The organism is Pantoea sp. MT58 (genome assembly GCF_014495885.1).
In the GTDB taxonomy this organism is placed as follows: Bacteria; Pseudomonadota; Gammaproteobacteria; order Enterobacterales; family Enterobacteriaceae; genus Pantoea; species Pantoea eucalypti.
Genome location: NZ_CP061084.1, coordinates 285142 through 342812, shown reverse-complemented (window position 1 = coordinate 342812; position 57671 = coordinate 285142). Strand labels below are relative to the sequence as shown.

Below are 57671 nucleotides of genomic sequence, written 5' to 3'. Positions count from 1 at the left end.
GCGGCGCGCGAAGGGATCAACGTGCTGAACGGTTACCAGCCGCAACAGCAGATTCAGTGTCTGGGACTGCTGGTACAGTGCTCACTGGCGCGCGGCAACATTGATAACGCCCGCAGCTACCTGAACCGTCTGGAAAACCTGCTGAACAACGGCAACTGGCACAGTGACTGGATCGCCAATGCCGATAAGGTTCGGGTGATCTACTGGCAGATGACCGGCGACAGCCAGAACGCACGCGACTGGATGCGGCAGACACCCAAACCCGCTTTCGCTAACAACCATTTCCTGCAGGGACAGTGGCGTAACATTGCCCGTGCACAGATCCTGCTGGGTGATGTCAGCCAGGCAGAAGTGGTGCTGGAGGAACTGAATGAGAACGCCCGTGCCCTGCGCCTGATGAGCGATTTAAACCGTAATCTGCTGCTGCTGAATCAGATCTACTGGCAGACTGACCGCAAAGCGGAGGCGCAGCGTGTGCTGATTGAGGCGCTGAAACTGGCACGCAGCACCGGATTTATCAGCCATTTTGTCATTGAAGGCGAGATGATGGCGCAACAACTGCGGCAGCTGATTCAGCTAAATACCCTGAATGAGCTGGACAGTCACCGCGCCCGCCGCATCCTGCTTGAAATTAATAAATATCATCGACATAAGTTTGCCCATTTCGATGAAGGTTTTGTCAGCCGGTTGCTCAACCATCCTGACGTGCCGGAACTGATACGTACCAGTCCACTGACGCAGCGTGAGTGGCAGGTGCTGGGCCTGATCTATTCAGGATACAGCAACGATCAAATCGCCGGGGAACTGGCGGTGGCATCCACCACCATCAAAACGCATATCCGTAATCTCTACCAAAAACTGGGCGTCTCTCATCGCAGCGAGGCAATGGATCAGGTGCAGGCGCTGTTAAAAATGATGGGCTATGTCTGAGAATAGCGGGCGATTATTCATCGATTGTTGAAAATTGCCCAGGCAGAAGGCTGTTCTGATGTAAAACACGCACAGGAAACCGACGCCGGTTAAAGGCGCCTGACAAGGTCTGGCAGAGTAAAGCAGAGCGGGAGTGTGCTGTGGTGAACTGGTTGAAGTGCTTCCCGATCTGCGTCCCGAGCCGCTTAGCGCGTATTTGTGGTCGCGCACCGCCGCAATCTGTCGCGGCGTATCAGGGCTTTTATGCACTGGACAGAAGACATTTTAAAACCCTATTTTGACTGATTACATGCGCGATATTTACGCCAGATACGAAGAGACGAGGCAAAGGAAAAGCTTAATCGTGCAGGTCACGCTGCGCTTTTTCTGATGGTTTGCTTAATCTGATGATAAAATCGCAAATGAGCGTGTAAGCTGAGATAAATATCAGGGCCGCTATAAATTATAGTGATTGAAGTTTGTTAACATTTGTAACTGCTGCTGTGCTAACATTTCGACGTTTATTCAGGTTTCCTGCCGTGTGTAGTATTACTGGAACGCAGTATGATAGATAAATATCAAACCCATCACCATGTCGCTTCACTGCTTCTGCTACGACACATCTGCACAATCGCCCTGACGTTTCTTCTGCTCATCGTCATTCCTCATTTAGCCTGGGCCGAAATACAGGATGGCAAAGCTAATCGCATTGTCAGTGGTATTATCAGTTTCACCCACTGGCCGGGTGTGAAACGACCAGAATTATGTGTTTTATCTTCAGCGCGACATCTCTCTTTACCGGAAAATCCTGCGTCTTCAACCGCGACATTTACTGTTGTGTATCTTGCTTCTGTTAACGACTTCAGTATGCACCGATGCGATGCTGTTTATTTCGGCGATCAGACGCCCCAGCAGCAGGTTGACTCTCTGCAGCATTTTACAGGAAGAGCCGTTCTTAGCCTCGCGGAGAATAATGCGGAGTGTACGGTGGGTGCCGCGTTTTGCATGATTTTTCAGCCTAATCATACGCATTTTTCCGTTAACCTCGATTCCCTTGCCAGAAGCGGTGTCAGGGTGAGTCCTGATGTGCTTTTGCTCTCCCGCGAGGGAGGCGAATAAGATGAAATTTGATAAATTAAGACATGATAAATCGTCCATCCGCAATAAACTGCGGAAGATAAGCACCATCAACGCTGCAGTGATACTCCTGCTGTGCTGGTTATTGCTCTCATCAACGTCGCTGCTGTTTATTAAAAAATATGAGAAACGAAATCTCGAATTAATCGGTTCGACGCTAAGTACTACGCTAACTGCGGCTACCGTTTTTGCCGACAGCTACGACGCACGTAATAAAATCGAACGGCTTGGCAATGAAGGCATGTTCGCTTCCGCGAAGCTGGTTACCCGTGATCACATTGTTCTGGTTCAGTGGAATGCACAACAGGAACCGTCGGGTTGGTATTCACGCTTACTGCGCGAGTGGATTTATATCAAACCGCTTAACGTCAATATCATTCATGCTGATGCTGTCGTCGGGACGTTGACGCTGGAAGGCACGGTGACCGGCGCGTTAAACTTCCTTCGTTACTCATTTATGATTCTTAGCAGCGGCATGCTTTGTGTGCTGGTTATCTCGCTTCTGCTGAGTGAATTTCTGCATCGGGGTATGGTTGCAACACTGCGCACCATTACCAGCTCAATTCACTATGTGATCCATTCTGGTGATTTTTCACTGCGAATCCAGGGTGGCCCAATTAAAGAGTTTCAGCTCTTTTCAGACGATCTGAATTCACTGCTTAAGGAAATGCAATCGCTGAAGGCTTCGCTTATGCGTGATAATCGCTCGCTGGCTGCTAAAGCGCTGGAAGACCCGCTGACCGGCCTTGCCAACCGCACTGCATTTTCCGCCCGACTGACACAACTCCTCGCTCTGCAATCTGCCAATGAGCGCTTTGCGCTGTTATTTCTCGATGGCGATCGTTTTAAGAGCATTAATGATAACTGGGGACATGCCGCCGGGGATGAGGTATTGAAAGCGATAGGATCGCGCCTTTTATCACAGGCATCTGAACAGGATCTGGTTGCCCGATTAGGCGGAGATGAATTTGCTATGCTGGTGAGCAGCCGGACCCGTGATGAGCAATTGCAGCAACTCATGCAGAACATTCATGATGCCATCAGCGAAGAAATCAGTATTGCAGAAGGTTTGCCGATAAAAACCTCAATGACCATCGGATATGCGTGGTCACAACAGGGTGATACGGTTGAATCGATCCTCGAACGTGCTGATATGAATATGTATAAGAATAAGCGAAAAAATAAAGTTTAATGAAGGCGTGAACGAGACGTGAATATGAAAAAGAATATTTCCCTGATGCTCCTGACTCTGGCTTTGGTGGGTTGTCAGTCTAAAGAGCATTTTAGTGAGGCACAAATCGCCGCGATGAAAAGTGCTGGATTTACCCGAAATAGTGAAGGCTGGGGGTTGGGATTATCCGATAAAATCCTGTTTGGTGTTAACGAATCAGAACTGACTCCCTCAAGCAAAAGTAATATTCAGGGGATGGCGAAAAACCTGGCATCGACCGGTATTGAGCATGTGCGCATCGATGGGCACACTGACAATTATGGCAAACCCGATTATAACCAGCAGCTGTCGTTGAAAAGAGCGAATGCCGTAGCGGCACAGTGGGCGGAAGGTGCGTCGATACCCCGTGGAAATATTGTTACGCGTGGATTGGGGATGAGTGCTCCGGTTACCAGCAACAACAGCGCGCAAGGGCGTGCGCAAAACCGCCGCGTGGCCATTGTGATCACAGCACCATGATAAACCAGCAGCCAACACCTGCTTTGTCGTCGGATTTACCTGCGCGTGACCATGCGCTGACTATGGGAAAAGATGAACGCACGGCGGACTCCGCCATGCGTTGTTTTTATCAGCGATAAAACGCCGGTTTAACCGACATCTTAACCGGCACAATCTCGCCAGAGGTTTGTGCCGCGACACAGGCATCGGCCGCGACTGCCGCCGCGTAACCATCCCACGCCGAGGGCCCCGTCATCTCACCGCTGATGACGTTGTTGATAAACGCCTGTAGCTCCACGTCATAGGCATCGATAAAGCGTTTTTTCCAGTCGGTCAAAATGGTAGTCGAGAGTTTTGCCGCGCTGCGTGTCTGCACAGAAACGGGCTCCGGCAGGCGGGCAACGCCGCGTTCACCCACCACTTCACACTGAATGTCGTAGCCATATTCACAGTTCACAAAGATTTCGACATCAATACGCGCGCCTTTGGCTGTCTCCAGCAGCACGATTTGTGGATCGCGCAGATGTGACGATGCCTTGCGGGTTTTGCGTGGGAAGATCACCTGTACGCTGGCGTAGTCATCATTCAGCAGCCAGCGGAGCACATCGAGTTCGTGGATAAGCGTATCGGTGATTGCCATGTCGGTGGTGTAACTGTCACCCACTTCCGGATTACGGTGTGCGCAATGCAGCATCAGCGGTTCACCAATCTTACCGCTGTCGATGACCGCTTTTAGCGCACGGTAGCCGCTATCATAAGGGCGCATAAAGCCGACCTGCACCAGCTGCCGTCCCGCCTGAATCTCCGCTTCAACAATATTCATACAGCCCTGAGCGGTGACAGCCAGCGGTTTTTCGCAGAACACCGCTTTGCCCGCTTCGATACAGGCCAGCACAAAGGCTTCATGTGTCGGCCCCCAGGAGGTGACCAGCACCGCATTCACCAGCGGATCGTTAATGAGATCCAACGCATTGTCATAAATGCGTGCTTCCGGCGTCAGCTCATTCACAATTTGCTGGCAGTTGTCGCGGTTGATGTCGTTGAGCGCCACCACGCGCGCATTCTGTAACACTGTGCTGCAACGACGGATATGTTCGCGGCCGATTGCGCCGGTGCCGATAACACCAATGTTAATTGTCATGATGATTCCCTTAAGCTGAGTGATTTAACAAACGAATGCTGTCGCGTATTTCGCGGGTGATGTCCGCTTCCTGCCAGCTGTTCATTACCGACGAGAAAGGTTCAAAAGCGTAAAGGCCGCTGTAGCCCATCTTCTCCAGCCGCTCAACCTGTTGCTTACTGTGCAGGCGGTCGTCCGCGCTGAGCATGATGCGCTCTTCGTCGGTGAGCTGGCTGACCGGGCGCGGGTCAGTGACGCCGGAGAGGTGAACCAGCCCGATCTGACCGATATCGATCTCCTGTTCAAAGGTCTTTTCCGCATCCTCAAACAGATGATGATGGAAGGTATCGATCAGTAATCTGAACGGCACGCCTGCTTCATGAATCAGTGTCTGCGCCTGAGTTGCCGAACGTAGTGAGCTCTGAGGAAAGCCCAGCGGTTCTACCAGTCCCTGAATACCTGCGTCGGCGAACAGCGGTGCCAGGGTTTTCAGTGCAGCGACGGTATCGGCTGCGCTGATGGGCGTACCGTCATTGAGCGGACAGAGCACCAGCGATTCCGCGCCAACTGCCTGTGCATCGCTTAATAACTGGCGGGCGCGCTGTAGTACCTCTTCATTCAGCTGGTTAAACGGATAGAGCGCATTGATGGTGACAATACGAATACCTGACTCACGCGCCAGGGCCCTGACGTCGTCACCGCTGAGATCGTCGGTAACGCGTCCGCTGGGCATATCATTACGCAGCTCGACATTATGAATACCCAGCTGGCTGACGAGGTTAAAAAATTGCGGAAGGGTGAGGCTGGGCGCTATTTTACGGTTGATGCAAAAGCGCGCGTTGGGAATATTCAGGCTCATAACAATTTCCTTGAACGTAGGGTGTCGGTGTTAATAGCAATCGGGTCGTCAGCGTCATGACGCGGGCCGTTATTTTTTTACTGCGCAGCAGGCACTATTTTTTGACGTTATAAAGCGCATAGAAATAGTGCTCAACCTGCTCAAGACTTCTTCCCCGGGTCTCGGGAATAAACTTCACAACAAAAAAAGAACCGCCGATGCCGATGGCCGCGAATATGAAGAAGGCACCAGCCAGACCAAATGCGGCTAATAACAGCGGGAAGGCCATAGAGATGGCAAAATTAGCGATCCACAGTGAGAAGACCGCGCCGCCCATACAGATGCCGCGCATCCTGGCGGGGAAAATTTCTGACAGCAGTAACCAGGTCACCGGTGATAACGCGCCCTGCTGAAAGCACAGAAACATCAGCATGCCCGCCAGCACCAGATACGCCCGCAGCAGATTGACGGTGCCATTGAGGTATTCCGGCATCAGCCAGCAGACCAGCCCGATAAAGAAAAGGCAGCAGGTGCAGCCCATCTGGCCAATTAACACCAGCGGGCGACGGCCCACTTTGCCGATTAACCAGATACCGACCAGCGTCATCACCACCGAAATCACGCCATTGGCGATGGTGGCAAACAGCGCCGCATCATTGCTCAGTCCGGCAGCGGTCAGCATGGTCGGCGCGTAGTACATGATGGTATTGACGCCGGTCAGCTGCTGAATGGCGGCGATGCCCACGCCCAGCAGGAAAATTTTCATCAGCCAGGGCGTCGCAAGATCGCGCAGGCGGCCTTTGCCACGCTGGCGGTTCTCTTCGATGGTTTCCTCAATCTCCTCCAGTTCCCACTCAACATCTTCAGCGGCGCGGGTTTTTTCCAGCACCTCACGGGCGGCCTGACTGCGGCCTTTCATTACGTGCCAGCGTGGGGTTTCTGGCATAAATATCATGCCGATCCAGAGCAGAACGGCGGGCACAATCGATAACGCCAGCATCCAGCGCCAGGTGTTTTCACCGCCCCAGATGTCGTTAAATGTGGCGTTTGAGATGTAAGCCAGCAACTGACCGCTGACGATCATCAGCTCCTGCAGGGTAACCAACTGGCCGCGTTTGTTAGCGGGTGCGATTTCCGCGATGTAGACCGGCACGGTGGCTGCCGCGCCGCCCACGGCAAACCCCAGGAACAGACGCGAGGCGATCATCCAGGTGACGTCCGGTGCCAGGGCTGATCCCACCGCACCCAGAGCAAAAATCAGCGCCAGTGCGATGATAATGCGTCGTCTGCCCAGGCCATCTGCCAGATGGCCGGCCGCCAGTGCGCCGAAGGCCGCGCCAAACAGCAGGGAGCTGGTCACCAGTCCCGTTGTAAACGGTGTGAGATGCAGATCGCCACGCATAAATAGCAGCGCACCCGAGACCACACCGGTGTCATAACCAAATAGCAACCCACCTAAAGTAGCAACCAACGCAATAATCTTCACAAAAGGCTCGGTGCGGGTGGCGCTATTGGGACCGGAGGCCGGGTTCGACGAAATATAAAGTTCTTTTTCCATGAATACTCCTGGTCATTACGGCAAAGACAAAACGTCAGAACATGAAGAAGCCATCACCCTACTGATATTTTTATTTCGGGTTAAATTATATTTGAAACTTAGTTTTCATTATGTGAGCTCAACCCTTTCGCCTTTTTTATTTTGATTGGATTCCATCAGAGCGTAATAAAAATCGTTAGATTAAAGAGGGTTAATATTCACGTTAATAAAAAAGCGATGTTTTTGTCAGGGCGAAATGGGAATAATTTCGGGAAAGCAGAGTGTGACGAATCAGGGTCAGGATGAAATATCCTGACCAGAAGAAAGGGAAATGTTGAGGTTAGCGGATGGTGAGTGCATTTAATGCGGATAACAGCGCGTCTACTTTTGGCAGAAACTGTTTACGCCGTGGCCATACCACGCTTAGCGTCAGCCCGTCAGGTTGTAACTGCGGCAGGATAATCTCCAGTTCGCCGGCTGCCACGGCGCGCTGAATCAGCCATGAAGGCATCTGGGCCACACCCAGTCCGGCGATGACCGCCTGCAGTTGCGCATCAACGTCGCCCACTGCCAGCCTGAACGGCACCTCGCGCCAGTGTGGCTGACCATCTTCTGTGGTGAACAGCCAGGGTTTGGTCGAGCCATCCACGCGCTCATAAAGGATGGCGGGATGATTCAGCAGCGCCGCCTCATTCTCCGGACGACCTTCACGGTCCAGATAAGCAGGAGAGGCACAGAACTGCATCTGCTCGCGGCCCATATTGCGCCATCCCAGGGACGCAGGGAGGTCAGGCGCACCGCCGATCCGTACTGCCACATCCACGCCTTCCTCAAACAGGTCCACAAAGCGATCGGACAAACTCAGGCTCAGCGCCAGTTCCGGGTGCTGCTGGCAAAATGGCATCAAGAGCGGCATGACGTTGAGACGGCCATAGGTCGTGGGCACCGCCAGACGCAGACGACCGGACGGAATGATGCGCTGCGCCGCCAGCACTGCCTCGGCTTCGGCCAGATCCTCCAGGATGCGCAGGCAGGTCTGATAATAGGCGCTGCCCGCGTCGGTGAGGTGCAGGCTTCGCGTGGTGCGTTCCAGCAGCCGCGAGCCCAGTCGCGTCTCCAGGCGGCTGACGCTTTTACTGACTGCCGAACCGGTCACATGCAGCCGCTCAGCCGCGGCGGTAAAGCTGCCGCACTCGACGCTGGCAACAAACGGCAGAATATCTTTGAGGCGATGATCGTGCATTGATTGATGAACTCAGGTTAAGAATGCTGTGAATAAATGCCAGAGATAAGAACTGAATTCTCTATTAGGCTTAGAATTACGCAAAACGAGGAGAAATCAAATGAAAAAGCACGCTTTGATTGTTGGCATCAGCGGTGTCATTGGTCGCGCACTAGCAGAGAAATTACAAACAGAAGGCTGGCAGGTTACCGGTCTTTCACGCGGACGCGGTGCGGTTCCTGAAGGCGCAGCCAGTCTGACAGCCGATCTGACCGACGCTGACGCCGTTCGTGACGCACTGAAAGAGGTAAAACCGGATGCGCTTTTCTTCAGCGTCTGGGCGCGTCAGGAAAATGAGAAAGAGAACATCCGCGTTAATGGCGGCATGGTGCGCAATGTGATTGAAGCACTCGGCGATCGCCTGAAGGGTTCACACGTGGCACTGGTCACCGGACTGAAGCATTATCTGGGTCCGTTTGAAGCTTACGGCAAAGGGGCGGTGCCGGTGACGCCGTTCCGCGAAGAGCAGGGTCGTCAGCCAGTCGATAACTTCTATTACGCGCAGGAAGATGAAGTGTTCGCGGGCGCTGAGAAGTATGACTATCGCTGGAGCGTTCACCGTCCGCATACCATCATCGGTCATGCCGTAGGTAACGCGATGAATATGGGGCAGACGCTGGCGGTTTACGCGACGTTGTGCAAAGAGAAGGGCTGGCCCTTTATCTTCCCAGGCTCGCCTGAGCAGTGGAGCGGTATTGTGGATATGACCGATGCGGGCCTGCTGGCTGAGCAGCTGCACTGGGCTGCCACTTCACCAAATGGCGCAAATGAGGATTTCAATGCCGTAAACGGCGACGTCTTCCGCTGGAACTGGATGTGGCCAAAACTGGCAGACTATTTCGGTATTGAAGCTGCGGAGTACCCGGCGCAGATGATGCCGCTGGAAAATCGTATGCAGGAAGCCGCCAGTGCATGGCAGGCGATTGCAGAGCAGAATCAGTTGCGTGAGGCAGATGTGACTAAGCTGGCTTCATGGTGGCACACCGATGCAGACCTGGGCCGCCCGATGGAAGCTTTTACTGATATGAGTAAGAGCCGCAAAGCGGGCTTTACCGGCTATCGCAGCACGCTCGACTCTTTTACTCAGCTGTTTGATAAGCTGAAAGCGGAAAAAGTGATTCCGGAATAACCCAGCAGGCGCCGCATCAGGCGCCTGTTTCGTTTCTGGCAGAGACTATACTCAGGCACTGAATCAGTGAATGGAGGAACAGATCGATGACAACATGTTTCATTATCGGGGCGGCGGGCAAGGTTGGCCAAAAGCTGACGCGTCAGCTGAGCAGCAGAAACCATGCGGTCACGGCGCTGCACCGTAAACCGGAACAGGCTGAAACTCTTCAGGCCGCAGGCGCGAAGCCTGTTGCGGGTGATATTCAGCAACTCAGCGTGACGGCACTGTCCGGTTTAATGACGGGTCACGAAGTGGTTGTTTTCACCGCGGGTGCCGGCGGTGCTGGGATCGAGTTGACCAATGCTATTGATGGTGAAGGGTTGAAGCTGGCGGTAGCCGCAGCAGAGCAGGCGGGTGTCTCGCGCTTCCTGCTGGTCTCGGCGTTTCCGGATGCAGGCCGTGGTAAAACGCCATCAGAGGGTTTTGAGAATTACATGCGGGTGAAACGTCTGGCGGATGCCGTGCTGGTGGCGAGCAAGCTGGAGTGGGTGATCCTGCGGCCGGGTACGCTGACCGATGAAGCCGGGACAGGGCGGGTGCATGCTGATCTCGCTATTCCGTATGGGGAAATCCCGCGTGAAGATGTGGCGGCGACGCTGGTCGGGTTGATTGAGAATCCGGCGATTAAATATCAGATAATTGAACTCACCCAGGGTGATGTGCAGATTGATGTGGCGTTGCAGCGGTTGCAGCGGGCATAGAAAGATAGGGTTGTTGCTGGGTCGAGCCTGCTCAGGGAACGCGGTCAGATCGGAAAGACGCAAAAGCCGTCATCCATGACACCCTCTGTCCGCACCGTCCCTGGTAAGGGATGCTTTCCTCCTCTGACCGTGCTCCCTGCGCAGACTCTCTGACAGCCAATAGCCCTTACTTTTATCAACAAAAAAGCCCCGAATCCGGGGCTTTTTGCTTAGCTGACGCAGGTATTACTTCACGCATTTAGCGCAGTGCGCGCGCTCAATGTGCTGGAAGAAGTCATTACCTTTGTCATCGACCAGAATAAAGGCAGGGAAATTCTCCACCTCGATTTTCCAGATCGCTTCCATTCCCAGCTCAGGATACTCCACGCATTCCAGACTCTTGATGCTCTGCTGCGCCAGCACCGCGGCCGGACCACCGATGCTGCCCAGGTAAAAGCCGCCATGTTTATGGCAGGCATCCGTCACCTGCTTACTGCGGTTACCTTTTGCCAGCATGATTTTGCTGCCGCCGTGGGCTTGCAGCAAGTCCACATAGGAATCCATGCGTCCGGCTGTCGTCGGTCCGAGTGAACCGGACGCGTAACCTTCAGGCGTTTTAGCCGGACCGGCGTAATAGACCGGGTGATCTTTGATGTACTGCGGCAATCCTTCGCCATTATCGATGCGCTCTTTGAGTTTGGCATGTGCGATATCACGCGCCACGATAATGGTGCCGGTCAGTGAAAGGCGGGTAGAAACCGGATACGCGGAGAGCTGGGCCAGAATCTCTTCCATTGGACGGTTAAGATTCACCTGCAACACTTCACCTTCGCCCTGCTGACGCAGCGCTTCCGGAATCAGACGGCCTGGATTTGATTCCAGCTTCTCAATCCAGATACCTTCGCGGTTAATCTTCGCTTTGATATTGCGGTCAGCCGAGCAGGAAACGCCCATGCCGATCGGGCAGGACGCGCCGTGACGCGGCAGACGCACCACGCGGATGTCGTGGGCGAAGTACTTGCCACCAAACTGCGCGCCAAGGCCAAGGTCCTGCGCTGCTTTCAGCAGTTCCTGCTCGAGTTGCACATCACGAAATGCCTGACCATGCTCGTTGCCTTCGGTCGGTAAGCCATCGTAGTAGTGCGTTGAGGCGAGCTTCACGGTTTTCAGCGTGCTCTCTGCCGAGGTGCCGCCGATAACAAACGCGATATGGTATGGCGGGCAGGCAGCGGTGCCGAGGGTACGCATTTTGTCCACCAGGTAATTTTTCAGTTTGCCTGGGCTCAGCAGCGCTTTGGTTTCCTGATAGAGATAAGTTTTGTTGGCGGAGCCGCCGCCTTTAGCGATACAGAGGAACTTGTACTCATCGCCATCAACGCTGTAGAGGTCGATCTGCGCAGGAAGGTTAGTGCCGGTATTCACCTCTTTATACATATCCAGCGCGGCATTCTGTGAATAGCGCAGGTTATCTTCAATATAAGTGTTGTAGATACCCAGTGACAGCGCGGCTTCATCGCCACCGCCGGTCCAGACGCGCTGGCCCTTTTTGCCCATGATGATCGCGGTGCCGGTATCCTGACAGGTAGGCAGCACGCCTTTGGCAGCAATTTCAGAGTTTCTTAAAAACTGCAGAGCCACATATTTGTCATTGTCGCTGGCATCCGGGTCATCAAGGATGGAGGCAACCTGCTGCTGGTGGGCCGGACGCAGCATGAAAGAAGCGTCGTGGAAGGCCTGCTGACTCAGCAGCGTCAGTGCCTGCGGGTCAACTTTCAGGATCTCCTGACCCTCAAACTCGGCGACGGAGACATGCTCGCGACTCAGCAAATAGTATTCAGTATCTTCGTGGGACAGCGGAAAAGGGTTCTGATAGACAAAAGGTTTGTTCGACATTTTTTCTCACTTAATGACCGGCTGAACCTCCGCGTGCAGGCTGCGGGGCACAACATCATAGGCGAATTAATCGTTTATTATGCTTCCTCACCGTGGGTGCGGTGAGGAAGTGCTGGAATGGTATCTTATAACGCGTTGATCTGCATGTTGTATCCGTCAGAACATCCACACCATCCACGGATAAGCAATCAGCATCATCGAACCTAAGAAGATGGCACCGAAGATAGTACCCAGACGCCAGTAATCTTTGGTAGGCAGATAGCCGCTACCGTAGTAAATCGGACTTGGGCCAGTGCCGTATGGCGTGATGATGCCCATCACACCCAGAGAGGTACACAGCATCAGGCAGAAGACGGGCATATTGATGCCTGGGATTGATGCTGCGATGGTCAGCATGGCCGGTAACAGCGCGGTAGTGTGCGCGGTGGTGCTGGCAAAGAGGTAGTGCAGCAGGAAGAAGGCGATCAACAGCACCACGGCTGAAACCTGCGGGTCATAACCCTGCAGTAGCATGCCACCCTCTTTACCTAACCAGGTGATGAAACCGACACGGGCCAGGCCATCCGCCAGCGCAACCAGGGTCGCGAACCAGGCAAAGGTGTTCCAGGCCGGTTTATTACTGGTGATGTCGTTCCAGTTCAGGACGCCGGTCCACAGCATCAGCACGACAACCAGTAACGCCGCCATCGCAGGCTCAATCCACGAGGTGGCGAAAATCCACATCAGCAGGGCACAGACCACAAACACGAGCAGCAGGATTTCGTTGCGGGTCAGTCGGCCCAGTTTTTCCAGTTCAGCGATAGCCCATTTTGGTACTTCATCGTTGATTTTGACTTCAGGTGGGTAGAACCAGTAAGCCAGCAGCGGCATGGTCAGAATCAGCAGCAAGCCCAGTGGCAGGAAGGCCAGGAACCACATGCCCCATGAAATATCAAAACCAATGATGCTTTTCACCAGCGCCAGCGCCAGCAGGTTAGGAGCCAGTGCAGAGAGGAACATTGAGCTGGTGATACAGGCTGCGGTAATCGCGACCCACATCAGGTAAGAGCCGATTTTACGGGCGCTCGGGTCATTAGGCTTAGAACCATACAGCGGCGGCAGGTTAGCAATAATCGGGTAAATCGTTCCGCCACTGCGCGCGGTGTTTGACGGTGTAAAGGGTGCGAGTAACAGGTCAGCAAAGGTAATGGCATAACCCAGCGTCAGGCTCCGGCGACCCAGATATTTCACCAGAATCAGCGCAAGGCGACGCCCGAACTGCGTTTTGTCATAACCTGCGGCGAACATAAAGGCACCGAAGATGAGCCAGACTGTAGAGTTACCAAAACCGCTGACCGCCCACTTAAAGGACTCACTAGCGACCTTAAATTTCGGGTTAGCCAGTTCAGCCGGGCTGAAGAGCAGAAACTGGCTGAACAGCGCGATGACCACCACGCCAGTCAGACCGATCACGGCACCTGGCAGAGGCTCAAAAATCAACCCGACAATCACGCCCACGAAAATGGCGAAAAAGTGCCAGGCGTAGGGTTCGAGTCCGGCTGGGGTGGGAACAAGCAACAGCAGTACGGCAACGATTACCGGCAGCGCCAGCATGATAGCTTTCTTTTTACCCGCCGCCACAGGATCGGCTTTTGGGGGTTCAGTAACAGCTGAGAGTGTTTTCATAGTGTTTTATCTGCAAGTTAATAAGAATGCGATTTGCGCCCCGGACCTTCACTGATGACTTTCTTTTATATTCTTAATAGTGTGAATAAACCGCGATGCACTGATTTTTTTAATCTGCTGCTGTGATAATTAGCAGCGCTTTTAAATCCATGTAAATATAATGCGATTTCCAGAAATAAGAATTTTGATCCAGATCAAAGAAATTAATCCATTATTCCCGTTTTTTAACATTTATTATTAATTTATTTTTACGGCGACAAGGATTTGACGACTCTGTGAAGCTGATCAACAACAAAATGACTCTGTAAAGCAAGTGTTTTTTAAATAATGATATGATTTTAATCGACTTTTTTGTTGTGTAAATGAATGGTTGATTTTTGGTAACTGATAGTTAACAATTAATATAACTTCGTTTTACTCTCCCGGCAAATAAAAAATAAAAATCGTTTAAAAGTTATAAAAGTAAAGTTATCGCTTAAGTAAGCAAAGAAAAGAGTATATTAACGTTATGACATCGGACCACTTAATTAAGCGATAATTTGCGTCCGCTAAAAATTTCCAGACTTTTTAAATTTTGGAGTTTATCGCAATGAAATCTCTCACTCCCCTTCTTAATCCACTTACCCTGCCCAATGGCGCTGTTTTAAAAAACCGGCTGGTCATGGCTCCGATGACCACCTGTACCGGTTTTTACGACGGCACGGTCACCAGCGAGCTGGTCGAGTACTATCGCGCCCGCGCGGGTAGCATCGGTACGGTGATTGTAGAGTGCTGTTTTATTGATAACCGTGGCCCGGCATTTCCGGGTGCCATTGCTATCGATAGCGACAATAAAATTCCCGGACTCAAACGTATTGCGGACGCAATTAAATCTGAAGGCTCAACCGCCATTCTGCAGATCTATCACGGCGGCCGTATGGTTGAGCCAGAACTGATTGGCGGAAAAACACCGGTTGCGCCCAGCGCCATCGCGGCGCCTCGTGAAGGGGCAACGCAGCCTCTCGCGCTGAGCGCTGAAGAGGTCGATACCATGATCACCAAATTTGGTGACGCAGTGAACCGCGCCATCAAGGCCGGTTTCGACGGTGTCGAAATTCATGGTGCCAACACTTACCTGATTCAGCAGTTCTATTCACCCAACTCTAACCAGCGCGATGACAAGTGGGGCGGCAGCCGCGATAACCGCGCGCGTTTCCCGCTGGAAGTGCTGGAAATCACCCATAAGATGGCGGAGCGCTTCGCGCATAACTCGTTCATTATCGGCTATCGCTTCTCGCCGGAAGAGATCGAAGTCCCCGGCATCCGTTTTGATGACACGCTTTATCTGCTGGAAAAACTGGCCGCGCGTGGACTCGATTACGTTCACTTCTCTGTCGGCCAGCTGCTGCGTCCGTCGATTGTCGATACTCAGGACCCGACGCCGCTGATTGAGAAATTCGTCGCGATGCGCTCACCTGAGCTGGCAAAAGTGCCGGTAATCGGTGTCGGCGGCGTGGTGAACAAAGCGGATGCGGAGCTGGCGCTGGAGAAGGGTTACGATCTGGTCGCGATTGGTAAAGCCTGTATCGCCTATCCGAACTGGACCGATCGCATCATCAACAATGAACACCTTGAGCTCTACATCGACAGCAACAAACGCGAAGAGCTGCAGATCCCTGAACCGCTGTGGCGCTTCTCGCTGGTCGATGCGATGATCCGCGACACCAGCGAATCAGGCCGTAAATACAAAGCGGGCGTTTATCAGGAAAAAGTTGAAGCCGAAGCGCTGAAGCTGAAAATCAACGTCACGCTGGATACCGACCGTATCACCGACATCTCGCTGGTGCCGGATGACACGCTGGATGTGGACTTCACCACCACCTTTGAAAGCCTGCGTAGCCGCATTCTGGTGGCGAACAGCCCACACGTTGATGCGATTACCGGTGCAACCACTCAGAGTGAGGCGCTTAAAAAAGCGGTTTCACGCGCGATGACCACCTCCAGTAAGGAACACGTGATCGAGGAAGGCGGTAACCCTAACGCACCACAGAATTACGATGTGGTGATTGTGGGTAGCGGCGGTGCCGGTCTGGCGGCGGCGATTCAGGCGCACGATGAAGGCGCACGCGTGGTGATCATCGAGAAGATGCCGACCATTGGCGGCAACACAATTAAAGCGTCAGTAGGCATGAACGCCGCTGAAACCCGCTTCCAGAAACTCAAAGGCATTGAAGACAGCAAAGAGTTGTTCTATGAAGAGACGCTGAAAGGCGGTCAGTTCAAAAACAATCCGGTGCTGTTGCGTGAGTTTGTTGACCTGGCACCTGAAGCAATTGAGTGGCTGGCGGATAAAGGCATTGAGCTTAACGACATCACTATTACCGGCGGGATGAGCATCGACCGTACGCACCGTCCGGCTGACCGCTCAGCGGTGGGTGGGTTCCTGATTAGCGGCCTGGTAAAAAATATCAACAGCCGCAACATTGAAGTCCTGCTGGAAACCTCCGTCGCCGAGATCCTCTATGAGAATGGGGCAGTCGCGGGCGTGAAAGTGGTTGATGAGTACAACGACAGCCGTATTCTGAACGCCAAAAGCGTGATTGTGGCGACCGGTGGATTCAGTGCGAACCGTGAGCTGGTGGTGAAATACCGTCCTGAACTTGATGGCTTCGTGACGACCAATCATAAAGGCGCCACCGGCAGCGGTATTGCGATGCTGGAAAAAATTGGTGCCGGCACCGTGGATATGGGCGAAATCCAGATTCACCCAACGGTTGAGCAGACCACCTCTTATCTGGTCTCCGAATCCATTCGCGGCGGGGGTGCCATCCTGGTCAGCCAAGCGGGCGAGCGTTTCTACAACGAAATGGAAACCCGCGACAAAGTCTCCGCTCAGATTATCGCGCTGCCAGAAAAGAGTGCCTGGATTGTATTTGACGAGCAGGTGCGCATGAACAACAAAGCGGCTGATGAATACATCGCCAAAGGCTTTGTCATCAGTGCGCCAACCGTGGCGGAACTGGCGGTGAAACTCAACATGAGTGAGCATCACACCCTGGAAGCAACGCTGGCCCGTTACAACAACTTCGTCATTATGCAGAAGGATGAAGACTTTGGTCGTCAGACCGCGCTGCGTCATCCGCTGAGTGAAGCGCCGTTCTACGCGATTCGTGTTGCTCCGGGCGTCCACCACACCATGGGCGGCGTCACTATCGACACCACTACAGCGGTGCTGGACAGCCAGAAGCAGGTGATCAACGGTGCCTGGGCGTGTGGTGAAGTGGTTGGCGGCATCCACGGCGCGAACCGTATCGGCGGTAACGCCGTGGCAGATATCATCATCTTCGGTATTCTGGCGGGTGGTAACGCCGCCGCTTACGCCCGACGTTAACGGCAGTCTCCGGCATCCGCACCTGCGGGTGCCGGTCTTTTCCTATTCAAAGCAGAGTCGCCTATGTTAACTGATGCGCGTGTCTATGCTTACTCCGCTGTTTTAATGGGTTCGCCCATTCTGCTGAAGCTCTTCGAAGACAACCAGACGCTGGCCGCTCAGGTTTTCCGCCTGATCAAACAGCAGGAGAACCTTTTCACGGTGAATCGCGCGGCGTCTGAAGTGATGGCCGTTAATCACGCGGCCGGTCAGCATCCTGTGGTCGTCAGCCAGCCAGTCTTTGATTTGATCGCCTGCGCACATGCCGTCAGCCTGCTGCCGGACAGCCTGTTTAATCTTGCTATCGGGCCGCTGGTGAAGTGCTGGAAAATCGGTTTTCAGGGACACAGCGTCCCGTCAGAAACCGACCTTCAGATGCGCATGGCGCTGACGAATCCCCATGACGTCATCCTTGATGCCACAAGTCGCAGTGTCATGCTGGCCCGGCCGGGAATGGAGATTGATCTGGGCGCCATCGCCAAGGGCTATATTGCCGACGTAGTACAGGCGTTTTTGCGCCAGCAGCAGGTTAGCAGTGCGCTGATTAATCTGGGCGGGAACGTGCAGACGGTGGGCGCGCCGCCCGAAGAGGCGGGCTGGGCAATTGGCCTGAAAAAACCTTTTGGTGAGGCCGATGAGCTGATTGGCGTGATTGGCGTGAACAACCGCTCGGTGGTGACGTCGGGTGTCTATGAGCGCTATTTCGAGCTGGATGGCATCTGTTATCACCACATCCTCAATCCGCACAGCGGATATCCACTGGATACCGAGCTGATGAGCGTCACGGTGATCTCTGATCGATCACTGGATGGTGACATCTACACGACACTGCTCTATGGCTTAGGTGTCGAAAAGGGCATGGCCTGCCTGGCAGATAAACCGGGCATTGAAGCGATCTTTGTGACCCGTGACAGGCAGATCATCTGCTCGTCACAACGTCACTTTTCGTTTCAGTTACTGGACACCGGGTACCGGCTGGTTCACTGACAGTACTGTTTGAGTAAGGTGTGATACTCCGGCTGCAGGCGGTAGCGGTAAACCGGACGGCCCGTGACACCATAGTGAATACTGGTGAACAGAATATTAATCTGCGCCAGCCAAATCAGGTATTTGCGGCAGGAGACGCGAGAGATATTCACTTCCGTTGCCAGCTCATCGGTAGAGAACTCGGTGCCAGGATGCGAATCGATCCACAGACAGAGGGTGCGCAGCGTCTGCGGCGTTAATCCTTTCGGCAGGCGTTTCTGCTCGCTGGCGCCTGGCGGATTTCCATGCAACAGCTGATCAACGTCTGACTGCTGATAGAACTGGTGGTTATCCATCAGTGATTTTTTCTGTCGCCAGCCGGTCAGCGCCTCTTCAAAGCGGGCAAACTGAAACGGCTTGATCAGATAATCCACTACGCCATAGTTGAGCGAGGTTTTGATGGTGGCGGCATCGGCGGCTGACGAGATGATAATCACATCGACCGGACGTCCGGCACTGCGCAGTTCCGGGAGCAGGTCGAGCCCGTTTTCCTGCTGCATATAAATATCCAGCAGAATTAAATCAACCTGTGGCTCCTCCTGGGCCAGCCGCTCTTTTGCCTGCTGTAAGGTTGAGGCGGTGCCGCAGCACATGAAGCCTGGGATCTGCCCGATATAGCAGCGATTAAGTTCGGCTACCATCGCATCATCGTCGACAACTAACACATTGATCATTGGGTAATCATTCCTCTCTCCCACGGAAGTTGTACCAAGAATTGGGTAAATACACCCGGTTCCGATTCGACACTGACGTTGCCGCCCAGGCTTTCGGTCTGCTGCTTCACCAGAAATAATCCGACACCACGATCGTCGCCTTTTGATGAAACACCGCGCTCAAAAATGGTGCTGAGCTGGTTGCCGTCAATGCCCGGCCCATCATCACTCACTTCGCAGGCCAGCCAGCCGTTCTGATAGTGCAGCATGAGGTGAATTTCCCCTTCAGTTTCCGGGTCCAGCGCCTCGAGCGAGTTTTCAATTAAATTGCCCAGTACGGTAATCAGAACCGCGTTCTGCTCCTCGCTGCCGCAGTCAGGCAGAAAACTCGCTTCATCAATAATCAGCTGATGGCCTTCATCGGTCACCCGGTTGATTTTACTGAGCAGGAAGCCGGCAATGATCGGCGACTTAATCTTTTGCAGCAGTGAACCGATTTCAGTCTGATAGGCGTTAGCCGTTTTCAGGATGTACTCTTCCATCTGCGCATAATTTTTCATGTGCAGCAGGCCCAGAATCACATGCAGCTTGTTCATGAACTCATGGGACCGCTCACGTAATGCATCCACATAGTTTACCATGCCGTCCAGCCGCTGCATCAGCTGGCTAATCTCCGTCTTGTCCCTGAAGGTAGTCACCGCGCCAATTATGCGGTCGCGACTGCGAACAGGCACGGTGTTGCTGATCAGGATCCGGTTACCGAGCGTCAACTCCTGGTCGTACCAGGCTTTACCTGCATGCAGTGCATCCTGCTGATGACGATGCATCACACTCTCTTCTGCAATCAAATCGCCGCTTGACGGCATCTTGCGGGTCGTCTCATGTAACAACTGCTGAGCCGCGTGGTTGATCAGGCTGACGCGCGACTGATCGTCTACTGCAATCACACCCTCTTTAATTGAATTCAGAATGGCCTGACGCTGCTCAAACAGGCTGGAAATTTCGTGCGGCTCCAGCCCCAGTAAGATGGTTTTTAGTCGCCTGACCAGAATAAGCATACCCAGCAGGCCTGCCAGACCACCAAACAGGACGGTCCAGACGATATTCCAGCGGCTTTTAGCAATCTGGGCCGCCACATCATTCAGTGCGATGCCGATCGCCACGACGCCAATCTGCTGATGCTGTGCGTTATAAACGGGCGTAAATACCCGCAGTGCCTCCACCAGTACGCCATGATTGACGGCGACATTTTCCCGTCCGTCCAGCGTGGGATAGATATCATTGCCGACAAAGTGTTTGCCAATCACCGCCGCATTGGGATGTGAAAAGCGAATACCCTGCATATCCGTGACCACCACGAACAGGAGACCGTTACGCTTGCGGGCCGCTTCAGCCAGCGGCTGAATCTGACTGCTGCCGTCCGGCAACAACAAACCACGCTGAACTTCAGGCGTGTCTGCCAGCGTGCGAGCCACTGCCATCGCCTTGTCTTTGAGATGCGACTGAGCAAAGTTATCAATCTGAACGAAATAGAGCACATGGACAGCGACCAATACCGTGATGATAACGGCGGTCATCATCAGGGTGGTCAGAGTACTGAGTTTCATTGGTCGTTTCGGCACGGCATATCGATTCTGTGTTTGGCTTTTCATGAATGTCCAGCACGGATGGGAGATCGCCAGGAAACATACGCTAACTCACCGCATCAGTACAGTTTTAGCGGCCTGCGCGTGGGCAGTCGCACTCAACAATATTTGTGTTAGGGGATTGTATAATTCAAAGGACACCCTTAATGTGTGGTTAAAATATGTGAGCAATTCAGTAAGCCTTTTGTAATTAAAATAAGGCTAAATTGCTATTTTTAATTTTATAACTATTTTCACATTAACTCACAAATAACATTATTTTAAACTTTGAGGACTTTTTTTAACCAGTACCGTCTGAGCTGTAGATTAAAATGATGAATTCAAAGAAAGTTATTCCCACTCTTTCCCTCGCGGCCTTGTTAGTTTCTTCAGCCCTTCACGCTGAAACCTCACCAGAAAAAACTGACGTCCTGTTAATTGGCGGCGGCATTATGAGCGCCTCAATGGGCACCATGCTGGAAGAGCTGCAGCCTGGCTGGAAACAGATCATGGTTGAGAAGCTGGATGGCGTGGCACTGGAATCCTCTAACGGCTGGAACAATGCCGGTACAGGTCACTCTGCCAACATGGAACTGAACTATACGCCTGAGCGTAAAGACGGTTCTATCGACGTCTCTAAAGCGCTGGAAATTAACGAAGCGTTCATGATTTCTCGCCAGTTCTGGAGCTCACAGGTTAAAGAGGGCGTAATGCACGATCCGCGCTCTTTCATTAACTCAACGCCACACATGAGCTTCGTCTGGGGCGACAACGTCGACTTCCTGACCAAACGCTATGCGGCGTTGCAGAAAACGGCGCTGTTCCAGGGCATGAAGTTCTCTACCGATCACAAGCAGATCGAGCAGTGGGCACCACTGGTCATGGAAGGTCGCGATCCACAGCAGAAAGTGGCCGCAACCTGGACGCCAGTTGGCACCGATGTTAACTATGGTGAAATTACCCGTCAGTTGATCGGCAGCCTGAAAAAGAACGATAACTTCCGTCTTGAAACCTCTTCTGAAGTTACCGACTTCAAACGTAACGGCGACAACTCCTGGCACGTCACCATTAAAGACGCTAAAAACGGCAACGAACGTGCTGTTGACGCGAAATATGTCTTTATCGGTGCGGGTGGTGGTGCGCTGAAATTACTGCAGAAGACCGGTATCCCGGAAGCGGATAACTATGCGGGCTTCCCGGTAGGCGGATCATTCCTGGTGACTGAAAACAAGGCGATTGCCGATCGTCACCTGGCGAAAGTCTATGGTCAGGCGTCAACCGGTGCACCGCCGATGTCGGTTCCGCATCTGGATACCCGTTATCTGGACGGCAAACGCGTCGTGCTGTTTGGACCGTTTGCGACCTTCTCCACCAAGTTCCTGAAAAACGGTTCGCTGTTTGATCTGCTGAGCACTACCACGACTCATAACATCGTGCCGATGACCGATGTGGGTATGGATAACTTCGACCTGGTGAAATACCTGATCGGACAGGTCATGCTGAGTGATGAAGATCGCTTTAAAGCACTGCAGGAATACTATCCGGACGCGAAGAAAGAGGACTGGAAACTGATTCAGGCCGGTCAGCGTGTGCAGATCATCAAGAAAGATGCTGATAAAGGTGGCGTGCTGAAACTGGGTACAGAAATTGTGACCGATCAGCAGAAAACCGTGGCGGCACTGTTGGGTGCATCTCCTGGTGCCTCAACCGCAGCGCCTATCTCCCTGAGCGTGATGCAGAAACTGTTCCCGGAAGAGTTTAAGTCACCGGAATGGCAGGCGAAGATCCACAAGATGATCCCAGGTTACGGTCAGAAACTGAATGACAACGTGCCGTTGCTGCAGCAGGTCTGGAATGAGACCGCTCAGACTCTGCAACTGACCACGCCGCCCGTGATCAACATGGAAGGCAAAACCACAGATGCGCCGGCCGCACAGCCTGAGAAGGCTGCGCCTTCAGCGAAACACGATATGGCGCTGTAACAGCGACCTGACGTAAAAAAAGCCCGCACAGGTTAACCTGTGCGGGCTTTTTTATTGCCGCCTGATCGGTATTACTCCGGCGTTTTGTGGCGCCAGTTTCCCCAGGGATCTTCAGCAGGGGCCTGATCCGCGTCTGACGGTTCTTCACGCGCTGCCGGTTGCGCACTTAACGAGTCGAGATAAAGCGCTTCGACTTCAGCCCGCGCCCAGGGGGTACGACGTAAAAACTTCAGGCTCGATTTAACGCTGGGATCGCTTTTAAAGCAGTTAATGTTGATCCGTTTTCCCAGCTCCTCCCAGCCATACTGCGCGACTAAACTGTTAATCTGCATCTCCAGCGTTACGCCATGCAGAGGATCTTTTGAGGTGTGTGCGTTCATCGTCTATCCGCCTGATTCAGTCAATGCCGCACATCCTGACAATCGTAAAGCGGTTGTGCAAGGACTGAAGGTGAAAAAGCTCACCAGCGGCGCATCATCGCTGCTTTTATGTGTTCGGGTTAACGTGACGGGCAGAAGAGCGCGCAGGCATGCAGTGATTGTGCTAATCATAAGCAACTGATGATGCTCTAGAAAGGAACGTCGCTCATGTCCGGACCCGTTGGAAATCTGCTCAGCTCTGCCAGCCGTAAACGTGCTCTGCTTGCCGGTTCGGTAGGAAATTTCATTGAATGGTATGAATTCGCGGTTTATGGCTTTCTGGCTACCATTATTGCGCAGAACTTCTTCCGGCTGGAAGGGGAATCCGCGCTGACCGGGCTGCTGCTGACCTATGCCTCATTCGCCATCGCTTTTTTCTTCCGTCCGCTGGGTGCGATCATCTTTGGCCGTATGGGCGACCGCATCGGGCGCAAACCTGTACTGATCTTTGTGTTGATCATGATGACGCTGGCGACGACGGCTATTGGTCTGGTTCCCACCTACGCCCGGTTGGGTATTCTGGCGCCGCTGATCGTGACCGGTCTGCGCATCCTGCAGGGGCTATTCGCGGGTGGCGAGTATGGCGGGGCAGTTTCACTGATGACCGAGTTTGCGCCGCGCGGTAAGCGGGGTCTGTATGGCGCATGGCAATCCTTTACCGTGGCGCTGGGTTTGCTGGCAGGCGCGGGCATTGTCGCGCTGCTCTCGGTGCTGCTGACGCCGGAGCAGATGCTGAGCTGGGGCTGGCGCATTCCGTTCTTTGTCGCGCTGCCACTGGGCGTTCTGGCGCTCTGGCTGCGGGTACAGATGGAGGAGACGCCGGCATTTATTCAGCAGCAGGCGCAACCTGTAGCAAAAATCGACGCCAGCCTGGGTGACACACTGAAAACGATTCTGCTGGGTATCTGCCGACTGATGGTGTGGTCGGCGGCGGGCTATACCTGGCTGGTGATCATGCCGACTTATCTGCAGGCATCGCTGCAGACTGGCTTTAACCAGGCGCTGCTGATTGCGGTGATATCCAACCTCGGCTTTGCCGCCACGATTATTCCGGCCGGAATGCTGAGCGACAGGATTGGGCGACGGGCAGTCATGGTCTCGGCGGCGGTACTGCTGCTGGTACTTTCTCTGCCGCTGTTAAACGTGTTGCAGTCAGAGAGCGCCGGATTGCTGCTAAAAGCGCTGGTGGTGTTTATCGCGGGCGGGGTAGTCGGATTGCTCGCCGGGCCAGGACCCGCGATGCTGTCCGAAATGTTTCCGACGCGGGTGCGCTATACCGGGCTTGGGCTGGCCTATTCACTCTCCAATGCGGTGTTTTCCGGCTGCGCAGGATTAATCATCACCGGACTGATTAAGGAGACGGGTAACCCCGATATTCCCGCCTGGTATGTGATGGCGACAGCACTGGTAAGTATTGTGGCTCTGATGACGCTCAATAAAGATGACCATCTGCGGATGCTGGATGAGCCACCCGCGCGCTGAGACAGACCAGGGGCAGGGCATCTGGCAATCGTCCAGGTCTGCATCAGTGCCTGGCTGTATGTTGGGTCAAATGGGACCCGATTCTGTCGCTCATCCGGCAATACGCGCTTGATGTCCCGATATATATCGCCAACCATACTTTCCTGATTCTAACGGGAGACGATATGGAATTGTCACAAGAGGAAAGCGAAGTCGTGGCCTGGTTTCTGAGCCAGCATTGGTCGGAATTTTCGGAGATCGCAGAGGAGTACCTTTTGGCTTCTGCCGTGCATCGGCTGGCTGAAAAGCTGGGACTGGAAAACAGAGCTGCCTGAACGAAAAAACCAGCCTGGCGGCTGGTTTTGTTTGATGCGACGGACTGCGGGTTGCGGGGAAATTACACCAGCTTTTGTGCCGTGGTTTCCACCAGTGTCAGCAACACTTTGATATCATCCAGCGTCACTGTCGGGTTCAGCAGCGTCATTTTCAGGCAGGTCACGCCATCGTGCTCGGTCACGCCAACGTTAGCGCGGCCTGACTCCAGCAGAGCATCACCGATACGCTGGTTCAACAGGGCGATATCCGCACTGCTGAAGTGCGCCAGATGCGCCGGACGATAGCGGAACAGCACGCTGGCCAGTTGCGGTTTCATTACCAGCTCCAGCGCAGGTTGTTCATCAACGTACTGAGCAACCTGCTGCGCCAGCGTCACACCGTGATCGATGATTTCGGCATACTGCTTCTGACCCAGCGCTTCCAGGCCCATCCACAGTTTCAGTGCATCAAAACGGCGGGTGGTCTGCAGCGATTTGGACACCAGATTCGGCACGCCCTGCGCTTCATCGAACTCAGAGTTCAGGTAGGCCGCCTGGTAGCGCATCAGCTCATAATGACGTGCTTCCTTCAGCAGGAAAGCGCCACAACTGATGGTCTGGAAGAACTGCTTATGGAAGTCCAGGGTGATGGAGTCGACCAGCTCAATGCCATCCAGATAATCGCGATATTTTTCTGAGAGCAGCAGTGCGCCACCCCAGGCTGCATCGACGTGCACCCAGATGTTCTCTTCCGCCGCCAGCGCCGCGATCTCACGCAGCGGATCGATCGCACCCGCATCGGTGGTACCGGCTGTGGCAACGATCGCCAGAATGTTTTCGCCGTTGGCTTTGGATACGGCCAGCTTGTGGCGCAGGTCATCCATGTCCATGCGGGCAAAGCGGTCACATTTTACCTGCGTGACGGACTGATAACCCAGACCCAGCAGCGCCATGTTCTTCTGTACGGAGAAGTGTGCGTTTTCTGAGCAGAAGACTTTAATCTTCTTCAGGTCGCCGGTTAAGCCATCCTGTTGTACCGAATGTCCCTGGCGGGCAAACCAGGCGTCACGTGCCAGCATCAGCCCCATCAGGTTGCTCTGTGTACCGCCGCTGGTGAAGACACCGGCGTCGCCAGGCTGATAACCCACCTGGGTGCGCAGCCACTCAATCAGCTTCATTTCAATCAGGGTGGCAGACGGTGCCTGATCCCATGAATCCATGCTCTGGTTGGTGGCGTTGATCAGCACTTCCGCCGCCTGGCTGATAACCAGGCTCGGACAGTGCAGGTGCGCCACACACTGCGGGTGATGCACCGACAGGCTATCTTTGAGGAAGTACTCAATGGCGCGTTCAATCGCGGCCTGGTTGCCCAGGCCCTGAGGATTGAAGTCCAGCGTGATGCGCTCGCGCAGCTCTGCGACGGTTTTTCCCTGATACATCTCAGGTTGTTCCAGCCACTTAACGACAGCCGCGCTACTCTGGGCAATCGCCTGCTGGTAGGCCTCGGTACTCTGTGCTGAGGCCGCCAGAATCGGGTTTAACCGGGACATTGCATTCACTCCACTCAAACTGGTTTCACGCCAGCTGACAGCAGGGCGTTTTCAAATTTATCCATGAACACGTCAAGTTCTGCATCCGTGATCAGCAGGGAAGGCAGCAGACGTAATACGCTGCCGTGACGTCCGCCGCGCTCCAGAATCAGGCCGTTCTCGAAGCATTTCTTCTGAACCAGCGCAGAAAGCTCGCCGTCTGCCGGGAAGCTGCCCATGTGGTCAGCAGGCTCATCGGGTTTCACCAGCTCAATACCGATCATCAGACCCAGACCGCGCACATTGCCGATGACCGGATAGCGCTGCTGCAGCTCGCCCAGTTTGCCTTTCAGCCATTCGCCCTGTGCCGCGACTTTGTCAGCGATGTTATTATCTTTCAGCAGTTTCAGGGTCGTCAGGCCGGTGGCCATTGCCAGCTGGTTACCACGGAAGGTGCCGGTGTGGTGACCTGGTGACCAGGCATCGAACTCTTTCTTAATGCCGAGTACCGCCAGTGGCAGACCACCACCGACCGCTTTGGACATCACAATGATGTCTGGCTCAATACCCGCGTGTTCAAAGGCGAAGAATTTACCGGTACGGGCAATACCCGCCTGGACTTCGTCAATGATCAGCAGAATGCCATGCTCTTTGGTGACTTTGCGGATACGCTGCAGCCATTCCGCTGGCGCCGGGTTAACACCGCCTTCACCCTGAACCGCTTCCAGAATGACGGCAGCGGGTTTGCGAACGCCGCTTTCAACGTCATTAATCAGGTTTTCGAAGTAGTAAGTCAGTGCTTTTACGCCCGCTTCACCACCAATGCCCAGCGGGCAGCGGTAAAGGTGCGGATAAGGCATGAACTGCACTTCCGGCATCATGCCATCAACGGCTTCTTTCGGAGACAGGTTGCCGGTGACCGACAGCGCGCCGTGGGTCATACCGTGATAGGCACCGGAGAAGCTGATAATGCCGGAACGACCGGTGTGCTTTTTCGCCAGTTTCAGCGCCGCTTCAACGGCATCTGCGCCGGACGGGCCAGTAAACTGCAGGCAGTACTCTTTGCCCTGGCCCGGTAATAAGGAGAGCAGGTACTCAGAGAACTCATCTTTTAAAGGCGTAGTTAAATCAAGAGTATGTAACGGCAAGCCGCTGGTAATGACATGTTGAATGCTCTGCAAAACATCGGGATGGTTATGTCCCAGCGCCAGCGTTCCTGCACCTGCAAGACAGTCGAGATACTGATTATTCTCGACATCTGTAATCCAGACACCCTGAGCTTTCGCAATTGCGAATGGCAATTTACGAGGATAACTGCGAACGTTTGATTCAAATTCAGCCTGACGGGCTAAATACGTTTCGTTGGTAGCGTTTGCGTTCTGTGCATTCAAACTATCAATACGGACTTTATCCGTCATCATATCTCTCCTACAACCGGGACGGGCGTAGCGTCACAGTTGAATAAATGAATTAAAATGGGTGGCTATGTAAAAGCGCGGCCAATATAGGTGTTTTTAAGGTCCGACTCAATGTTTAATTTCATCATCAGATATCGGATTCTTTACTATAGGAATCAATAATTTGGTGGGGTTCTGAGCGCATCTATTCTTGCCGCTTCGTTAGCTGCTTTCCAATAACTGGCGTAAAAACACCAGCTTACCTGACTCCGGTTGCGCTAAGTCAATGATAATAATCTGTGTAAACAGCTGTTTCCGGGTAAAAACGCTATCAAAAAGAGGCCTTATCAGACAGAAAAGGTATAAGTCTGTTTGACTGCGGAAGCTGCATTTATAGCAGCAATAAACCGCCGACTAATTAAAACAATAAACCTTTTATTAACATTTAATTAATATCTGGTCGGTGCCGTCTCGCTAATAAACCGGTTAATCGGGTTTATGACAGGACAGCATCAATAAATTGATTTAAGTCTGCCAGTGCTTCGCGTGCTTTTTTTTCAGAAGGATTGATGGTCAGCAGGTCGGCATAGCCGTTGAGCATGGCGCTGATCTGTCTGGCGGTACGGGGCACGTTAATGCACTGCAGTGTCCCATCCGTGACGCCGTCACGAATAATCGCTTCCATCAAACCCTGCCAGGCATCCGTCATCTCATCGGCCAGCGCCGCATAGGCTTCGTTATGTGCAGCCGTCTGCCAGAACGACGCATAGAGTTGCCAGGTTGCATCCGGTGCGCTCGGCAAATGGCTTTCGATAAGCGTCGCCAGCCGCTGGCGGGGTGTGAGCATCTTCAGGGAGTCAGCAAACGTTTCATAATCCACCTGCATGAAGCGCTCCAGCGCCGCCAGGCAGAGTGTCTGCCAGTTACTGAAATAGTGGTAGATATGACTGCGTGAGATACCCATTGATTCGGTGAGCTCCCGGGTAGTCACTTTTTCGATCCCTTTTTCAATAAACAGGACTATCGCCGCATCCAGTATCCTGGTGCTCAATGCTTCAGCTGACTCTTTCATTATTCTCCCGATAATGGCTACATTGACTTTGAGCGGTTGCTCAAATAGACTGCTTTTTGTACTTGAGCGACCGCTCAATAATAACTATATCAGAAACAGAAACTATGCATTCCTCAAAAACTATCCTTCCTGTTGCGGCTCCCCGCAGCGCTATTCTGACATTAAAAATGCTTGGCCGTCGCCATAGCCGCAAGCTGTTCCTCACGCTGCTACTGGTGGTGGCGGAGAATGTCATGTATCTCCTCTATCCGCTGCTGGCAGGCTTCGCGATCAATGCGATCATCTCCGGCAGGACCTGGCATGCAGTGCTCTATGCCGCGATGGTCTTTACTATGTGGGCCATTGGCGCAGCACGACGCAGTGTGGATACCCGCACCTTTGCCCGCATTTACGCTGAACTGGCCGTGCCGGTGATTGTGGCGCAGCGCAGCGAAAACCAGAGCGCTTCAACGATTGCCGCGCGGGTGGCGTTGTCACGTGAATTTGTCGACTTTTTTGAGAAACATCTTCCAGTGCTGATAACCTCGCTGGCGTCGATGACCGGTGCCGCCGTGATGCTGCTGGCTATCGAGTTCTGGACCGGCGCAGGCTGTCTGGCGATCCTGCTGTTCTTTGCCTGTTTTCTGCCGGGGTTTACCCGTAAAAACGACGCGTTGTTTGGTCGTCTGAATAACCGGCTGGAGAAAGAGGTGAGCTTTGTCAGCAATGCGAACGCCGCGTCACTTGGCCGTCACTATGGCGTGATGGCCAGCCTGCGCATCCGCCTCTCCGACAGGGAAGCGTGCGGTTATCTGGCGATTGGCAGCGTGGCGGCGCTGCTGTTTGCTGCCACCATTGCAGTGATGTCCAGCCGTGGCGGCACTGATGCGGGTCACATCTATTCGGTGATGACCTATATGTGGATGTTTGCCATGAGCCTGGATGATGGTCCACAGCTGCTGGAGAAATACTCCCAGCTGAAAGACATTGGCGGGCGGGTGAATACAGGCACGCAATGACTGGCCCGTAAAGCAATTATGGGCTCTCCAGGCCTGAATGACCTTCGAATCCTGAACGTGTTACCGGCGGTCTGGTTCCAATCTGCAAAGCAGGCATTGCACGCCACTGAATGCTTTTAGTGATCCAGATCACAAAATGGGTTGCTAAGCACGTTCTTCCTTTTTATAGTCTGACCGCTCTATCCGGACGGGAACATGTTCTGCTTTCTCCCTCCGGCTCACTTCCGTTTTTTTCAGTTCAGGCCATTGGGAATCAATTTTGTTAAGAAAAAATCATAAAACCGACGATGCCGGTTTTGTCCGCTGGGCATTACTGGCCCTTGCGCTGGGCGGCTTTGGCATCGGGACGGGTGAGTTCATCATGATGGGCCTGCTGCCGGATGTTTCACGCTCTCTGGAAATCACTGAGCCGCAGGCAGGTAACGCCATTGCCAGTTACGCGCTGGGCGTGGTGGTAGGTGCACCGTTTATTGCGGTACTGGCGGCGCGGATGGCGCGTAAATCACTGCTGCTGATCCTGATGGCGCTGTTCAGCATCGGTAATGTCGCCAGCGCGATGGCTGATAGCTATCACGGTCTGCTTGTTGCGCGTTTCCTCACAGGCTTGCCGCACGGCGCCTACTTCGGTGTGGCTTCGCTGGTGGCGGCATCGCTGGTACCCATTGAGCGACGTGGCCGCGCGCTGGCGTCCCTGATGCTGGGACTGACGGTAGCGACCCTGATCGGCGTGCCGCTGGGCTCCTGGATAGGACAACTTTTCAGCTGGCATGTGGTGTTCACCTTTGTGGGCGCGATTGGTCTGCTGACCTGCCTGCTGATTGGTCGTTATGTTCCTTATGTCGCAGGCGATGCAGATGCGCATCCGCTTAGGGAACTGGGCGCGCTGAAAAACCCACAGGTGCTGCTGACCCTGCTGGTGGGCGCGGTAGGCTTTGGCGGAATGTTCGCGATCTTTAGTTATATCGCACCGACACTAATTAATATTGCCGGCATCTCACCCTCGTTAATACCCTGGGCGATGGTGGCATTCGGTCTGGGGATGATCATCGGTAATCTGGTCGGCGGCCGTCTGGCGGATGGTTCGGTACTGAATATTATTGGCTGGACGCTGTTATGGAACGTGCTGGTAATGCTGGCCTTCCCGGTGCTGGTTCAGCATGTGGCGACCGGACTGCTGGCGACCTTCCTGATCGGCACCTGTTCGGTGTTGCTGCCGTCGTTGCAGATTCGCCTGATGGATGTCGCCAATGACTCGCAAACCCTGGCTGCCGCAATGAACCACTCGGCGCTAAACATTGCTAATGCCATGGGCGCGTATCTCGGTGGTCTGACGGTGTCGCTTGGCTACGGCTGGATCTCTACCGCCTGGGTGGGCGTTGCGCTGGGTGTTGCCGGTCTTATGGTGTTTGTCATGACAGCGAGACATGCTGCCCGTCAGCAGACACAACTGGCCTGATATAAAGAGAAGAGGGCGCAGCGATACATTTTATCGCTGCGCGTTATTCACACTATTACTCGTATCATTTTTCAACATTGATTGTCAGCAAGGCCTTTTACTCTGATCGTTCAATGAAGATTATCATTCTGCCTGACTGAAAATTTCAAAAGGCTAAGAAAATCAATAAAGGCGGTCCGGACGTCTGGATGTTAAAAGTAAATTAAAATAATGTTTGCTATAGTCGATAAGGTCTGGCTTAATAGCGTCATCGGTTTGGAACACAGACCTTATCAAAGCAGTTTTAGTAAAGCAGTCCTCAGTGTAAGCGATATCTCAAGATACCCCTTCTTTGTGAGTCTCCTCCTAAAAGCCTGGTAAGTTACCTTCTGAAAGACAGGCCATCTTCGCCACGTAGTGGCTCATAAATTAAGGAAATATCGATGTCTAATAAAATGACTGGTTTAGTAAAATGGTTTGACGCTGGTAAAGGTTTCGGTTTTATCTCTCCTCAGGACGGCAGCAAAGATGTATTCGTACATTTCTCTGCAATCCAGAGCAACGATTATAAAACTCTGGACGAAGGCCAGCAGGTCGAATTCACAATTGAAAACGGCGCTAAAGGTCCTTCAGCGGCAAACGTAGTCCCTATGTAAGCCCTGATTATCAATGATGCTTATAATCGCTACGACGGCAACAGCCTGAGCAGATAAGCCTGAAATTGATAATTAATAAAACCCGCCTTGTGCGGGTTTTTTGCGTTTTATTACGGCTTAATCAATAAATGTTTATTTTTTATGCTGCTTCATTCGTTGTGCGTTAAATAAGCAGTTAATGAAAGCAATAATAACGGACAGGATCAAACGAGACCGAACACTATAAGGGCTCCGGACGTCTGGATGTTAAAAATAAATTAAAACAATGTTTGCTAAAATAGGTAAAGCGTGGCTTAATAGCGTCATCGGTTTGGAACACAGACCTTATCAAAGCAGTTTTAGTAAAGCAGTCCTCAGTGCAAGCGATATCTCAAGATACCCCTTCTTTGTGAGTCTCCTCCTAAAAGCCTGGTAAGTTACCTTCTGAAAGACAGGCCATCTTCGCCACGTAGTGGCTCATAAATTAAGGAAATATCGATGTCTAATAAAATGACTGGTTTAGTAAAATGGTTTGACGCTGGTAAAGGTTTCGGTTTTATCTCTCCTCAGGATGGCAGCAAAGATGTATTCGTACATTTCTCTGCAATCCAGAGCAACGATTATAAAACTCTGGACGAAGGCCAGCAGGTCGAATTCACGATTGAAAACGGCGCTAAAGGTCCTTCAGCGGCAAACGTAGTCCCTATGTAAGCCTTAGTTATCAATAACGCTTACAATAGCGATGACGGCAACAGCCTGAGCAGATAAGCCTGAAATTGATAATTAATAAAAACCCGCCTTGTGCGGGTTTTTTGCGTTTGTCTTTTACGGAATGCTGTTAAGGAGAAGATGGCCCGCGACAGATTTCTAAACGGGCAAATGAAAACAACTGTTCAGCGTAGGCTGGCGACCAGCCAGTGCTGCAATTCTGTCAGCTCTGCCTGTTGCAACGGGAAATCCGCAACCAGCTGACTCAGTACCGGTTCAAGGGCGTCTGGGCGGTAAGTGACGTTTTGCATCCGTTGCGCCAGTGCTTCAAGCGGCGCAGGATTGAGACTGTCGCTGAAAATCTGACAACGAGTGATCACGCCACGTTCAACATCGAAGTGGATTTCCACACCGCCCCAGGCAAAACGCTGGTCAAGCAGATGCGAGAAGTCAGGTGCCTGACCGAAATTCCACGCCCAGCTACTCTGCCGCGCGAACTGTTCTGTGAAACCCGGCAGGTCGGGCAAGGCTTCAGGCGAAATCATCTCTGGTTCACAACGTTCTCCGTAATGATCGAAAAAGGCGTCAGTCACTGCTGAGCAGATCGCCTGATAGCTGATACCCGGTGCTAATTCTGCCAGATTGGTTACCCTTGCGCGGACCGACGTAATCCCTTTGGCCTGCAATTTTTTCACATCAGGATTAAGGTAGTCCGCCAGCCTGCTTAGATCGGCATCCATCAGGATAGTGCCGTGATGAAAACCCCGGTCCGGTGTTTCGCGGTAGGCGGAACCGGAGATTTTACGCAGTCCCTCAGCGGTGTTGACCACTAAATCGTTACGTCCGGACGCTTCCGCCGGGACATCCAGCGCGTTAAGTGCACGCAGGATAATGGCGGTCGAGACGCTTTTATCATACTCCGGCTTGCCAGCCATGAAGGTAAAACAGCAGTTGCCGAGGTCGTGAAATACCGCGCCACCGCCGCTGCTGCGACGCGCCAGCCGGATACCATCTTCTTCCATACGTCGCGTGTTGCACTCTTTCCACGGATTTTGCGCCCGTCCGATTACCACCGTTTCCGCATTACGCCACAAAAATAGCACGCGCTGGGTGGCGGGCATCTGCCGGAAAATGCACTCTTCTACCGCCAGATTAAACCAGGGGTCGTTAGATTCAGATAGCAGTAAACGCAGCGTGGACATCGGAGACTCCTGTTCCTTAGAGAAGCGGCCCATAGAGCAGGGCAGAAGGAAGAGTGTACCAGCAGGGACGCTGATCCACATGCCAGTTCATGCCGTGACGCGGCGGCAAAAAAATATAAAATGCCGTCTGTAACGCAATCACGGCAGATCACAGCATCGCATTGTGCCAGTATGGTGTGTGAGAGTGCTGATTCTCCTGCTAATTTTCCCCATGATGAGATCAAAAACCCTATGAACGCTTCCGCTGGCATAGCGATGAAGATCACAGCTGCGTTAAGTTCAACGCTGATGCTGGCTTGTGTTAAAGGACTGGATGGCGCAATCCCGGTCGGTGAAGTGATATTTTTCCGTTCGGTGCTGGCATTGGTCCCACTGTTAATCTGGCTGAGTTTTCAGGGCAGCATCCTGGATGGCATTCGCACCCGGAATATTCGCGGACATTTTGTGCGAGGACTGGCCGGAACCGGCGGCCTCTATTTCAGTTATCTGTCGCTGCTCTACATTTCCCTGACCGATGCCACCGCAATTAACTATGCTGCGCCACTTTTTACCGTGCTACTGGCGGCATTGTTTCTGCGTGAAAAAGTCCGGCACCATCGCTGGGTGGCGGTTTTTACCGGTTTTAGCGGCATCCTGGTCATGTTCTCCGGGCATCTCACCCTGACGAGTCAGGCCACATTCTCGCTCTCATCCTCAGTGGGCATTCTGCTGGCGTTAATGGCAGCCTTATGTACTGCCTGTGCGCTGGTTCAGATTCGGTTTCTTAACGGGAAAGAGAAGCCCGGTGCTATCGCATTCTGGTTTGCTGTCACCACGGCGCTAACGTCGCTGGTTACGCTTCCGGGCGGCTGGAAAGTCCCTCAGGGTAACCAGCTGGCATTACTGGTGGGATGTGGACTGCTGGGCGGTATCACGCAGATCCTGATGACTCTGAGCCTGCGGTACGCCGAAGCCTCACTGCTGGCGCCGTTTGATTACACGACGTTGATCTGGTCGGTGGCGGTGGGCTATCTGCTTTTGGGTAATCTGCCGACTTCCACCACCGTTATCGGTGCAATTCTGGTGGTGATCGGCGGTCTCTATTCGGTGTTGTATGAGCGATATCGCTTCCGGAAAGCACGGGTGGTTGATGCCACCGGTTGACCTCCCGACACCGTCGTCTGGCATCGTTGATACCCGGATGATAACGCAGGGTGAATAATTTGTGATCGGGGCAGGAGAACCTGTTACGGTAATCGATTAATTTCACACCATCAAAAAGTAATCGATTACTTATTCACGAGGTTCCCATGATTGCAACGGTGCAGGCGCGCGCAGGCCAGCGGGTGCAGCATAAGCTGCTGGTGCCGCGACTCTCTCTCATGATGTTCATGCAGTTTTTTATCTGGGGCAGCTGGTCGGTCACGCTGGGGCTGGTGATGACCCGACACAATATGCCGTTGCTGATTGGAGATGCGTTTTCAGCTGGACCTATCGCCTCAATTCTCTCGCCGTTTGTGCTCGGCATGCTGGTGGATCGCTTTTTCCCTTCGCAAAAAGTCATGGCCGTGATGAACCTGGCGGGCGCAGCCATCCTCTGGTTTGTGCCACAGGCGCTGATTGCGGAGAACGGCGTGCTGCTAATCGCACTGTTATTTGGCTATACGCTCTGCTTTATGCCGACGCTGGCACTCTCAAATAACATCGCCTTTCACAGTCTCGCCAGCAGTGAGCGGAGTTTCCCCATCGTCAGAGTCTTCGGCACCATCGGCTGGATCGTGGCGGGGATCTTTATCGGCGTGACAGGCATTGCTGACAGCGTGGCGGTGTTTCAGCTGGCGGCGCTCTGCTCGATACTGCTGGCGATTTACAGCCTGACGCTGCCGCATACGCCGGCACCAGCCAAAGGTTTGCCGTTGAAAGTCCGCGATCTCTTCTGTGCGGACGCCTTCGCACTGCTGCGACAGCGTCATTTCATGGTCTTTGCTCTGTGCGCCACGCTGATTTCCATTCCGCTGGGCACCTATTACGCCTTCACCGCCTCGTGGCTGGCGGATGCCGGTATCCGGGACGTCAGCACGCTGATGTCACTGGGACAGATGTCTGAAATTCTGTTCATGCTGATCATCCCGCTGCTGTTTCGTCGCCTCGGCGTCAAAACCATGCTGCTGATTGGGATGATGGCGTGGTTTGTTCGCTACGCCCTGTTCGCGCTGGGCATGAGCGATGAGACGCGCACGCTGATCTACCTCGGCATCCTGTTGCATGGTGTCTGTTACGACTTTTTCTTCGTGGTGGGATTTATCTACACCGATCGGATTGCCGGTGAAAAGGTGAAAGGTCAGGCGCAGAGCATGGTGGTGATGTTCACCTACGGCATTGGCATGCTGCTGGGATCCCAAATCTCCGGTTCTCTGTACAACCATCTGGTGGCGGGCAATGCCACAGCCCAGAGCTGGGCGTTATTCTGGTGGATCCCCGCGATTGCTGCAGCGCTGATTGCGATTATCTTCTTCTTCTCGTTCAAATACCGTGATTAGGCGATAGCAGGACACAGGAGTTAATGATGAGAACAATTAAGGGGCCGGGCATCTTCCTGGCACAGTTCATCACCCCGCAGCCGCCGTTTAACTCGCTGGAGGGGCTGGGGAAGTGGGCCGCCGGGCTGGGATATCAGGCACTGCAGATCCCCTGTCATCAGCCTGCTATTTTCGATCTTAAAAAGGCGGCGGAGAGTCAGACGTACTGTGACGAGGTGCGAGGGGTGCTGGCCGGTTTCGGACTGGAGATCAGCGAGCTTTCTACCCATCTTGAAGGTCAACTGGTAGCGGTTAATCCGGCCTACGACCTGGCATTTGATAATTTTGCCCCGGCGGCATTACGTGGCGATCCGGCCCGGCGCACTGAGTGGGCTATTGCCACACTGAAGAGGGCTGCGGCTGCCTCAGAGAAGCTCGGCCTGCGTGCGCATGCCACGTTCTCCGGCTCGCTCGCCTGGCCCTGGTTTTACCCGTGGCCACCGCAGCATGACGCGCTGTTTGATGAGGCGTTTGCTGAGCTGGCGCGCCGCTGGCTGCCGGTGCTGGATCTGTTTGACCATCACGGCATTGACCTCTGTTATGAAATTCATCCCGGCGAAGACCTGCATGACGGTGTCACGTTTGAGCGTTTTCTGGCGGAGGTTAATCACCACCCTCGCTGCAATATCCTGTTCGATCCCAGCCATCTCCTGCTGCAACACATCGATTATCTGCAATTCATCGACCTTTATCATTCGCGCATCAAAGCCTTTCACGTCAAGGATGCTGAGTATCAGCTTAACGGGCGCAGCGGCGTTTACGGCGGCTATCAGCCCTGGCTGGCCCGCGCCGGACGGTTTCGATCGCCTGGCGATGGTCAGATCGACTTCAGCCGTATCTTCAGCAAGCTGGCGCAGTATGGCTATGACGGATGGGCAGTACTGGAGTGGGAGTGTTGCCTGAAGGATAGCGAGACGGGTGCGCGTGAAGGCGCGGAGTTTATCCGCCGGCATATCATTCCGGTGTCTGATCGCGCTTTTGATGATTTTGCTCTGGCAGAGAACGGCCCATCAGTACGCCATCAGTTGGGCCTGGATCGTGACACCTGAGGCCATTTTGCAGATTCAGCGGCTGTGTTATGTGGGCGATCTGCACGGATTCAAACAGAAGGAGCGCTATGTCTATACAGAGAATCGCCCTGATGGCGGGCGTCTCGGTCGCTACCGTTTCAAGAGTGCTGAATAACAGCGACAGCGTGAAACCGGCTAATCGACAGAAAGTCCTCGCGGCAATTGAAGAGAGCAACTACCAGCCCAATCTGCTGGCACGTCAGCTGCGTACAGCGCGCAGTTCAATGATCCTTGTGCTGGTTTCAGATATCTCCAACCCGTTTTGCGCTGAGGTTGTCAAAGGTATTGAGGAGCAGGCGGAGAAAAACGGCTATCGCATCCTGTTGTGTAACTCCGGCGCGGACATCGCCCGTTCACGGTCCAGTCTGCAACTGCTCTCCGGCAAGATGGTGGATGGCATCATCACCATGGATGCCTTCAGCAAACTCCCGGAACTGAGTCAGCTGATAGGTTCGGCACCCTGGGTTCAGTGCGCCGAACATGATGATAACGGCCAGATCTCCTGCGTCGGCATTGATGATGAAGCCGCTGCGCAGTCCGTGGTGCACTATCTTGCCAGGCAGGGACGAAAGCGCATCGCGCTGATCAATCACGACCTGAGCTACCGTTATGCCCGCCTGCGTCAGCAGGGCTACACCACAGAGCTTGATGAACAGCAACTGAGCTGGCAGGCCATCGCGTATGCCAGTGCACTGAGTTTCAGTGCCGGTAAAGCAGCAATGAATCAACTGCTGGCTGCTGAAAGCCGGCCTGATGCGGTGTTTGCGGTTTGCGATACGCTGGCCGCCGGTGCGATGGCGGCGATTCAGCAGGCGGGACTGCGGATCCCTCAGGATTTCGCCTTGGTGGGGTTTGACGGCAGCGAACTGGCCAGCATGGTCTCACCCCCGCTGACCACACTGGCTCAGCCCTCAAAGGAGATTGGTCGTCGCGCCTGTGAGCTGGTGTTGCAGAAAATTGCCTGGCCCGACGCGCCGCCGCAATCTGTGATTATGCAGGGTGAGCTGGTGGTGCGAGCCAGCAGCTGAACGCCTCACCCGCATACCCTTCATCGGGATATTGTCGCTCATATTGTCCACCTAAATGAGACAGTGATTGCCAGATCAGGTCATTGTGTGGCACTCAGGTTTACTTATATGCTGTTTCCATCGAAGGGCATTCGCACTTCCCGAATCAACGAAGGGGCAGAATATGATTGAGCAAAGATTGTCAGAGCAACGCGGTGTGGGCGATCACGGCTGGCTGAATTCACGTCACACCTTCTCTTTTGCAAACTACTGGGATCCGAAACAGGCGGGCTTCTCCGATCTGCTGGTGATTAATGATGACCGGGTTGCCAAAGGACGGGGTTTTGGCGCTCATCCGCACAGTAACATGGAGATTATCTCTTATGTCCTGGAAGGGGCGCTTGAGCACAAAGACTCAATGGGAACCGGTTCGGTGATTGTCCCTGGCGATGTGCAACTAATGAGTGCCGGTAGCGGTGTGACCCACAGCGAGTTCAACCACTCCGGCACCGAGGGTGTGCATTTCCTGCAAATCTGGGTGGTACCCGCAGAGAAAAACACTCCGCCAGGTTATCAGCAGATCTCCGTCAGCGAAGCAGATAAGCGCGGTAATCTGCGGCTGATTATTTCGCCGGACGGTGAAAATGGGGCATTACGGGTACGCCAGGATATTCGCATCTATGCAGGACTGTTCCAGGGCGATGAGCAGCAGACTATTACACTCCCGGACGATCGCTACGCCTATATTCATGTGGCGCGTGGCAGTGTCAGAGTCAATGGCCTGCAGTTTAATGCCGGAGATGGTGCGCGGGTTCGCGACGAGAAAACGCTGTCGTTCAGTCATGGTGAAGGCGCAGAGGTGCTGTTATTCGACCTGCGTCCGAATGAAGTGAATCATCCAACCCGATAAAAAGAAAACTGCGCGGTGAAAGCCGCGCAGTTTTTTGCATCACTGCGCGTTAAGGAACGCCAGCAGATCCTGATTCAGCTGATCCTGATGCGTCACGGCGAAACCATGTGGCGCATTGTCATAGATCCTGAGTTCAGCACCCTCAATCATCTCCGCCGCAACCTTGCCGGTGGTTTCAAACGGCACGACCTGGTCGTTGCTGCCATGAATGACCAGTGTCGGCACATTCACTTTCGCCACGTCGGCACGGAAATCGGTCTCCGCGAAGGCGGTCACGCAATCCACGGTACTTTTGAGTGAGGCCAGCAGCGCGATGTTCAGCGTCTGCGTCATGACACCATCGGAGACGGTCTGTCCGGCATTAGTGCCGTAGAACGGCGTCGCGAACTCTTTGATAAACTGCGCGCGATCCTTGAGCAGGCCATCACGAATGCCTTCGAACACCGACATATCGACACCCTGCGGATAGTCTGCCGTTTTGCCAAAGATAGGTGTAACGGCACCGAGCAGCACCAGCGCCCCGACGCGATCGCTGCCATAGCTGCCGATATAACGCGTGACGTCACCGCCACCCATAGAGAAGCCCACCAGCGTCACGTTCTGCAGGTCAAGATGGGTGATCAGGTCGTTGATGTCCGACGCAAAGGTATCGTAGTTATTGCCGTTCCAGGGCTGATCTGAGCGGCCAAAGCCACGGCGGTCAAATGCAATCACCCGATAGCCATGGTCGGCCAGAAAGTTCATCTGGCTGTCCCACATGTCGGCATCCAGCGGCCAGCCGTGGCTGAACAAAACAGGCTTACCGGTTCCCCAGTCTTTAAAGTAGATCTGTGTACCGTCGGTCGTTTTAAAGGTGCTCATGGTATTGCCCTCTGTATGACGTGATGAATGATGAGAAGGTGTAGCCAGTCACACTGGCGCCACCAGATAGCGAACCTCGGGGAGATTTTCACCCTTATGAAAAGCGAAAACCCGCCGCTCTATCTTTTTGTCGTTGATGGTGTAGCGCTCTTTCTGACGCAGATGCTCGACCCAGGAGCCGACCACAAACGTCTCGACGAAAATACCGGGCTGCAGGATATCTTCATAAAGTGACCAGTTGATGGCGCCACCACGACGTCTGACCCGCCGCATATCCTGCATGCAGACGGTAAAGGCATGTGCATCATCAATAGTAATCCGGTATTCGTAATTTACCATCACTGGCCCTCGTTCATGACGGATATCCAGTGCAGGCGCATTAACGCCATCGCCAACCATATCGAGATTGAGATCGGGATCCTGATCGAGACGCCAGCGCCAGACGGTGCTGCTGGCGAGCACCATCCCCAGCGCGGCGACGCAGAGCGACAGCGGAATGCCGAAGTGCGAGGCGAGCTGTCCCCAGAGGGCGCTGCCTGCGGTCATCGATCCAAAGAACACTGTCAGATAGACCGCCAGCGCACGCGCTTTCACCCATTTCGCGGCGCTCCGCTGTGCGCCAAGATTCAGCGTCGACAGCACCGCGATCCAGGCAAAGCCGGTGAAGAACTCAAAGGCATTGAGTAGCCAGAAGTGCCGCACAAAGGCCAGCGCCAGCATGGTCATGGCGAAGAGAAGACTGGCGAGCACCATCAGGCGATCGGAGCTTAAGTGACGACGCAAACGCGGCAGCAGCACCGCGCCGGTAATCGCGCCGACACCGATGCAGGCCAGCATGATGCCGTAGCCGCCAGGGCCGAGGCCCAGTTCACGACGTGCCACCAGCGGCAGCAATGCCCAGCCCGCGCTGCCAAACAGGAAAAACGAGAAGGTTCGCACCAGTACGTTACGCAAGACCGGTGCCGCATGAACGTAGCGAAGACCGGCCCGTACCGCCGGGAAGAAGTGTTCGGGCGGAAGACGCTGGACGCTCGGCTCCGCTTTCCAGCGCCAGAGCACCCAGGTGACACCCAGCACCGATAGTGCATTAAGCAGGAAGACCATCCAGGGGCCGGCGAACGACAGGATCAGGCCACCCAGTGCCGGTCCGATAGCGCGACTGATATTAATGCCCAGGGAGTTAAGAGCAATGGCAGGCCCGAGCTCCGGTTTGGTCACCAGATCCGGCACGATCGCCTGGAACGGCGGCGAACTCATGGCGGCACCCGCGCTCAGCAAAAAGGCAGCGCCCAGCAGCACGCCGGGTGTCACATGACCGGTCCAGGCCAGTACGGTCAGCCCGGCGGCGGCGGTAAACGTCCACAGTTGGGAAAACAGCAAATATTTACGGCGGTCAACGATGTCCGCCATCACCCCGGAGGGCAGTGCAAAGAGAAACATCGGCAGGCTGCTGGCTGCCTGCACCAGCGCCACGGCCAGAGGATCGGCACTCAGCGTCAGCATGGTCCAGTTCACGCCGACATCATTCATCCATGATCCGATATTTGAAACCACAGTGGCGATCCATAACATACGGAACACCGGCTGACGCAGTGGCTGTAACGGCGAAACCTCATTAGTGGGCCGCACATCAGGCTGTTCCTGCTCAACCTGATGAATATCATTAACCTGTGCCATAACGCCTCCCCTTAGGTTTCGCTGCGCCGATGCGCCAGCCGCCTGGCCCGGTCAGCGCCAGCGTGGTAAAGATAATCAGCAGCAGCCAGCCGAACTGGCCTTCCGCCAGTGACCAGCCAGGGTGGACTACCAGCATCGCAACCAGCAGCACCGCGATGATCGGCAGGCAGGCAATACGGCTTCCCCAGCCGAGAATGATAAAAATCGGGCAGATGACTTCCGCCACGATAGCGGGCAGCAGGCTCATCATCGGTCCCAGCCCGAAGGGATCTTCGATGCGCGTCAGTTCTTCGCTGAAATGCAGAATTTTCGGCAGCCCATGTACCTGTAACAACAGCAGGCTGCCGGTCAGGCGCAGGAAGAACAGCCCCGCGTTGATGCGGGGCGAAAGAGCGATAGCATAGTTCATGATTAAAACGCGAAGCAGCTGCAGCCGAGCGCGCCCCAGAAGGCGTTATCTTCGGCAACGGGTACGCTGGATCCACGGGCGATCTCATGCGAGTGGCGATGAACACTGCACGGGCCGCTGCAGTGGTGGACGGCGGGCATCATGCCTGCACGGCTCTGCGCAACCGGCGGAGCACTGCGATAGTGACCCGGCACATTTACCACCGGTGACCACTCCGGCAGGATCGGAATCGCAGGCGGCGCATCTGCGCTGAACGATCCGGCGGCATAGACGATATTGCCATCCACCACGGTCAGCACTGACTCAATGCCTTTGATCTCCTCTTCCGGGACGCTGAAAAAGTCTTTACTCAGCACCGCCAGGTCCGCCAGTTGTCCAATCTTAAGCTGGCCTTTTTTGCCTTGCTCGCTGGAGAACCAGGCGCTGCCCTGCGTCCAGAGCATCAGCGCCGTTTCACGATCAAGGCGGGCACTGACATCATACATCTGCATGCCGCCCACGGTGCGGCCAGAAACCAGCCAGTAGAGCGCGGTCCAGGGGTTGTAGCTGGCAACGCGGGTCGCATCGGTGCCCAGCCCGACCGGCACGCCGGTCTCCAGCATTTTCTGAACCGGCGGGGTATGGCGGGTGGCTTCTATGCCGTAGCGCTCAGCAAAGTATTCACCCTGGAACGCCATGCGATGCTGCACGGCAATGCCACCGCCCAGCTCTTTAATGCGATCGATATTACGCTGAGTAATGGTTTCCGCATGGTCAAAGAACCAGTGCAGGCCATTGAACGGAATATCACGATTCACTTTTTCGAACACATCCAGCATCCGGCTGATCGACTCGTCATAGGTCGCATGCAGACGGAAAGGCCAGCGATGCTCAACCAGATGACGCACCACGCGCTCCAGCTCGTCTTCCATGCCAGGGGCTAAATCCGGACGAGGCTCCAGGAAATCTTCGAAGTCAGCTGCCGAGAAGACCAGCATTTCCCCTGCGCCGTTGTGACGGAAATAGTCGCTGCCCTGACCTGGCGTCAGCATGTCCGTCCACTTTTCAAAATCTTCCAGCTCATGGCCCGGACGCTGCGTGAAGAGGTTGTAGGCGATACGCAGCGTCATCTGCTTTTTCTGATGCAGCTCAGCAATCACTTCGTAATCTTCTGGATAGTTCTGGAAGCCGCCGCCCGCATCAATGGCGCTGGTCAGACCCAGACGGTTCAGCTCACGCATAAACTGGCGGGTGGAGTTGACCTGCTGTTCCAGCGGCAGTTTCGGTCCTTTCGCCAGGGTAGCGTAGAGGATCATCGCGTTGGGACGGGCGATCAGCAGACCGGTGGGATTGCCGTTGCTGTCGCGCTGGATTTCGCCACCCGGCGGGTTTGGCGTCTCTTTGGTGTAGCCCACCACTTTCAGAGCGGCGCGATTGAGCAGGGCGCGGTCATAGAGGTGCAGCACGAAAACCGGCGTGTCGGGTGCTGCTTCGTTGATCTCATCCAGCGTCGGCATCCGGCGCTCGGCAAACTGGAATTCAGTCCAGCCTCCCACTACGCGAACCCACTGCGGCGAAGGGGTACGCAGCGCCTGCTCTTTCAGCATCCGCAGCGCATCCGCAACCGATGGCACGCCTTCCCAGCGCAGTTCAAGGTTGTAATTCAGCCCCCCGCGAATCAGATGCAGGTGTGAATCGTTCAGGCCGGGCACGGCCGTGTGGCCCTTAAGATCGACCACTTTGGTGCCGTCGCAGTGAAATTCCATCGCCTCTGCCAGCGTGCCGACCGCCACGAACTTGCCATCGCGAATCGCAACCGCTTCTGCCACTGGATTACTGCGGTCAACGGTATGAAATTTGCCATGGGTCAGTATCAGTTCTGCTTTACCGAGCGTAACCATAGATGCTCCTCATCGGGGGTGTCCGGCTTAGTGCGGGACAGGAAGTGCCGCAGATAACAGGGCACGAATAAGCCGGATTATGGTGAGCAGGCTAACGGGGCGTCTAGTTATACAGAGGGATACCTATACCTTCGTATAGTTATACGCAGAGATAATAGTTTGCTGTTGCAGGTCGCTCTACACTGCGACCAGACAGCCAGCAGCAGGGCGATAAACCTGCACTGACCGTCATTTTGCACACGCCGGTTGGCGGAAATTTCGTTACATAACCTCTATGGGTGAACGCATGTCCAACGCTAAGCTTGAAGTCCTCACGCCACATAACAGCCAGATCATCTTCATTGACCAGCAGCCGCAGATGGCCTTTGGGGTGCAATCCATCGATCGCCAGGTGCTGAAAAACAACACCGTTGCGCTGGCGAAGGCGGCGAAAGTCTTCAGTATCCCCACCATCATCACCACGGTAGAAACCGAAAGCTTCTCGGGTCACACCTATCCGGAGTTACTGGATGTGTTTCCAGGGCTGGATATTCTGGAACGCAGCTCAATGAACTCCTGGGATGATCAGAAAGTGCGTGATGCGCTGGCCGCAAACGGGAAGAAAAAAGTCGTGGTTTCTGGCCTCTGGACCGAAGTGTGCAACAACAGTTTTGCGCTCTGCGCGATGCTGGAAGGCGGCTACGAAATCTACATGGTGGCAGACGCGTCTGGCGGCACGACTAAAGAGGCACACGACTACGCGATGCAGCGCATGATTCAGGCGGGTGTGGTGCCGGTAACCTGGCAGCAGGTGATGCTGGAATGGCAGCGTGACTGGGCCAATCGTGACACTTATGATGCGGTGATGAACATCGCCAAAGAACATTCAGGTGCTTACGGCATTGGTGTCGATTACGCCTACACCATGGTGCATAAAGCACCATCACGTCAGAAAAGTGAACACCGTACCCTGGCGCCGGTTCACGCACCGATACGCTAAGGCATCCAGCTGATCGGCGGAAAATCGCCGATCAGCTGAGTGGCATAACAGGAGCTGGTCATGAATCCTCTACTTGTTTCCCTGGCTGCCGGGGTGCTTATTGGCCTGCTATATGGCCTGCTAAAGGTGCGGTCACCGGCACCGCCCGCGATTGCGCTGCTGGGTCTGCTGGGGATGCTGTTGGGTGGGGCGCTGGTGCATGCGGTATCTCCCGCACAAAAGCCTGCAATTGCCTTGCTTCAGCCTGATGTTCATCCTGTTTCATCCTTATTGCGGATAAGCTGAACATGTTGAAATCCTGCGTTATTTCTCTCGCGGTGGGCCTGCTCGCCGGGGTAATCTATGCCCTGATCAACGTCAACTCTCCGGCGCCGCCCGTCATTGCTTTGGCAGGGCTGTTTGGCATGCTGGTAGGTGAACAGTTAATACCGCTGGCTAAACGTCTGTTCAGGCGACAGCCGGTGACGCTGAAGTGGTTCCGCCATGAATGCATGCCAAAAATCAGTGGGACACCGCCACCCGAGGGTGATAACACGCCTTAAGTCCTCGCATGCCACGCGGTGAGGCGTTCCAGAGGATACCTGCATGACGTTTCCCCAGCGTATTGTCATCGTCGATGATGAACGCGCGGTCCGCAGTGGACTGAGCAATCTGTTGCATTCGGACGGCTACGTAACCCGATCATTTGAATCCGGTGAGGCATTACTGGCCGATGACGATGCGCTGGTTGAGGCGGGTATGCTTATTATTGATGTTGGCCTTAAGGGCATGTCCGGGTTTGAGCTTTTTACCCTTCTCAAGGCGCGGGCTGATCTGCCGCCGGTAATTTTTATCTCGGCAGATGTGGAAGAAACCACGCTGTGGTATGCCATTGGGCTCGGGGCCATGACTTTTTTGCGAAAGCCCATTGATGTTGATACGCTGCTGACACTGATCCGATGCGAGTTATCTCAGGGAGATGTGCGCTGATGAGCCTTCTTTCAGTTACTTCCCTGGAGAGTGATGACGCAGGGATCGCGATTGAAAATTTTGACATCCTGATGCCGCTGGCACAGGAGGGATGTCTTCTCTGGATGCTGGCGCGCCGCCAGTCGGGTGAGTCACTGATCATCGCCACGGGTAAAAGTGACGACGTCACTTTTCAGGCCACCCAGCGGCTCAAAAATGAGCGTGCTCTGGCTGCGTATCTGTCACCACGCTGGGCCATCACCGCCACCGGCACGACCCGTTATCTTGATCGTTATGCGCTGATTTATCCCACCTTCCCATTTCGCACCCTGGCTAACAATCTTGCTACGCCTCCCGAAAAAATCGCCGATTTCCTGCAGGTGGCATTGCAGCTTTGCTACACGCTGGGTCAGGCACATCATCAGGGCATCGTGCACGGGGATATCAAGCCAGGCCATTTTTTTATTACTGACGATGGCCGGTTCCGGCTGGGCGGGTTTGGACTCGCCTCCCTGGCGGCGCAGTCGGCTGAGAAAAACAGCCTGCGTGCCTCAGGCGGCACGCTGGCCTATATGTCCCCTGAGCACACCGGTCGCACGCCACATCCGGTCAGTAGCCTCAGCGATCTCTACAGTCTGGGCGTGGTGTTATATGAGTATCTGACCGGCAAGCTACCCTTTGGCTCACCTGACGCAGGTGAAGCAGAGTGGATTCATCATCACATCGCCAGCGCGCCCCGGCCAGCTGAACAGGTCAGAGACGATGTGCCGCCGATGCTCTCGGTGATTCTGCTGCGCCTGCTGGCAAAGTCACCCGCTGACGGTTATCAGAGCGTGCAGGGGCTGATGGCCGACCTTCGCCGCTGTCAGGCCACATTGACAGGTGAAAACACCATTGAGCCGTTTACGCCCGGACTGCAGGAGCGTTTTAACACCAGTTTCCGGCCTGAGACTCTGTTCAGTCAGCATCCGCAGGCTCGCGTATTGCTGACGACGCTGGATACGGTCATCCGCACTGGAACACAGAGCCTGGTGATGCTCAGCGGTGTGCCTGGTTCGGGTAAGTCCGCGATTATCGCGAGCGCCCTGAAAACCCTGCAGCACCGACAGATTTTACTGGCCGCCAGCAAGGCCGATCAACATTCGCCGACCGCACCCTTTGCCGCTGTGGCCTCCGCGTTTCGCACGGTCACGCTTTATCTGCTGGGGTTGTCAGCGCCAGAGGTCAGAAAATGGCGGGGCCGGTTGCTGCGTCTGCTGGGCGGCTATGTCGATTTAGCCATTGAGCTGGTGCCTGAATTAAAACAGCTGCTCAATATTGGGAATTTACAGCCAGTGGTGCGCCATGCACTGGACGCCCGCGAGCAGTTCACGCAGATGGCCTCTGCGCTTGTTCAGGCTTTCGCCACGCCGGGCCGTCCGCTGGTTATGCTGATTGATGACGTACATTGGGCAGACCCTGCCACGCTGCAACTGCTGGAAAACCTGATAACCCGAAATGAGCATTCGCCCTTTATGCTGGTGCTCGCCTTTCGGGAGGGTGAATCAATGCCCTGTCCGATGATTGCCGGATTTCTGCTGCGCATCAGGGCCGCCGCACCGCGGGTAGTGGCGCTGACGCCGCAGCCGTTGAGTGTGAAACGCATCGGCCGCTGGCTGGCGCAAATGCTGCATACCCGTCCTGGCGGTAATCGCGAGCTGGCGCAGATCCTTTTCGAGAAAACCGGCGGCAATCCCCTTTCGATGCAGGAGTTCTTCCGGCAGGCGGTAGAGGATGGGGTGATTAACTTTCGTCAAAATCCGCCGAAATGGCATTACGACAGTCAGGCGCTCATGGCGCGTCGTTACACCGACAATGTGGCCACGCTGGTGTTAAGCCAGCTGGCACGGATGCCAGAGACCACGCGGCAGCTCATGGGTTCGCTGGCCTGTTTGGGGGCCAGTGGCGAGCTCTCGCTGTTAGGTCAGCTGAGTGCGATGCCTGTGACGCTGATTCAGCAGCAACTTGAACCGGCTGTCAGCGGTCGTTTTGTCACCCTGACCGGTGGGCACTACGCGTTTACGCACGATCGCGTGCACAACGCGGCGTTATTATTGCCTGACCTGCGGCAGCAACAGCATCTTCATCAGCAGGCAGCGGTCTGGCTATCCGCAGCGGTCGCAAGCGGGGATAACAGTGAGACGCTGTTCCGCGCGGTTTATCACATTGGGATGATTGCTGAGCTGCCACTGACTGTGACAGATCGTGAACGTTATTATCCTCTTTGTCTGCGAGCCGCGCAGGCGTCGAAACGCGCCGGAGATTACCTCTCAGCGCTGCGCTATCTGCGCACCGCCCAGCGACTCAGCCTGCGAATGGTGACCGGTAATGACTTTATGCTGGGCTTTGATGAAGCGGAGTGCGAGTTTCTTAACGGTAATCTCACGTCAGCGCAAACGCTCTGTACCCGGCTGCTACGTGAGCCAGGCACGCTCAGTGAAAAATCAAAGGCAGCCTGTCTTTCTGCTGAAATCCATATGCGCCAGTCTGACAACCATCTGGCGCTGGAAACCGCGCTTGCCTGGCTGGCAGTGTTTGGTGTGCATCTCAAAAGGGATCCGGATGATGTGGAGATCGACGCCGCCTGCCTGGCGATTCGGGCGCGAATCGGCGATTCACCGCAGGATACGTTGAACCGGCTGCCGCTTAACAGCGATCCTGATGTTGAGTCGGTGCTAAACCTGATGGCCAGCACCATATTTGTCTCCGCCTATGACTGCCCAAAGCTCCATTTAATCCTGGTCTGTCAGATGCTGCAGATGACGCTGGACCACGGCATAACCGGTGCCTCTGCGTTTGGTCTGGCCTGGTTCAGCGTGCTGACAGGAGAACGGTATCAGACCTGGCATTTTAGTTATGCCTGCGGTCGGGTGGCCCGCGAGCTGGTGGAGCGGTATGACTTTACCCGTTATAAAGCCCGTACTCTGCTGCCGCTGGATCAGGTGGGGATCTGGACACAGCCGCTGGACGTCGCCATTGAATGTGCCCGTGAAAGTTTTCGCGTCGCGGTGAAGTATGGCGATCGCTCTTTTGCCTGTCTTTCGTTGCGTCATCAAATCATGAACACGCTGACACGCGGCGATCACCTGGAGTCCGTGATGACCTCACTTGAGCGCGGACTCGCCTTTACGCGTAAAACGGGTTATCCCGACGTTGAGAACGTGCTGCTGATGCAAAAGCAGCTGGTGATGCAACTGCGTAACAGCAGTGGGTTCAGAGCAGGCGAGCGCGACCAGGCTTTGCCGCTGGTGGCCGGCAGTGAGCCAGGTCCGATCTCCGGCCCTAAGGCGATGGTGCAGTTCTGGGCGGGCCTGTATCGGGGAATGGCCCATTACTATGCCGGTGAATATCGTGATGCGCTGCGCTGTCTGGAAGAAATCCAGCCATTGATCAGCGCGGTGCCTGCTTATATCTATATGATGGATATGCATTTTTATACTGCACTCTCCCTGAGTCAGCTGTCTGAAACCACTGATAGCAGCGCGCTGCGCATTCATCTCGACAAGTTTGCTGGCTGGACGGAGCTTAACCCCGGTTTATTTGCAGACAAATATGCCTTGCTGAGGGCAGAGTGCGCCCGGCTTGAGGGCGACACGGGTGAGGCGCTGAAGCAGTATGAAAATGCCATTCGTCTTTCCCGGCAGTCTGGATACCTGCACATTCATGCGCTGGCCAATCAGCTGGCGGGCCCCTACTGCAAAGCCTTGCAACTCGATACCGCGGCAGATGCCTACATCAAAGTAGCAATGACAGGCTGGGACAACTGGGGAGCGCAGGCGATGGTGCGCCAGCTGGAGCAGCACTATCCGCACCTGGCCGCACCGGTGCAAAACAGTGCGCTGGCGACGATTCCGTTTACGCAGGATGCCGCTTTCTACGATCTGGAAAGCGTGCTGACCGCCGTGCGCGCCCTGACGGAAGAGATCAATCTTGATCGGTTGATTCACACCCTAATGCGGATGCTGCTGGAGCGGGCAGGTGCCCAGCGCTGTCGCCTCATCCGGATTCTGGATGGCAACCTGCCAGAGACACAGGCCTGGGCAGAAAGCACGGCTGATGGCGTGCGGGTTCAGATTGTCAAAGAGCGGCCTGACGCAAATGACCTGCCGCTATCGGTGCTGTCAGCAGTGATCCGCACGGGTCAGGAGATTCGCACCAGTAAACCGGAGGTATTCAGTCCGTTCAGTCAGGACCCCTATCTGGTGGCTTCAGGCGCGGCGGTGCTTTGTGTGCCGATGTTCAGGCAGGCCAACATGGTCGGGGTGCTCTATCTGGAAAATCGCCTGATGCCCGATGCGTTCACCGCTGAGCATTCCCACATTGTTAAAACCCTGAGCGCGCAGGCGGCTGTTTCCCTGGAGACGGCGCGACTCTATGCGGAACTGCTGGAGGAGAACAACCATCGGCGTCGGGTTGAGAAACAGCTGCGTGCCAGCAAGACTTCGCTGATGCTGGGCGAGAAAATCAGTCATACCGGCACCTGGCGCTGGGAAGTAGCCGAGGACATGATGATAGTCTCTGAAGAATATGCCCGGATACTGGGGCTGCCAGCCGAACAACATGGACTGTCGATGGCAGACTTCCTGACCCGCGTTCATCCTGATGATTATGAATCAATCAGCGAACTGGTGACGCACAGCGTCAGTCAGGGACGCAGCATGCAGGCAGAGTTTCGGGTAATCAGGTCAGACGGTGAATGTCGCTATATCAAAGGTATTGGGGAGCCGGTAAACAATTTCCCTGAGGTGAAAGAGTACTTTGGCACCATTTCAGATATCACCTCGCAGCGTATGGCGGAAGACAGTGCGCGCATGGCGCAGGCGGACCTGGCGCGTGTTACGCGCGCCACGACCGTCGGGCAATTGACAGCCTCCATCGCTCACGAAATCAGCCAGCCGCTGATGTCTATCGTGGCTAATGCGGGTGCCAGCCTGCGCTGGTTGAAGCGTGAGCCGCTGATGCTGGAAAACGCCAGCAGCGGTTTAGATGAGATTATTAAAGAGGGCAAACGTGCCGGGGAGATTATTCGCGGCCTGCAGGCGCTGACCCGTAATCATGAATCGAGCTTTGCTTTGGAAAACCTCCATCTGATCGCCCGTGACATTCTGGCGCTTTCCCGTGTAGAGCTGGAACGGCGGGGAGTCTCGCTGGAACTTAAATTCAGGGCTGCTAAAGCAGAGATTTTCTGCGACCGCGTTCAGATCCAGCAGGTGCTGCTGAATCTGGTGATCAATGCGATCGATGCTATGTCCGACGATCTGCCGCGCGCGGCGCTATTGCGCCTGACGTCAGAGAATCCCACCCCTGATACGCTGCGGTTTGAGGTGCTGGATAGCGGCTGCGGATTAAGTGATGACGTGCGGGAACGGCTTTTTGAGTCATTCTATACCACCAAAAAAAGCGGTATGGGCATGGGATTAACGATCAGCAAAGGGATCATCAAAAAGCATTCTGGTGAGTTAGGCGCAGAAAACCGGCCGGAAGGTGGCAGCCGTTTCTGGTTTACTCTGCCATTGGGTTGAGCGAGAGGAACAGGTCGACTGCCGGGTTTCAGCGGCGTCGGCTATGTTCAATATTGAGCCGCTCTGCCGCCCGCACCAGATCGGTGAGCGAACGCGCATTCATTTTTTCCATTACCCGTCGCTTGTGGACTTTAGCCGTAATTTCACTGACGCCCATCTCTGCAGCAATCTGTTTATTCAACAGACCGCTAATCGCCAGCAGCATCACCTCGGATTCACGCGGCGTCAGGGTCTGATGCCGCTGCACAATTTCCCGCCGTTCCTGAGAAGAGGCCAGATTCTGCTCTGCAATCTCTAAGGCTTCCGCGACCGCCTGCAAAATACGCTCAGGTTCGACGGGCTTAGTCAGGAACTCATAAGCGCCAGTTTTCATCGCCCGCACGGTGACCGGAATGGTCCCGAAGCCGGTCAGGAAAATCGTGGGAATAGCATAGCCACGATCGATCAACGCCTGGGCGACATCAAACCCATCTGCGCCAGGCAGATTAATATCCAGAATCAGGCAACAGGGAAGGGGCGTTAACGCGTGAGACAGGAAATCATCAGCTGAAGAGAAAGAGATAACCGTGTAATCGTCGGCGATGAGGAGATTAGTGAGTGCAGAAGTCACCGCGGCGTCGTCATCAACGATATATACGATGGAATTCATAAAGACCTCATTTCAGCCAGCGTTTTAATGGTCACGTAATTAAGGATAACGCGCAAAGAGACCCGGATAAAAGGGCATCGGGCGGGGTTAAGAGGATATTACCATAACGAAAATCATTATCATCTTATAATTAACAGCTTGTTAAAATTCGGATAACTCACTGATTGAAATGGCTAAAATATACACTAATTACCGTGGCGTGGCTCAGGGCTTTCTGGCTAGAGAACGCATACGTTTTTATTGAAACGCCATATCATTGCAATGTATTCATGATCGGATAATGACAAGGAAAACTGTGCAGGTCAGGTGCGTAATTAATCCATAAGCTGTTCAAACGGGTTAAACCGTTTCAGCATGCCTTAATACCCAATTCAATGGGGACGGCACTGAGTGGATTCAGATATTAACTGGTACAAATTCCAGAGGGATTCGATAGTGGATTAACCGACAGGTTTAATGAGAGAGAACCAGGTTAATGCTGATGTTTGTACGGGGTCAGAAAGGAATATCAAACTGCTCACCATATAGTTACAACATACAAATCATTTCATAGTTAACCTTATCATCAGCCATCGGGTGCTTATCGCTTAGCAATACAAAAATGCCGATAACGGTGATTCCTGCCGTCCTGCCGTAAGGGAAAACATGACGTGGTTCACGTGGTAAGAAGTCATTACATTTAAAAAACCCTTAACAGTCAGTAAGTAACCCTGATAAGCGTAGCGGTATTCATGGCGCGGCTGCTAATCCTCACTAAGCTTGTGAAGCAACCCTCTAAATTCAGGGATATTTTTCCAGCAGGACGCTATTCGCAATGACGCCATGAGGCTTATATGAGTGAAAATTACTGCACCATTCTCTTTAATGGTGAACGGTTAAAAGGGTTAGCTAATCAACCGCTAATCGACTTTCTGGATGCTCACGGGAAAAAACTACCTCATGTCTGTTACCACCCGGCGTTGCCGCCGCTGCAAAGCTGTGATGTCTGTTGGGTGGATGCCAATGGCGAGCGGGTTCGCGGCTGCACGCTTCGCACTGAAGAGGGGCTCTCGGTACAGAGTGAAGGTACTGCGCTGAGGGCCGCGCAACAGGAGGGAATGGATAGACTGCTCAACCGTCACGAGCTTTACTGCACCGTCTGTGAACACAACACCGGTGACTGCACGCTGCATAATACCGTGGCTGATATGCACATTCCGATTCAGTACTATCCTCATCAGCCCAAACCCTACGCCAAAGATCACTCTAACCCGTTTTATACCTACGATCCTGACCAATGCATTTTATGCGGTCGCTGCGTCGAGGCGTGCCAGAATGTGGAGGTCAATGAGACACTCTCTATTGACTACACCCAGGCACATCCCCGCGTGCTCTGGGATGGCGGCACAGAAATCGCCGGTTCCAGCTGCGTCAGCTGTGGACACTGCGTCACAGTGTGTCCGTGTAATGCATTACTGGAAAAGACCATGCAGCCTGATGCGGGTCCGTTCACTGCAATGGATGAGGGGTTGAAGCGCCCGCTGATCGATTTCGTCAAAACGATGGAAAACAGTATCGGCATGGGGCCGATCACCGGCGTCTCCAGCATCGATGTGGCGCTGAGGCAGTCGGAGATTAAACGCACTAAAACGGTCTGCACCTATTGCGGCGTGGGCTGCAGCTTTGAGATCTGGACCCGCGATCGTCACATCCTGAAAATTCAGCCGGTGGCGGACGCGCCCGCTAATGGCATCTCTACTTGTGTTAAGGGTAAGTTCGGCTGGGATTTTGTTAATAGCCCGGCGCGTCTGACGACGCCCTTGATCCGCGAAAATGGCCGGTTCCGGCCCGCCAGCTGGGATGAGGCGTTGCAGCGGGTAGCTGAAGGATTGCAGGGCATCGCGCAGAATTATGGTGGCGATGCGATTGGCTTTATTGGCTCCAGCAAAGCCAGCAACGAAGAAGCCTATCTTACTCAGAAAATCGCCCGCTTAATCTTCGGCACTAACAATGTCGACAACTCCTCGCGCTATTGTCAGAACCCGGCGACAGAAGGGCTGTTTCGCACCGTGGGCTACGGCGGTGATGCGGGAACGATAAAGGATCTGCAGGAGAGCGAACTGATTGTGCTGGTCGGCAGTAATCTGGCCGAGAACCATCCGGTGATTGCGTCCCACATCAAACAGAGCCACAAACATCGCGGTCAGAAACTGCTGGTTGTCGATCCGCGTCGTCATGAAATGGCGGAACGGGCGGACTGCTATCTGCGCATCCGACCTGGCACGGACCTGGTCTGGGCCTCGGCGATGGCGAAATATATGTTCGACCACGGTTATGCCGATGATGCGTTTCTGGCACAGCGGGTTAATCAGGTAGAAGAGTATCGCACCTCGCTTGATACCTTTACGCTCGACTATGCCAGCGAGATTTGCGGTCTGAGTGAAGCCGAACTCAAAGAGTCGGCGGAGATGATCGGACACGCGGGTAGCGCCTGCATATTGTGGGCGATGGGGATTACCCAGCACAGCCACGGAGCAGACACCAGTACCGCGCTATCGAATTTGCTGCTGGTCACCGGCAACTATGGTCGGCCTGGCACGGGCGGCTATCCGATGCGCGGTCACAACAATGTGCAGGGCGCCAGTGATTTCGGCTGCCTCAGCAATCGCTATCCAGGCTATGAAAAAGTCACCGACGCGTCGATCCGGGAAAAATGGGCGCGCGCGTGGGGCGTCTCTCCTGATGCGCTTTCCGATAAGGCTGGCGCCGATAACTTCAAAATGGTGCAGCAGGCCGGTGAAGGTAAAATCCGTGCAATGTACATCACCGGGGAAGAGACAGCGTTTGCGGATGCCGACGCCACATCGGTGCATGCCGCCTTCAGCAAGCTGGAATTTATGGTGGTTCAGGACATCTTTATGTCGCGTACCGCCGAATTTGCCGATGTCGTGCTGCCCGGTGCGCCCAGCGTGGAGAAAGAGGGCACCTTTGTGAATACCGAGCGGCGCATTCAGCATTTTACTCCTGCCATGAAGCCACTGGGTGATTGTCGTCCTGACTGGCAAATCTTTACCGATCTCGCGGCGCGTCTTGGACATCCATGGCATTACCCGAATCCCGGCGCGATTATGGCCGAAGTGGCGGGCATTGCAGAGATTTTCGCGGGTGTGAGTTATGAGCAACTGGCAGGCTGGCAGTCGCAACTCTGGCCGGTTAACGCTGAAGGTGAAAGCACACCCCGTCTCTATACAGAACGGTTCAATTTCCCGGATGGTAAAGCGCGCCTCTATCCGCTGAGCTGGCAGCCGCCCGCTGAGCAGGAGGATGCCGAATACAATCTGCTGCTGAACAATGGCCGAATGCTGGAGCATTTCCAGTCAATGAATCAGACCGGGCGGGGTGGCCGCATGATGTCATTGTCGCCTAATGCCTTTGTTGAGATCTCACCGGAACTTGCAGCCTCGCGCGCGCTCATTGAAGGTGAGTGGGTACGGATTACCTCGCGTCGGGGATCGCTGGATGTGCCAGTGGTTATTACAGACCGTGTGGCGGGTAACGTGCTGTTCATGCCAATTCATCATGGTACTGATGGCGTTAATGCACTGACTGGTGAACATCACGATCCTGACGTCAACACGCCCGCTTACAAAGAGATCGCTGTCAACATGACGCGCGTCGATCGACGCCCGCAGCCTAATCCGGTGCCGCTACACAATTTCCGTCATGGTAGCCGAACACCCCTGGATCACCTGCCGATTGAGCAGAAATGGCAGCAGGCAGGTTATCGTGAACCGCCTGAACACGTTGAAAAACCGGAGAAATTTTAATGGCAGAACGGATGAAGTATCAGGTCCCGCCCACACGCACCGAGCCAACTGCCCGGGAGGCAATGGACGAGTTGCTTGAAAATCTCCACCAGCACGGTTTTCTGCGGCTGGCGAACGATCTCGTTAAATCAAATAATGACGTGGGGAAAATTCTGGTCTCAGGTCTCAATCAGCCCGGCACCCAAAATGCGCTGCAAAACCTGTCACTGTTGATGATGACGCTGGGCAGCGTGCCGCCAGAGCGTTTTAATCACTTGCTGCTGGCGGTGCGTGATGCTGCAATGGCCGTTAAGCCGGCTCGGGATGAGGCGCGGCAGGAAAAAGCCGCGCCGGGCATCCGTGGCATCATCCGCTTACTTAATGATGAGGATCTGTGGCGTGGACTGCGGCCACTCTTCGCGGCACTCGAGGTTTTCTCTCAGCAGATTGACCGTGAAGAGGAGAAGCCAATCACACGCTTTAGCGGCAAGCCCAGCCGGGAGTAGTAAAGGCAGCGGTGGTTCAGGATTGCGTGGGGGTATAGACCAGATGACCGGCTACACCGCCCGCGCCGCCATCTTTAGGGTGGTTGATACCATCAGAGACCGGAACATCCGTGAAATCAAACGGTGAAACGCCCTCAAGACAGGCGACATTAACCCCAAACTGATCGGGCTGTGAGCGGCTCTGATGAAAAGTATAAATGCCGCAGACGGAGCAGAAGTAGTGGCCCACCTCTTTGCTATTGAAGCGATATTCTGTGAGGTGCGCTTCACCCTGCGTCAGCTCAACGTTGGTTGCAAACACCACTACCGCGCCGCGCATCCGGCAAAACGAGCAGTTGCATCGGCGCACCGTGTTAAAGCCATCCTTTAGCGTCACCTTATAGGCAACGGCACCACAGTGGCATTGCGCTGTCATTTCATTCTGCATCATGATCTCCTGTGTAATGAAACACCCAGCTTTCAGCCTACGCCAAAGCCCGGGTTTTAGCAGCATCGGAGGCGGATTTGTCCGCATTTCAGACAAAAGGTGTCAGCAGTCTGATCTGGATCTAAGTAAAAACGGTGGTGATGTGAAAGGGTGCTAGCTGAATTTTCTGACCTTTAACTTCACCAAGGAGCATGACCCACGATGGAATTATCTACCCACACACTGCCGGAAGGCATTGTGCTGACGCTGCGTCAGCCCACAGCGGCCACTAAATCCCCGGTGATTATTCTGTGTCACGGCTTTTGCGGAATCCGTGAGATTTTACTGCCTGCGTTCGCAGAGGCGTTTACCCAGGCAGGTTTCGCGACACTGACATTTGACTACCGTGGATTTGGTGACAGCGAAGGCGAGCGGGGTCGTCTGGTGCCTGCGATGCAGATCGCTGATATTCTCTCGGTCATCACATGGGCAAAACAGCAACCGGCGCTGGACCCGAGCAGAATAGGTTTATGGGGCACGTCTTTTGGCGGATGTCACATCTTTGGCGCGGCAGCGAATAACCCGGATGTGAAATGTGTTGTCAGCCAGCTCGCCTTTGCGGATGGGGAAGAGATTGTCACCGGGCAACTGGACGCGACGGAGAAGGCGGGCTTTATTGCTACGCTGGAGAAGATGGAT

At 54.3% G+C, this 57671-nt stretch carries 47 protein-coding genes and 1 pseudogene (2 of these 48 only partly in view); 29 read left to right on the top strand and 19 right to left on the bottom strand.

All coding sequences use genetic code 11. The annotated features are described in order from the left end of the window. From malT to IAI47_RS20470, 5 genes and pseudogenes are all read left to right on the top strand, one after another. On the top strand, positions 1-930 hold the 3' portion of the coding sequence (gene malT / locus IAI47_RS20485) for an HTH-type transcriptional regulator MalT (protein ID WP_008924719.1). The gene continues 1773 nt to the left of window position 1, outside the view; only the last 930 of its 2703 coding nucleotides appear in the window; its start codon lies beyond the left edge, outside the window; the stop codon is at positions 928-930. 142 nt (positions 931-1072) lie between these two features. Further along, positions 1073-1215, top strand: a pseudogene (locus IAI47_RS22115) (transcriptional regulator); the annotation flags it as partial. Between the two features lie 258 nt (positions 1216-1473). Next, positions 1474-2028: a YfiR family protein gene (locus IAI47_RS20480; protein WP_008924718.1), complete on the top strand. Its 555-nt coding sequence runs from the start codon at positions 1474-1476 to the stop codon at positions 2026-2028. A 1-nt stretch (position 2029) separates the two neighbouring features. Beyond that, positions 2030-3238, top strand: a complete 1209-nt coding sequence (locus IAI47_RS20475) for a diguanylate cyclase domain-containing protein (protein ID WP_008924717.1) — start codon at positions 2030-2032, stop codon at positions 3236-3238. A gap of 24 nt (positions 3239-3262) precedes the next feature. Continuing rightward, the gene (locus IAI47_RS20470; protein ID WP_008924716.1) at positions 3263-3736 is read left to right on the top strand and encodes an OmpA family protein; all 474 of its coding nucleotides are present in this window, start codon (positions 3263-3265) and stop codon (positions 3734-3736) included. 109 nt (positions 3737-3845) lie between these two features. Here IAI47_RS20470 and IAI47_RS20465 read toward each other — a convergent pair whose 3' ends face one another. The 4 genes from IAI47_RS20465 to IAI47_RS20450 all read right to left on the bottom strand — a co-directional run bounded on the left by IAI47_RS20465 (position 3846) and on the right by IAI47_RS20450 (position 8453). Next, positions 3846-4856, bottom strand: a complete 1011-nt coding sequence (locus tag IAI47_RS20465; protein ID WP_008924715.1) for a Gfo/Idh/MocA family protein — start codon at positions 4854-4856, stop codon at positions 3846-3848. Positions 4857-4866: 10 nt separating this feature from the next. Continuing rightward, positions 4867-5694 (bottom strand): TIM barrel protein, encoded by an 828-nt coding sequence (locus IAI47_RS20460; protein WP_008924714.1) that lies wholly within the window; start codon positions 5692-5694, stop codon positions 4867-4869. 94 nt (positions 5695-5788) lie between these two features. Next, on the bottom strand, positions 5789-7231 hold the full coding sequence (locus IAI47_RS20455) for a sugar porter family MFS transporter (RefSeq protein ID WP_008924713.1): 1443 nt from the start codon (positions 7229-7231) through the stop codon (positions 5789-5791). 319 nt (positions 7232-7550) lie between these two features. After that, positions 7551-8453, bottom strand: a complete 903-nt coding sequence (locus IAI47_RS20450; RefSeq protein WP_008924712.1) for a LysR family transcriptional regulator — start codon at positions 8451-8453, stop codon at positions 7551-7553. Positions 8454-8553: 100 nt separating this feature from the next. Here IAI47_RS20450 and IAI47_RS20445 point away from each other — a divergent pair, with 100 nt between their 5' ends. Together IAI47_RS20445 and IAI47_RS20440 are read left to right on the top strand one after the other, a co-directional pair. Further along, a complete protein-coding gene (locus IAI47_RS20445; RefSeq protein WP_008924711.1) occupies positions 8554-9621 on the top strand; it encodes an SDR family oxidoreductase in 1068 nt (355 codons plus the stop codon). Between the two features lie 86 nt (positions 9622-9707). After that, positions 9708-10364: an SDR family oxidoreductase gene (locus IAI47_RS20440; protein ID WP_008924710.1), complete on the top strand. Its 657-nt coding sequence runs from the start codon at positions 9708-9710 to the stop codon at positions 10362-10364. A gap of 225 nt (positions 10365-10589) precedes the next feature. On the opposite strand, the gene fumA is transcribed toward IAI47_RS20440, so the two are convergent. After that, positions 10590-12236, bottom strand: a complete 1647-nt coding sequence (gene fumA / locus IAI47_RS20435; protein WP_008924709.1) for a class I fumarate hydratase FumA — start codon at positions 12234-12236, stop codon at positions 10590-10592. Between the two features lie 156 nt (positions 12237-12392). Continuing rightward, positions 12393-13901, bottom strand: coding sequence for a DASS family sodium-coupled anion symporter (locus tag IAI47_RS20430; protein WP_003851475.1), 1509 nt, complete (start codon positions 13899-13901; stop codon positions 12393-12395). Positions 13902-14490: 589 nt separating this feature from the next. Here IAI47_RS20430 and IAI47_RS20425 point away from each other — a divergent pair. Together IAI47_RS20425 and IAI47_RS20420 are read left to right on the top strand one after the other, a co-directional pair. Further along, complete coding sequence (locus IAI47_RS20425; protein WP_003851474.1) at positions 14491-17271, top strand: flavocytochrome c; 2781 nt, start codon at positions 14491-14493, stop codon at positions 17269-17271. A 63-nt stretch (positions 17272-17334) separates the two neighbouring features. Beyond that, complete coding sequence (locus IAI47_RS20420; RefSeq protein WP_008924708.1) at positions 17335-18297, top strand: FAD:protein FMN transferase; 963 nt, start codon at positions 17335-17337, stop codon at positions 18295-18297. Here IAI47_RS20420 and dcuR read toward each other — a convergent pair. Both dcuR and dcuS read right to left on the bottom strand, forming a co-directional pair. Further along, positions 18291-19010, bottom strand: coding sequence for a two-component system response regulator DcuR (gene dcuR, locus IAI47_RS20415; RefSeq protein WP_003851470.1), 720 nt, complete (start codon positions 19008-19010; stop codon positions 18291-18293). The genes IAI47_RS20420 and dcuR overlap by 7 nt on opposite strands. Further along, positions 19007-20596, bottom strand: a complete 1590-nt coding sequence (gene dcuS / locus IAI47_RS20410) for a DcuS/MalK family sensor histidine kinase (protein WP_003851467.1) — start codon at positions 20594-20596, stop codon at positions 19007-19009. The genes dcuR and dcuS overlap by 4 nt, the downstream gene beginning before the upstream one ends. 350 nt (positions 20597-20946) lie before the next feature. On the opposite strand from dcuS, the gene mqo reads away from it, so the two are divergent. After that, positions 20947-22596 (top strand): malate dehydrogenase (quinone), encoded by a 1650-nt coding sequence (mqo, locus tag IAI47_RS20405; RefSeq protein WP_008924706.1) that lies wholly within the window; start codon positions 20947-20949, stop codon positions 22594-22596. Positions 22597-22667: 71 nt separating this feature from the next. Here mqo and IAI47_RS20400 read toward each other — a convergent pair whose 3' ends face one another. Beyond that, complete coding sequence (locus IAI47_RS20400) at positions 22668-22976, bottom strand: VF530 family DNA-binding protein (protein ID WP_008924705.1); 309 nt, start codon at positions 22974-22976, stop codon at positions 22668-22670. A gap of 207 nt (positions 22977-23183) precedes the next feature. Between IAI47_RS20400 and IAI47_RS20395 the strand changes: the two genes are divergently transcribed. Then, positions 23184-24497, top strand: coding sequence for an MFS transporter (locus tag IAI47_RS20395; protein ID WP_008924704.1), 1314 nt, complete (start codon positions 23184-23186; stop codon positions 24495-24497). 164 nt (positions 24498-24661) lie between these two features. After that, complete coding sequence (locus IAI47_RS20390) at positions 24662-24811, top strand: hypothetical protein (protein WP_008924703.1); 150 nt, start codon at positions 24662-24664, stop codon at positions 24809-24811. Between the two features lie 62 nt (positions 24812-24873). Here IAI47_RS20390 and IAI47_RS20385 read toward each other — a convergent pair whose 3' ends face one another. The 3 genes from IAI47_RS20385 to IAI47_RS20375 form a co-directional block, all read right to left on the bottom strand. Continuing rightward, positions 24874-26340 (bottom strand): aspartate aminotransferase family protein, encoded by a 1467-nt coding sequence (locus IAI47_RS20385; RefSeq protein ID WP_008924702.1) that lies wholly within the window; start codon positions 26338-26340, stop codon positions 24874-24876. A gap of 14 nt (positions 26341-26354) precedes the next feature. Beyond that, positions 26355-27740 (bottom strand): diaminobutyrate--2-oxoglutarate transaminase, encoded by a 1386-nt coding sequence (locus IAI47_RS20380; protein ID WP_003851454.1) that lies wholly within the window; start codon positions 27738-27740, stop codon positions 26355-26357. Positions 27741-28212: 472 nt separating this feature from the next. Continuing rightward, positions 28213-28788 carry a TetR/AcrR family transcriptional regulator gene (locus IAI47_RS20375; protein WP_008924700.1) on the bottom strand — a complete coding sequence of 192 codons (576 nt, stop codon included), beginning with the start codon at positions 28786-28788 and terminating at the stop codon, positions 28213-28215. Between the two features lie 104 nt (positions 28789-28892). On the opposite strand from IAI47_RS20375, the gene IAI47_RS20370 reads away from it, so the two are divergent. The 4 genes from IAI47_RS20370 to cspA (IAI47_RS20355) all read left to right on the top strand — a co-directional run bounded on the left by IAI47_RS20370 (position 28893) and on the right by cspA (IAI47_RS20355) (position 32567). Next, on the top strand, positions 28893-29786 hold the full coding sequence (locus IAI47_RS20370) for an ABC transporter six-transmembrane domain-containing protein (protein ID WP_008924699.1): 894 nt from the start codon (positions 28893-28895) through the stop codon (positions 29784-29786). Between the two features lie 259 nt (positions 29787-30045). Beyond that, positions 30046-31242, top strand: coding sequence for an MFS transporter (locus IAI47_RS20365; RefSeq protein ID WP_008924698.1), 1197 nt, complete (start codon positions 30046-30048; stop codon positions 31240-31242). Between the two features lie 422 nt (positions 31243-31664). Beyond that, a complete protein-coding gene (gene cspA / locus IAI47_RS20360) occupies positions 31665-31877 on the top strand; it encodes an RNA chaperone/antiterminator CspA (RefSeq protein ID WP_003855207.1) in 213 nt (70 codons plus the stop codon). Between the two features lie 477 nt (positions 31878-32354). Then, positions 32355-32567: an RNA chaperone/antiterminator CspA gene (gene cspA / locus IAI47_RS20355; RefSeq protein WP_003855207.1), complete on the top strand. Its 213-nt coding sequence runs from the start codon at positions 32355-32357 to the stop codon at positions 32565-32567. Between the two features lie 182 nt (positions 32568-32749). Here cspA (IAI47_RS20355) and IAI47_RS20350 read toward each other — a convergent pair whose 3' ends face one another. Continuing rightward, the gene (locus IAI47_RS20350; RefSeq protein ID WP_003855204.1) at positions 32750-33766 is read right to left on the bottom strand and encodes a lipoate--protein ligase A; all 1017 of its coding nucleotides are present in this window, start codon (positions 33764-33766) and stop codon (positions 32750-32752) included. Positions 33767-33997: 231 nt separating this feature from the next. On the opposite strand from IAI47_RS20350, the gene IAI47_RS20345 reads away from it, so the two are divergent. The 5 genes from IAI47_RS20345 to IAI47_RS20325 all read left to right on the top strand — a co-directional run bounded on the left by IAI47_RS20345 (position 33998) and on the right by IAI47_RS20325 (position 39311). Then, positions 33998-34909 (top strand): DMT family transporter, encoded by a 912-nt coding sequence (locus IAI47_RS20345; protein ID WP_008924697.1) that lies wholly within the window; start codon positions 33998-34000, stop codon positions 34907-34909. A 146-nt stretch (positions 34910-35055) separates the two neighbouring features. Continuing rightward, the gene (locus IAI47_RS20340; protein WP_187961285.1) at positions 35056-36285 is read left to right on the top strand and encodes an MFS transporter; all 1230 of its coding nucleotides are present in this window, start codon (positions 35056-35058) and stop codon (positions 36283-36285) included. 26 nt (positions 36286-36311) lie between these two features. Then, the gene (locus IAI47_RS20335) at positions 36312-37373 is read left to right on the top strand and encodes a sugar phosphate isomerase/epimerase (protein WP_003855197.1); all 1062 of its coding nucleotides are present in this window, start codon (positions 36312-36314) and stop codon (positions 37371-37373) included. Between the two features lie 68 nt (positions 37374-37441). Next, positions 37442-38422, top strand: a complete 981-nt coding sequence (locus IAI47_RS20330) for a LacI family DNA-binding transcriptional regulator (RefSeq protein WP_008924695.1) — start codon at positions 37442-37444, stop codon at positions 38420-38422. Positions 38423-38585: 163 nt separating this feature from the next. Then, on the top strand, positions 38586-39311 hold the full coding sequence (locus IAI47_RS20325; protein WP_003855194.1) for a pirin family protein: 726 nt from the start codon (positions 38586-38588) through the stop codon (positions 39309-39311). A gap of 39 nt (positions 39312-39350) precedes the next feature. Here IAI47_RS20325 and IAI47_RS20320 read toward each other — a convergent pair whose 3' ends face one another. From IAI47_RS20320 to IAI47_RS20305, 4 genes are read right to left on the bottom strand one after another with little or no spacing between them, the layout of a single operon-like run. Beyond that, entirely contained in the window at positions 39351-40172 is an 822-nt protein-coding gene (locus tag IAI47_RS20320) for an alpha/beta fold hydrolase (RefSeq protein ID WP_003855192.1), read from the bottom strand. 48 nt (positions 40173-40220) lie between these two features. Continuing rightward, positions 40221-41849, bottom strand: coding sequence for an MFS transporter (locus tag IAI47_RS20315; RefSeq protein WP_008924694.1), 1629 nt, complete (start codon positions 41847-41849; stop codon positions 40221-40223). Next, the gene (locus tag IAI47_RS20310) at positions 41836-42258 is read right to left on the bottom strand and encodes a DoxX family protein (protein ID WP_008924693.1); all 423 of its coding nucleotides are present in this window, start codon (positions 42256-42258) and stop codon (positions 41836-41838) included. Before IAI47_RS20310 ends, IAI47_RS20315 begins: the two co-directional genes overlap by 14 nt. Before the next feature lie 2 nt (positions 42259-42260). After that, the gene (locus IAI47_RS20305; protein WP_008924692.1) at positions 42261-44138 is read right to left on the bottom strand and encodes an amidohydrolase; all 1878 of its coding nucleotides are present in this window, start codon (positions 44136-44138) and stop codon (positions 42261-42263) included. A gap of 286 nt (positions 44139-44424) precedes the next feature. Here IAI47_RS20305 and IAI47_RS20300 point away from each other — a divergent pair, with 286 nt between their 5' ends. Genes IAI47_RS20300 through IAI47_RS20280 form a run of 5 tightly spaced genes read left to right on the top strand, consistent with a single transcriptional unit; the run spans position 44425 to position 51626 of the window. Beyond that, positions 44425-45117, top strand: a complete 693-nt coding sequence (locus IAI47_RS20300; RefSeq protein WP_033742913.1) for a hydrolase — start codon at positions 44425-44427, stop codon at positions 45115-45117. 60 nt (positions 45118-45177) lie between these two features. Further along, positions 45178-45402, top strand: coding sequence for a DUF1427 family protein (locus IAI47_RS20295; RefSeq protein ID WP_008924691.1), 225 nt, complete (start codon positions 45178-45180; stop codon positions 45400-45402). A 2-nt stretch (positions 45403-45404) separates the two neighbouring features. Further along, positions 45405-45659 (top strand): XapX domain-containing protein, encoded by a 255-nt coding sequence (locus tag IAI47_RS20290; protein WP_008924690.1) that lies wholly within the window; start codon positions 45405-45407, stop codon positions 45657-45659. A 43-nt stretch (positions 45660-45702) separates the two neighbouring features. Beyond that, the gene (locus IAI47_RS20285; RefSeq protein WP_003855179.1) at positions 45703-46086 is read left to right on the top strand and encodes a response regulator transcription factor; all 384 of its coding nucleotides are present in this window, start codon (positions 45703-45705) and stop codon (positions 46084-46086) included. Next, complete coding sequence (locus IAI47_RS20280) at positions 46086-51626, top strand: AAA family ATPase (protein WP_187961284.1); 5541 nt, start codon at positions 46086-46088, stop codon at positions 51624-51626. The genes IAI47_RS20285 and IAI47_RS20280 overlap by 1 nt, the downstream gene beginning before the upstream one ends. A 28-nt stretch (positions 51627-51654) precedes the next feature. On the opposite strand, the gene IAI47_RS20275 is transcribed toward IAI47_RS20280, so the two are convergent. Continuing rightward, positions 51655-52275, bottom strand: coding sequence for a response regulator transcription factor (locus IAI47_RS20275; protein WP_003855175.1), 621 nt, complete (start codon positions 52273-52275; stop codon positions 51655-51657). An 833-nt stretch (positions 52276-53108) separates the two neighbouring features. Between IAI47_RS20275 and fdhF the strand changes: the two genes are divergently transcribed. Then, a complete protein-coding gene (fdhF, locus tag IAI47_RS20270; RefSeq protein ID WP_008924688.1) occupies positions 53109-56081 on the top strand; it encodes a formate dehydrogenase subunit alpha in 2973 nt (990 codons plus the stop codon). Next, a complete protein-coding gene (locus tag IAI47_RS20265) occupies positions 56081-56566 on the top strand; it encodes a DUF1641 domain-containing protein (protein ID WP_008924687.1) in 486 nt (161 codons plus the stop codon). The genes fdhF and IAI47_RS20265 overlap by 1 nt, the downstream gene beginning before the upstream one ends. Positions 56567-56582: 16 nt before the next feature. Here the strand turns inward: IAI47_RS20265 and IAI47_RS20260 are convergent, their stop codons facing one another. Beyond that, a complete protein-coding gene (locus tag IAI47_RS20260; RefSeq protein WP_003855170.1) occupies positions 56583-56993 on the bottom strand; it encodes a GFA family protein in 411 nt (136 codons plus the stop codon). A gap of 201 nt (positions 56994-57194) precedes the next feature. Here IAI47_RS20260 and IAI47_RS20255 point away from each other — a divergent pair, with 201 nt between their 5' ends. After that, positions 57195-57671: the 5' portion of an alpha/beta hydrolase gene (locus IAI47_RS20255; RefSeq protein WP_008924686.1), read on the top strand. 384 nt of this gene lie beyond the right edge of the window; the window shows 477 of its 861 coding nt (coding positions 1-477); it begins with the start codon at positions 57195-57197; the stop codon falls past the right edge of the window.

What these genes read in the sequence shown, in the direction of transcription:
- IAI47_RS20480 (WP_008924718.1), top strand. Translation starts at nt 1,474, where the DNA reads ATGATAGATAAATATCAAACCCATCACCATGTCGCTTCACTGCTTCTG.
- IAI47_RS20475 (WP_008924717.1), top strand. Translation starts at nt 2,030, where the DNA reads ATGAAATTTGATAAATTAAGACATGATAAATCGTCCATCCGCAATAAA.
- IAI47_RS20470 (WP_008924716.1), top strand. Translation starts at nt 3,263, where the DNA reads ATGAAAAAGAATATTTCCCTGATGCTCCTGACTCTGGCTTTGGTGGGT.
- IAI47_RS20465 (WP_008924715.1), bottom strand. Translation starts at nt 4,856, where the DNA reads ATGACAATTAACATTGGTGTTATCGGCACCGGCGCAATCGGCCGCGAA.
- IAI47_RS20460 (WP_008924714.1), bottom strand. Translation starts at nt 5,694, where the DNA reads ATGAGCCTGAATATTCCCAACGCGCGCTTTTGCATCAACCGTAAAATA.
- IAI47_RS20455 (WP_008924713.1), bottom strand. Translation starts at nt 7,231, where the DNA reads ATGGAAAAAGAACTTTATATTTCGTCGAACCCGGCCTCCGGTCCCAAT.
- IAI47_RS20450 (WP_008924712.1), bottom strand. Translation starts at nt 8,453, where the DNA reads ATGCACGATCATCGCCTCAAAGATATTCTGCCGTTTGTTGCCAGCGTC.
- IAI47_RS20445 (WP_008924711.1), top strand. Translation starts at nt 8,554, where the DNA reads ATGAAAAAGCACGCTTTGATTGTTGGCATCAGCGGTGTCATTGGTCGC.
- IAI47_RS20440 (WP_008924710.1), top strand. Translation starts at nt 9,708, where the DNA reads ATGACAACATGTTTCATTATCGGGGCGGCGGGCAAGGTTGGCCAAAAG.
- fumA (WP_008924709.1), bottom strand. Translation starts at nt 12,236, where the DNA reads ATGTCGAACAAACCTTTTGTCTATCAGAACCCTTTTCCGCTGTCCCAC.
- IAI47_RS20430 (WP_003851475.1), bottom strand. Translation starts at nt 13,901, where the DNA reads ATGAAAACACTCTCAGCTGTTACTGAACCCCCAAAAGCCGATCCTGTG.
- IAI47_RS20425 (WP_003851474.1), top strand. Translation starts at nt 14,491, where the DNA reads ATGAAATCTCTCACTCCCCTTCTTAATCCACTTACCCTGCCCAATGGC.
- IAI47_RS20420 (WP_008924708.1), top strand. Translation starts at nt 17,335, where the DNA reads ATGTTAACTGATGCGCGTGTCTATGCTTACTCCGCTGTTTTAATGGGT.
- dcuR (WP_003851470.1), bottom strand. Translation starts at nt 19,010, where the DNA reads ATGATCAATGTGTTAGTTGTCGACGATGATGCGATGGTAGCCGAACTT.
- dcuS (WP_003851467.1), bottom strand. Translation starts at nt 20,596, where the DNA reads ATGAAACTCAGTACTCTGACCACCCTGATGATGACCGCCGTTATCATC.
- mqo (WP_008924706.1), top strand. Translation starts at nt 20,947, where the DNA reads ATGATGAATTCAAAGAAAGTTATTCCCACTCTTTCCCTCGCGGCCTTG.
- IAI47_RS20400 (WP_008924705.1), bottom strand. Translation starts at nt 22,976, where the DNA reads ATGAACGCACACACCTCAAAAGATCCTCTGCATGGCGTAACGCTGGAG.
- IAI47_RS20395 (WP_008924704.1), top strand. Translation starts at nt 23,184, where the DNA reads ATGTCCGGACCCGTTGGAAATCTGCTCAGCTCTGCCAGCCGTAAACGT.
- IAI47_RS20390 (WP_008924703.1), top strand. Translation starts at nt 24,662, where the DNA reads ATGGAATTGTCACAAGAGGAAAGCGAAGTCGTGGCCTGGTTTCTGAGC.
- IAI47_RS20385 (WP_008924702.1), bottom strand. Translation starts at nt 26,340, where the DNA reads ATGTCCCGGTTAAACCCGATTCTGGCGGCCTCAGCACAGAGTACCGAG.
- IAI47_RS20380 (WP_003851454.1), bottom strand. Translation starts at nt 27,740, where the DNA reads ATGATGACGGATAAAGTCCGTATTGATAGTTTGAATGCACAGAACGCA.
- IAI47_RS20375 (WP_008924700.1), bottom strand. Translation starts at nt 28,788, where the DNA reads ATGAAAGAGTCAGCTGAAGCATTGAGCACCAGGATACTGGATGCGGCG.
- IAI47_RS20370 (WP_008924699.1), top strand. Translation starts at nt 28,893, where the DNA reads ATGCATTCCTCAAAAACTATCCTTCCTGTTGCGGCTCCCCGCAGCGCT.
- cspA (WP_003855207.1), top strand. Translation starts at nt 31,665, where the DNA reads ATGTCTAATAAAATGACTGGTTTAGTAAAATGGTTTGACGCTGGTAAA.
- cspA (WP_003855207.1), top strand. Translation starts at nt 32,355, where the DNA reads ATGTCTAATAAAATGACTGGTTTAGTAAAATGGTTTGACGCTGGTAAA.
- IAI47_RS20350 (WP_003855204.1), bottom strand. Translation starts at nt 33,766, where the DNA reads ATGTCCACGCTGCGTTTACTGCTATCTGAATCTAACGACCCCTGGTTT.
- IAI47_RS20345 (WP_008924697.1), top strand. Translation starts at nt 33,998, where the DNA reads ATGAACGCTTCCGCTGGCATAGCGATGAAGATCACAGCTGCGTTAAGT.
- IAI47_RS20340 (WP_187961285.1), top strand. Translation starts at nt 35,056, where the DNA reads ATGATTGCAACGGTGCAGGCGCGCGCAGGCCAGCGGGTGCAGCATAAG.
- IAI47_RS20335 (WP_003855197.1), top strand. Translation starts at nt 36,312, where the DNA reads ATGAGAACAATTAAGGGGCCGGGCATCTTCCTGGCACAGTTCATCACC.
- IAI47_RS20330 (WP_008924695.1), top strand. Translation starts at nt 37,442, where the DNA reads ATGTCTATACAGAGAATCGCCCTGATGGCGGGCGTCTCGGTCGCTACC.
- IAI47_RS20325 (WP_003855194.1), top strand. Translation starts at nt 38,586, where the DNA reads ATGATTGAGCAAAGATTGTCAGAGCAACGCGGTGTGGGCGATCACGGC.
- IAI47_RS20320 (WP_003855192.1), bottom strand. Translation starts at nt 40,172, where the DNA reads ATGAGCACCTTTAAAACGACCGACGGTACACAGATCTACTTTAAAGAC.
- IAI47_RS20315 (WP_008924694.1), bottom strand. Translation starts at nt 41,849, where the DNA reads ATGGCACAGGTTAATGATATTCATCAGGTTGAGCAGGAACAGCCTGAT.
- IAI47_RS20310 (WP_008924693.1), bottom strand. Translation starts at nt 42,258, where the DNA reads ATGAACTATGCTATCGCTCTTTCGCCCCGCATCAACGCGGGGCTGTTC.
- IAI47_RS20305 (WP_008924692.1), bottom strand. Translation starts at nt 44,138, where the DNA reads ATGGTTACGCTCGGTAAAGCAGAACTGATACTGACCCATGGCAAATTT.
- IAI47_RS20300 (WP_033742913.1), top strand. Translation starts at nt 44,425, where the DNA reads ATGTCCAACGCTAAGCTTGAAGTCCTCACGCCACATAACAGCCAGATC.
- IAI47_RS20295 (WP_008924691.1), top strand. Translation starts at nt 45,178, where the DNA reads ATGAATCCTCTACTTGTTTCCCTGGCTGCCGGGGTGCTTATTGGCCTG.
- IAI47_RS20290 (WP_008924690.1), top strand. Translation starts at nt 45,405, where the DNA reads ATGTTGAAATCCTGCGTTATTTCTCTCGCGGTGGGCCTGCTCGCCGGG.
- IAI47_RS20285 (WP_003855179.1), top strand. Translation starts at nt 45,703, where the DNA reads ATGACGTTTCCCCAGCGTATTGTCATCGTCGATGATGAACGCGCGGTC.
- IAI47_RS20280 (WP_187961284.1), top strand. Translation starts at nt 46,086, where the DNA reads ATGAGCCTTCTTTCAGTTACTTCCCTGGAGAGTGATGACGCAGGGATC.
- IAI47_RS20275 (WP_003855175.1), bottom strand. Translation starts at nt 52,275, where the DNA reads ATGAATTCCATCGTATATATCGTTGATGACGACGCCGCGGTGACTTCT.
- fdhF (WP_008924688.1), top strand. Translation starts at nt 53,109, where the DNA reads ATGAGTGAAAATTACTGCACCATTCTCTTTAATGGTGAACGGTTAAAA.
- IAI47_RS20265 (WP_008924687.1), top strand. Translation starts at nt 56,081, where the DNA reads ATGGCAGAACGGATGAAGTATCAGGTCCCGCCCACACGCACCGAGCCA.
- IAI47_RS20260 (WP_003855170.1), bottom strand. Translation starts at nt 56,993, where the DNA reads ATGCAGAATGAAATGACAGCGCAATGCCACTGTGGTGCCGTTGCCTAT.